Annotated in this window: 46 protein-coding genes and 2 pseudogenes (1 of these 48 running past the window's edge); 28 read left to right on the plus strand and 20 right to left on the minus strand. The window is 40.8% G+C overall.

All coding sequences use genetic code 11. The features are described 5' to 3' along the window. Positions 1-12 precede the first annotated feature (12 nt). Both UYK_RS0111640 and glgP read right to left on the minus strand, forming a co-directional pair. Positions 13-426, minus strand: coding sequence for a GxxExxY protein (locus UYK_RS0111640; protein ID WP_009460165.1), 414 nt, complete (start codon positions 424-426; stop codon positions 13-15). A 6-nt stretch (positions 427-432) separates the two neighbouring features. Further along, the gene (glgP, locus tag UYK_RS0111645; RefSeq protein WP_009460166.1) at positions 433-2,646 is read right to left on the minus strand and encodes an alpha-glucan family phosphorylase; all 2,214 of its coding nucleotides are present in this window, start codon (positions 2,644-2,646) and stop codon (positions 433-435) included. Between the two features lie 1,015 nt (positions 2,647-3,661). Between glgP and UYK_RS0111650 the strand changes: the two genes are divergently transcribed. After that, on the plus strand, positions 3,662-4,186 hold the full coding sequence (locus tag UYK_RS0111650) for a GNAT family N-acetyltransferase (protein ID WP_009460167.1): 525 nt from the start codon (positions 3,662-3,664) through the stop codon (positions 4,184-4,186). 39 nt (positions 4,187-4,225) lie between these two features. On the opposite strand, the gene fghA is transcribed toward UYK_RS0111650, so the two are convergent. Beyond that, positions 4,226-5,068, minus strand: coding sequence for an S-formylglutathione hydrolase (gene fghA, locus UYK_RS0111655; RefSeq protein ID WP_009460170.1), 843 nt, complete (start codon positions 5,066-5,068; stop codon positions 4,226-4,228). Positions 5,069-5,226: 158 nt separating this feature from the next. Here fghA and UYK_RS0111660 point away from each other — a divergent pair, with 158 nt between their 5' ends. From UYK_RS0111660 to UYK_RS0111670, 3 genes are all read left to right on the plus strand, one after another. After that, entirely contained in the window at positions 5,227-6,402 is a 1,176-nt protein-coding gene (locus tag UYK_RS0111660) for a hypothetical protein (protein ID WP_009460172.1), read from the plus strand. A 244-nt stretch (positions 6,403-6,646) separates the two neighbouring features. Beyond that, on the plus strand, positions 6,647-7,204 hold the full coding sequence (locus UYK_RS0111665) for a type III secretion system chaperone family protein (protein ID WP_009460174.1): 558 nt from the start codon (positions 6,647-6,649) through the stop codon (positions 7,202-7,204). A gap of 76 nt (positions 7,205-7,280) precedes the next feature. Further along, positions 7,281-7,928 carry a DUF3318 domain-containing protein gene (locus UYK_RS0111670; RefSeq protein WP_009460181.1) on the plus strand — a complete coding sequence of 216 codons (648 nt, stop codon included), beginning with the start codon at positions 7,281-7,283 and terminating at the stop codon, positions 7,926-7,928. Positions 7,929-8,117: 189 nt separating this feature from the next. Here UYK_RS0111670 and UYK_RS0111675 read toward each other — a convergent pair whose 3' ends face one another. Continuing rightward, positions 8,118-9,647, minus strand: a complete 1,530-nt coding sequence (locus tag UYK_RS0111675) for an esterase-like activity of phytase family protein (RefSeq protein WP_016871452.1) — start codon at positions 9,645-9,647, stop codon at positions 8,118-8,120. A 284-nt stretch (positions 9,648-9,931) separates the two neighbouring features. Next, the gene (locus UYK_RS0111680; RefSeq protein WP_009460183.1) at positions 9,932-10,729 is read right to left on the minus strand and encodes a 7-carboxy-7-deazaguanine synthase QueE; all 798 of its coding nucleotides are present in this window, start codon (positions 10,727-10,729) and stop codon (positions 9,932-9,934) included. Positions 10,730-11,034: 305 nt separating this feature from the next. Here UYK_RS0111680 and UYK_RS0111685 point away from each other — a divergent pair, with 305 nt between their 5' ends. From UYK_RS0111685 to UYK_RS0111690, 3 genes are all read left to right on the plus strand, one after another. Next, positions 11,035-12,060, plus strand: a complete 1,026-nt coding sequence (locus UYK_RS0111685) for an anti-sigma factor antagonist (RefSeq protein WP_016871453.1) — start codon at positions 11,035-11,037, stop codon at positions 12,058-12,060. A 274-nt stretch (positions 12,061-12,334) separates the two neighbouring features. Further along, positions 12,335-12,517, plus strand: coding sequence for a hypothetical protein (locus tag UYK_RS26090; RefSeq protein ID WP_102148107.1), 183 nt, complete (start codon positions 12,335-12,337; stop codon positions 12,515-12,517). A 246-nt stretch (positions 12,518-12,763) separates the two neighbouring features. Continuing rightward, on the plus strand, positions 12,764-14,035 hold the full coding sequence (locus UYK_RS0111690) for a glycosyltransferase family 4 protein (RefSeq protein ID WP_009460185.1): 1,272 nt from the start codon (positions 12,764-12,766) through the stop codon (positions 14,033-14,035). Positions 14,036-14,109: 74 nt separating this feature from the next. Here the strand turns inward: UYK_RS0111690 and UYK_RS0111695 are convergent, their stop codons facing one another. Next, entirely contained in the window at positions 14,110-14,418 is a 309-nt protein-coding gene (locus UYK_RS0111695; protein WP_009460186.1) for a type 1 glutamine amidotransferase family protein, read from the minus strand. A 553-nt stretch (positions 14,419-14,971) separates the two neighbouring features. On the opposite strand from UYK_RS0111695, the gene UYK_RS24185 reads away from it, so the two are divergent. Then, on the plus strand, positions 14,972-15,130 hold the full coding sequence (locus UYK_RS24185; protein WP_009460187.1) for a ribbon-helix-helix domain-containing protein: 159 nt from the start codon (positions 14,972-14,974) through the stop codon (positions 15,128-15,130). A gap of 317 nt (positions 15,131-15,447) precedes the next feature. On the opposite strand, the gene UYK_RS0111705 is transcribed toward UYK_RS24185, so the two are convergent. Then, entirely contained in the window at positions 15,448-15,633 is a 186-nt protein-coding gene (locus UYK_RS0111705; protein WP_009460188.1) for a hypothetical protein, read from the minus strand. Positions 15,634-17,157: 1,524 nt separating this feature from the next. Between UYK_RS0111705 and UYK_RS0111710 the strand changes: the two genes are divergently transcribed. Together UYK_RS0111710 and UYK_RS0111715 are read left to right on the plus strand one after the other, a co-directional pair. Continuing rightward, positions 17,158-18,030: an iron-containing redox enzyme family protein gene (locus UYK_RS0111710; RefSeq protein ID WP_009460189.1), complete on the plus strand. Its 873-nt coding sequence runs from the start codon at positions 17,158-17,160 to the stop codon at positions 18,028-18,030. 82 nt (positions 18,031-18,112) lie between these two features. After that, entirely contained in the window at positions 18,113-18,412 is a 300-nt protein-coding gene (locus tag UYK_RS0111715; protein ID WP_016871454.1) for a hypothetical protein, read from the plus strand. 85 nt (positions 18,413-18,497) lie between these two features. Here UYK_RS0111715 and UYK_RS0111720 read toward each other — a convergent pair whose 3' ends face one another. Beyond that, positions 18,498-22,013, minus strand: a complete 3,516-nt coding sequence (locus tag UYK_RS0111720) for a WD40 domain-containing protein (protein WP_009460192.1) — start codon at positions 22,011-22,013, stop codon at positions 18,498-18,500. Positions 22,014-22,303: 290 nt separating this feature from the next. On the opposite strand from UYK_RS0111720, the gene UYK_RS0111725 reads away from it, so the two are divergent. Beyond that, positions 22,304-23,056, plus strand: coding sequence for a thioesterase II family protein (locus UYK_RS0111725; RefSeq protein WP_026086444.1), 753 nt, complete (start codon positions 22,304-22,306; stop codon positions 23,054-23,056). 421 nt (positions 23,057-23,477) lie between these two features. On the opposite strand, the gene UYK_RS0111730 is transcribed toward UYK_RS0111725, so the two are convergent. After that, positions 23,478-25,424, minus strand: a complete 1,947-nt coding sequence (locus tag UYK_RS0111730) for a right-handed parallel beta-helix repeat-containing protein (protein ID WP_009460196.1) — start codon at positions 25,422-25,424, stop codon at positions 23,478-23,480. 855 nt (positions 25,425-26,279) lie between these two features. Further along, on the minus strand, positions 26,280-27,713 hold the full coding sequence (locus tag UYK_RS0111735) for a pentapeptide repeat-containing protein (protein WP_009460198.1): 1,434 nt from the start codon (positions 27,711-27,713) through the stop codon (positions 26,280-26,282). Positions 27,714-28,323: 610 nt separating this feature from the next. On the opposite strand from UYK_RS0111735, the gene selD reads away from it, so the two are divergent. The 4 genes from selD to UYK_RS0111755 all read left to right on the plus strand — a co-directional run bounded on the left by selD (position 28,324) and on the right by UYK_RS0111755 (position 35,923). Further along, entirely contained in the window at positions 28,324-30,663 is a 2,340-nt protein-coding gene (selD, locus tag UYK_RS0111740; protein WP_009460202.1) for a selenide, water dikinase SelD, read from the plus strand. Positions 30,664-30,871: 208 nt separating this feature from the next. Further along, on the plus strand, positions 30,872-31,804 hold the full coding sequence (locus tag UYK_RS0111745) for an AEC family transporter (RefSeq protein WP_016871455.1): 933 nt from the start codon (positions 30,872-30,874) through the stop codon (positions 31,802-31,804). A 447-nt stretch (positions 31,805-32,251) separates the two neighbouring features. Then, positions 32,252-33,490 (plus strand): DUF4912 domain-containing protein, encoded by a 1,239-nt coding sequence (locus tag UYK_RS0111750; protein ID WP_009460206.1) that lies wholly within the window; start codon positions 32,252-32,254, stop codon positions 33,488-33,490. Between the two features lie 273 nt (positions 33,491-33,763). Further along, positions 33,764-35,923: a pentapeptide repeat-containing protein gene (locus UYK_RS0111755; protein ID WP_009460208.1), complete on the plus strand. Its 2,160-nt coding sequence runs from the start codon at positions 33,764-33,766 to the stop codon at positions 35,921-35,923. Positions 35,924-36,214: 291 nt separating this feature from the next. Here UYK_RS0111755 and UYK_RS0111760 read toward each other — a convergent pair whose 3' ends face one another. Further along, positions 36,215-36,433 (minus strand): Hfq-related RNA-binding protein, encoded by a 219-nt coding sequence (locus UYK_RS0111760; RefSeq protein ID WP_009460210.1) that lies wholly within the window; start codon positions 36,431-36,433, stop codon positions 36,215-36,217. Positions 36,434-36,530: 97 nt separating this feature from the next. Between UYK_RS0111760 and dapF the strand changes: the two genes are divergently transcribed. Beyond that, entirely contained in the window at positions 36,531-37,376 is an 846-nt protein-coding gene (dapF, locus tag UYK_RS0111765) for a diaminopimelate epimerase (RefSeq protein ID WP_009460212.1), read from the plus strand. A 477-nt stretch (positions 37,377-37,853) separates the two neighbouring features. Here dapF and UYK_RS0111770 read toward each other — a convergent pair whose 3' ends face one another. Both UYK_RS0111770 and UYK_RS0111775 read right to left on the minus strand, forming a co-directional pair. After that, on the minus strand, positions 37,854-38,852 hold the full coding sequence (locus UYK_RS0111770; RefSeq protein WP_009460213.1) for a zinc-dependent alcohol dehydrogenase family protein: 999 nt from the start codon (positions 38,850-38,852) through the stop codon (positions 37,854-37,856). 4 nt (positions 38,853-38,856) lie between these two features. Next, a pseudogene (locus UYK_RS0111775) lies at positions 38,857-39,180 on the minus strand (histidine kinase); the annotation flags it as partial. A gap of 190 nt (positions 39,181-39,370) precedes the next feature. Between UYK_RS0111775 and UYK_RS0111780 the strand changes: the two are divergent. Both UYK_RS0111780 and gor read left to right on the plus strand, forming a co-directional pair. Next, positions 39,371-40,774: a hypothetical protein gene (locus UYK_RS0111780; protein WP_016871457.1), complete on the plus strand. Its 1,404-nt coding sequence runs from the start codon at positions 39,371-39,373 to the stop codon at positions 40,772-40,774. Between the two features lie 405 nt (positions 40,775-41,179). Continuing rightward, entirely contained in the window at positions 41,180-42,559 is a 1,380-nt protein-coding gene (gene gor, locus UYK_RS0111785; protein WP_009460216.1) for a glutathione-disulfide reductase, read from the plus strand. Between the two features lie 167 nt (positions 42,560-42,726). Here gor and UYK_RS0111790 read toward each other — a convergent pair whose 3' ends face one another. From UYK_RS0111790 to UYK_RS0111800, 3 genes are all read right to left on the minus strand, one after another. Then, positions 42,727-43,791: an endonuclease/exonuclease/phosphatase gene (locus UYK_RS0111790; protein ID WP_009460217.1), complete on the minus strand. Its 1,065-nt coding sequence runs from the start codon at positions 43,789-43,791 to the stop codon at positions 42,727-42,729. An 8-nt stretch (positions 43,792-43,799) separates the two neighbouring features. Then, positions 43,800-44,189: a 6-pyruvoyl trahydropterin synthase family protein gene (locus UYK_RS0111795; RefSeq protein WP_009460218.1), complete on the minus strand. Its 390-nt coding sequence runs from the start codon at positions 44,187-44,189 to the stop codon at positions 43,800-43,802. 224 nt (positions 44,190-44,413) lie between these two features. Continuing rightward, a complete protein-coding gene (locus UYK_RS0111800) occupies positions 44,414-45,142 on the minus strand; it encodes an AIM24 family protein (protein WP_009460219.1) in 729 nt (242 codons plus the stop codon). Between the two features lie 522 nt (positions 45,143-45,664). Here UYK_RS0111800 and UYK_RS0111805 point away from each other — a divergent pair. Further along, the gene (locus tag UYK_RS0111805) at positions 45,665-46,186 is read left to right on the plus strand and encodes a hypothetical protein (protein WP_009460220.1); all 522 of its coding nucleotides are present in this window, start codon (positions 45,665-45,667) and stop codon (positions 46,184-46,186) included. Here UYK_RS0111805 and UYK_RS27555 read toward each other — a convergent pair. Beyond that, positions 46,173-46,298, minus strand: a complete 126-nt coding sequence (locus tag UYK_RS27555) for a hypothetical protein (RefSeq protein WP_257998858.1) — start codon at positions 46,296-46,298, stop codon at positions 46,173-46,175. The genes UYK_RS0111805 and UYK_RS27555 overlap by 14 nt on opposite strands. Here UYK_RS27555 and UYK_RS0111810 point away from each other — a divergent pair. The 4 genes from UYK_RS0111810 to UYK_RS0111825 all read left to right on the plus strand — a co-directional run bounded on the left by UYK_RS0111810 (position 46,297) and on the right by UYK_RS0111825 (position 50,755). Continuing rightward, positions 46,297-47,148, plus strand: coding sequence for an FAD-binding domain-containing protein (locus tag UYK_RS0111810; RefSeq protein ID WP_009460228.1), 852 nt, complete (start codon positions 46,297-46,299; stop codon positions 47,146-47,148). The two genes, UYK_RS27555 and UYK_RS0111810, sit on opposite strands and share 2 nt — an antisense overlap. Positions 47,149-47,288: 140 nt before the next feature. Continuing rightward, entirely contained in the window at positions 47,289-48,530 is a 1,242-nt protein-coding gene (locus UYK_RS0111815) for an FAD/NAD(P)-binding protein (RefSeq protein WP_009460230.1), read from the plus strand. 89 nt (positions 48,531-48,619) lie between these two features. Next, positions 48,620-49,660: a porphobilinogen synthase gene (hemB, locus tag UYK_RS0111820; RefSeq protein ID WP_016871459.1), complete on the plus strand. Its 1,041-nt coding sequence runs from the start codon at positions 48,620-48,622 to the stop codon at positions 49,658-49,660. 66 nt (positions 49,661-49,726) lie between these two features. Then, a complete protein-coding gene (locus UYK_RS0111825) occupies positions 49,727-50,755 on the plus strand; it encodes a CobW family GTP-binding protein (protein ID WP_009460234.1) in 1,029 nt (342 codons plus the stop codon). Between the two features lie 278 nt (positions 50,756-51,033). On the opposite strand, the gene UYK_RS0111830 is transcribed toward UYK_RS0111825, so the two are convergent. Both UYK_RS0111830 and UYK_RS0111835 read right to left on the minus strand, forming a co-directional pair. Next, complete coding sequence (locus UYK_RS0111830; RefSeq protein ID WP_009460236.1) at positions 51,034-51,276, minus strand: hypothetical protein; 243 nt, start codon at positions 51,274-51,276, stop codon at positions 51,034-51,036. Between the two features lie 534 nt (positions 51,277-51,810). Further along, positions 51,811-52,104 (minus strand): annotated as a pseudogene (locus UYK_RS0111835) (hypothetical protein); the annotation flags it as partial. Positions 52,105-52,328: 224 nt separating this feature from the next. Here UYK_RS0111835 and UYK_RS26095 point away from each other — a divergent pair. Next, the gene (locus tag UYK_RS26095; protein ID WP_157221818.1) at positions 52,329-52,481 is read left to right on the plus strand and encodes a hypothetical protein; all 153 of its coding nucleotides are present in this window, start codon (positions 52,329-52,331) and stop codon (positions 52,479-52,481) included. 64 nt (positions 52,482-52,545) lie between these two features. Here UYK_RS26095 and aroF read toward each other — a convergent pair whose 3' ends face one another. Next, a complete protein-coding gene (gene aroF / locus UYK_RS0111840; protein WP_009460239.1) occupies positions 52,546-53,421 on the minus strand; it encodes a 3-deoxy-7-phosphoheptulonate synthase in 876 nt (291 codons plus the stop codon). A 940-nt stretch (positions 53,422-54,361) separates the two neighbouring features. Between aroF and UYK_RS0111845 the strand changes: the two genes are divergently transcribed. The 4 genes from UYK_RS0111845 to UYK_RS0111865 all read left to right on the plus strand — a co-directional run. Continuing rightward, positions 54,362-54,853: a hypothetical protein gene (locus tag UYK_RS0111845; protein ID WP_009460240.1), complete on the plus strand. Its 492-nt coding sequence runs from the start codon at positions 54,362-54,364 to the stop codon at positions 54,851-54,853. Positions 54,854-55,401: 548 nt separating this feature from the next. Further along, positions 55,402-56,193 carry a pentapeptide repeat-containing protein gene (locus tag UYK_RS0111855; protein WP_009460241.1) on the plus strand — a complete coding sequence of 264 codons (792 nt, stop codon included), beginning with the start codon at positions 55,402-55,404 and terminating at the stop codon, positions 56,191-56,193. A 78-nt stretch (positions 56,194-56,271) separates the two neighbouring features. Next, complete coding sequence (locus UYK_RS0111860; RefSeq protein WP_009460242.1) at positions 56,272-57,099, plus strand: SDR family oxidoreductase; 828 nt, start codon at positions 56,272-56,274, stop codon at positions 57,097-57,099. A gap of 21 nt (positions 57,100-57,120) precedes the next feature. Further along, positions 57,121-57,671, plus strand: partial view of an alpha/beta fold hydrolase gene (locus tag UYK_RS0111865; RefSeq protein WP_009460244.1) — the 5' portion only. Its footprint extends 361 nt past the window's final position; the window shows 551 of its 912 coding nt (coding positions 1-551); its start codon is at positions 57,121-57,123; its stop codon lies beyond the right edge, outside the window.

Below are 57,671 nucleotides of genomic sequence, written 5' to 3' on the forward strand. Positions count from 1 at the left end.
AGTGGTTCATTCTCATAACACTAGGCGTTTAATGCCATCTTTGATTAGAGGGACATTAAAGTTAATTAGCAGACCCAGACGGCATTTTGAAAGTTTCAGATAAGTTAATAATTGAGCTGTATGCACTGGTAACAATGTTTCTACGGCTTTTAGTTCAACTATCAAACATCTATCAACAAGCAAATCAACTTTAAAACCAGCCTCTATATAGAGGTTGTCATAAAGTACTGGTAGTGGAACCTGCTTTTCAACACTCAATCGCCTCTTGGTCAATTCATGTTCCAAGCACAGTTCATAGACACTTTCTAGCAAACCAGGCCCAAGGGTAGAATGCACCTGAAAAGCTGCATCAACAACTTGTGTTGCCACTTGATCTAATTGCTGGGAAATAGGTTTTCTTGGTGTCTTGGAGTCTTGGTGGTTCATTAATTCTTATACCAAAACTTTGGCTAGAATCGGCGGTACTGTGACAGAAATTTCTGGGACGTACACTTGGGAAACGTAGTCAGCAATCATGCGATCAGTGTTAAACAATGGTGCATTGGTTTTAATGGAAGCCTTCATCATTTGTATCCAACCGTGGGGAATGCCGTTAGCATCCTGGTTGTAGTAGAGGGGAGTGATTTCCTCTTCTAGCAATTGATACAGTGATTCGGAATCAATGCGGTCTTGTAGTTCTTGATCGCTGGTGTGAGCATCTTCGCCGATCGCCCAACCGTTGATGCCTTTACCGTTGGCGTCGGCTTGATAGCCTTCGCACCACCAGCCATCGAGGACGCTGCAATTGATGCCACCGTTGAAGCAGACTTTTTGCCCACTTGTACCGGATGCTTCTAGGGGACGGCGGGGGTTGTTTAACCAGACATCGACGCCTTGGACGAGTTTTTGAGCGGTGTAGATGTCATAGTCTTCGATGAAGGCGACGCGGTTAGTGAGGGCGGGATGTTTGCACCACTCCATCAAGCGTTGAATAATTCGCTTACCTTCTTCATCGGCGGGGTGTGCTTTGCCAGCGAAGATAATTTGTACGGGGCGGTCTATGTTACCAAAAATTCTTAAGGCGCGTTCGGTGTCACGCAGGAGTAAATGACCGCGTTTGTATGGTGAAAAACGTCTGGCAAATCCAATGGTGAGTGCTTGGGGATCTAGGAGGGTGTCGGTGGCTTGAATTCTTTCGTATTCTTCGCCTCGTGCTTCTCTCGCTTTCTTAACTTTATGGCGGGTGTGAGCAATGAGTCTTTCTTTGAGGATTTGGTGTCGCCACCATAGTTCTTGGTTGGGGATGTCGTCTACTTTCTCCCACATTTTGGGATCAACTGCCCGGGTTTTCCAGTCACTTCCTAAATACTGACTGTACAATTCTGCTATTAGGGGTGCAGTCCAAGTGGGTGCATGGACTCCGTTGGTAATGTAACCGATGGGGACGTTATCTTCAGAACGATTGGGATACATGACTGTCCACATCTGGCGGGAAACTCGTCCGTGTAGCTCACTGACGCCGTTGGAGGTGCGACACATCCGCAATGCTAAAACTGTCATGCCAAAGGGTTCCCAGGGATCACCTAGTCGGCGTGCGCCCAATGCTAAGAATTGTTCACGGGAAAGGCGTAGTTGGGGCCAGTAGTGGGCAAAGAAGGAGTCTATTAAATCTGGGGAGAAGACATCATGACCGGCGGGAACTGGTGTATGAGTAGTGAAGACACACCGTTGGCGTACGTCTGCTTCAATATCGTAGAAGGATTTGTTGGTGCGTTCTATTTCTTGGCGGGAAATTTCCAAGGTGCAGAAGGCGGCGTGTCCTTCGTTGAGGTGGTAGACTGATGGTTGGATTCCTAAAGCAGTTAAGGCACGGACGCCACCAATTCCTAGAACTACTTCTTGGGCTATACGGGTTTCTTGATTACCGCCGTAGAGGTGCGCTGTTAACCAACGGTCAATGGGATCGTTGTCTTCGCGATCGCTATCTAAAAGATAAAGGGTGACTCGCCCGACTTGTACTTGCCAAATTTGTACTTTTACCCGCCGCTGGCGAATTTGTATTTCGATGGTTAGGGGTTGTCCTTGTTCGTTTTTGATTAATTCTATGGGCATACGGTGGAAGGGGTTATCCACGTAATAATCTTCCTGCCAGCCGCTACGGTTTAGGCGTTGGCGGAAGTAACCTTGACGATACAGCAAGCCAACACCAACCATCGGTACGCCCAGGTCTGATGAAGATTTGAGATGGTCCCCTGCAAGAATACCTAAACCACCAGAGTAAATTGGTAAGGATTCATGAATGCCAAATTCGGCGCAAAAGTAAGCGATGGGATGTGCGATGGAAACTTGTGGTGCGACTCGGCTTACCCAAGTATCTTTTTGGGTCATGTATTCGTCGAATTCTTTGGCAAGTGCAGAAATTTGCTTGAGGTAAAACGGGTCTTCTGCAAGCTGGGTGAGGCGTTCATAGGTTGCTGATTCTAAGATGGCGACCGGGTTGTGTCCGCAATGTTCCCATTCTTGGGGATCGATGGTTTGAAATAAAGCGATGCGATCACTAGTCCACGACCACCAATAGTTATAAGCCAAATCTGCCAAACGTCGTAGCGGCAAAGGCAATTTTTCACTCAAGCGAAGTGCTGCTGTCATTGCAATGTTTTTAGTCATAATTGGTTTGTTTAGTTTTGTTAGTTTACTAGTCTTTTAGGACAACTAAGGCGACTATTTCCATGAGTCATCCAGAATCTTTTAACAGGAAATCCTGATCACTGATCACTGTTAACTGATTACTGCGAAACTCACCTGAGTGCACCTTACCCTGAGTACGCCTTGAACTGAAGTTCAACCCTCATAGCCCAAGTCCGTTAAAACAGACTCAAATGCATATCCAGTAAGCTTTAGCTTACTTGAGCTTTGAGCCTTGGAAATTTATTTATTGGCGGAGGAAAAGTAGGTGCAAGATCTAAGGGAACCTTTTCCCATCGCCTTTTTTGCTGGTTGCTCTCTTGCGTTACAGTAGTTTATTGACAAAAATCCTATACAAGTGTCTCGCTTTTACTTTTTCAGTTCAATTAAATCATCCTGCTTTTTTTGCTGATTTGGACGGTGTGACACTTCAATTTTATTGACAGTGTTTTAAATTATTTTTGAGATTTTTAAGTTTTATTTAAATATCCTCTACTCTAGAGAAGTCTAAAGTCAAGTTTTCCAAACATTTGGGGATAAAAACTCTCAGAAAATTAAAACCTAAAAAATTTAGCTGCAATTTTTAAATAAAAATAAATTTCTTTTGATTTGTTAATTCAAATTTGAGGTAGAGTAATTTTTGCAATTTTAACCCTATGGCAATCATAAAAATTTTATATTTCAGTGAGTTTTTGTTTTTATTTTTATAAATTAAGATAAATCTTTACTTCAGAAATTACAGACAAAAATTACTTTTTGTTAAATTAGCGGAAATTATACCATTAAATAGGTACTCAAATTTGCATTTAGGTCAACTAATAACAAAAAACTGGTTTATGTAGTTTTGCACTCATCAATGTTAAATACAGTTTACAATTACATTACTAAATAGATAAAATCACGCTTGACTAAGCAAATATTTAAAGTATTTACATCAAAAAGTTTTTAAATTTAAGTTCCAAGACTTTATCTCTACAGCTAGAGAGTGAAGAATAATATGAATAAAGTTTCGATGGTCTTACATTTAGAAAAGGTAACAGAACAGCACGCTGATTTACTTTACTTTTATCTCAGCGACCCGAGATTATATGAATACCTAGATGATGAAATCCCGGCTCTGGAAGAACTGAAGCAAAAGTTCAAGTTCGCCGCCCTGGAAAAATCCCCAGATAACGCCACTATGATTTGGCTGAAGTGGGTGGCGAGACTCCTAGATCAGCAATATGTGGGAGTTGTCGAGATCGGTATTTTCGATAACGGATACGCGGAAATCGGCTTCATGACTTTTGCAGATTTCCAAAATCGGGGGTATGCTTGTGTTTACTGTTCCTTAGCGATCATTGAAGCCCGAAAGCGCTTTAACTTTCCTGCAATTTACGCTTGTGTCAACGCTCAAAATTATGCTTCCCGTAGGGTGGTCGAAAAGCTGGGATTTGTTTTGCACAAGATTAACAAAAATGCGGAGTTTGTCAGAGGAAAATTTTCCGATGAACTCATCTATCGTCTGATCTTTGGGATTTAAAAGGCAAAAGCTTATCTGATAAGACTTTTGCCTGCTGCTTTATTGTAATAGCGCGATCGCATGATGACGAATGTGATCTTCAATAAAAGAGGCAATAAAGTAATAACTGTGGTCGTAGCCTTCTTGATAACGCAAATTCAAAGGTTGATCTACTTCTATACAAGCTTGTTCAAATGTATCTACAAGCAATTGTTCAGCTAAAAATTTATCAGCAGTGCCTTGATCTATGAGAATCTGACTGTGGTATCCAACTTGCTTGACTAACTCAGTAGCATCATATTCACACCAACTTTCTTGATCCTCACCTAAATAGCGACTGAAAGCTTTTTGTCCCCAAGGACAACGCATCGGTGCAGCAATTGGTGCAAAAGCGGACACAGATCTATATTGTTGAGGATTTCGCATTGCACAAATCAACGCCCCATGTCCGCCCATAGAATGACCAAAAATGCTTTTTCTTTCTGTGAGAACAAGAAAGTTTTCGGCAATCACAACAGGTAACTCATCAACAATATAACTATACATGCGGTAATGCGATGCCCAAGGTTCAACTGTAGCATCAACGTAGAAGCCTGCACCCGTGCCAAAGTCCCAGTCGTCATCTTCTCCCGGAATTCCAGTGTTGCGCGGACTAGTATCTGGTACTACTAACATTAAGCCGTACTTTGCTGCAAAGCGCTGCGCCCCCGCTTTTGCCATAAAGTTTTCTTCTGTGCAAGTCAAACCAGAAAGGAAATAGAGAACAGGTACCGGTTCATAACTTGCATGTGATGGTTGGTAAACTGCAAAGCGCATTTCACCATTGCAGCTAAAGGAATGATGGCGATAAAAGCCAAGTTTGCCATCAAAGCATTTTGATTCTGAAATAAGCTGGACAGACATAGTTTATTGATGAAATTAGCTAAACTTACGGATGGAGGAAGCTATAAGAAGGCAGAAGGTAGAAGCAAAGAAAACCTATTTTGCTTTTTATGCTTTTTCAAGTGCATATTTATCTCCGCCACACTACTGCCCTGTTTAGATTTAGTTAAAAACATACTATGAACCAAGAACAACAGCATATTTTCGAGTCCAAATCTATTCCAGACTCATCAATAGCTGGAAAAGATACTGGACAAAAGTCCCAGGAAACAAAGGAAAAAGTTGCCTACATCCATAAAACCGATCGCATTCGAGCCTGGAGTGAATTTATTAAGTCTGTGACTCCTTATGTTTGGATAGCTGTGATCATGATTGTGTTGATTCCCTTGCTAGGTAAATTTTTAATAGCAGATTCATCGACACAAGAACATGTGATTTCTCAACCTCCAAAAGACAATATAGTGATTGTTGAGAAAAAAGCTCCACCCACAGGAATGGAAAGTGCGATCGCAACTGCAATTACAAACGCTCATTCTCAATCTCAGAGTTTCGCTGCTGCAAAATTAGATGCGTGGGTTGATGAGCTAATGACTCGCGTTGATCATAGTTTTTTGGATTGGTATTTTAATTACTTCAATCAAAAAAAGCTGGAATTTAGTACTCCTTTTGTATGGTTAACTTCAGCCGTAGCCCACTGGACAAATGCCAATAATCCCTCTCCTGCACAAGCAGTTGCCGAGAAATTAACAGAGAATTTTCAAACAGAATTTGCTAAACGCGTTCTTAGACCTAAAGTTGCCCAACTGGAATTGGAAAATATCACCAAGGATACTATAGATTTATATGTTGCTCAGTTGAGTCAAAATATTGCTGAGATTCAAAGTAGTTACAAGATTCCTCAAGCAGATTGGGAGCGTTATCTAGGCGATGTTGCGATTACTATTAATGATACAGAGGGCAATATATCTAATTTATCTTTAAAGATTTTAACTGGAGGTAGCGCTTATTTGCTTACGAAAGCAATGATCCCCACCGCGACAAAAGTGGGCAGTAAAGTAGTGGCATCCTTTGCTGGCAAAGCAGGTGCAAAAATGGCTGCTAAGACTGGTGGTGCAGTCGCCGCAAAATTAGGTGCAGAACTACTAGATCCAATTGTAGGTGTTGGGATTATTATTTGGGATTTATGGGATTATAACCATACAGTAGCTGTTGAAAAACCAATCTTGCGAGATGCCATTTATGATTATTTACAGCAAGTCAAATTATCTTTGCTAAATAATCCAGAAAATGGGATTATGTCGGCAATTAATCAGGTAGAAAGTGGTATATTTCAATTAGGCGTAAATTCAAAATGAATATCGCAATATTATCTGCAAAAGTGAGAATTGCAAGGCTCAGATCCCCGACCACTCTTGCGAATTCGGGATATTGCTTCTCACGAATGATTTAGAAATGCTGTACTATATTTACAGAGATTAACTGTAATTTAATTAACAGTTATACATAACATAAAACGTAGCCTTTCCATGCTATAACCATGTGCTAGCAGGTTAAACTAGGTCTGACAACAGCGGTTTTACCGTTCACAATGAGGCTTTTATGGCTGCTGATCTGGTACAGATTGCCAATTACTTAGATAACCTTGGTTGGGATTATCGTGTAGATGAAGAAGAAGAGCGTATTATCACAGGTGTAGAAAGTGATAATGTTGAGGACTTTTTAATTGTTGTCCAATTAGATGAGGATGGGAAGTTTTTTCGCTTATTTGCACCACAGGTTTTGGCAGGAGTGCAAGATCATCCCCACAAAGCAGCCATTCTCCAAACTATGCTAGCGATCTCTTGGGAAACCAAAATGCTGCAATGGGAGTACGATCCATCCGATGGTGAAATTCGTGCCATCATAGAGTTTCCCTTAGAAGATTCGATTCTTACAGAAAAACAATTTAACCGTTGTTTGAGTGGCTTAATTCAACTTGTTGATAATGTTGCCATACCCCGGCTGCAAGCGGTGATGGAAACAGGTCAAGATCCAGGTAACGTAGAACTAGGAGAAAGAATTTTATTAAGTATTCAAGAAGAAGCCCCAGGATTGCTAGACCTGTTGGAGAAAGCAATGGAAGCCCGTAAAAAGCGGGGGAGTTTTCCGAATGAATGAGCCGAATGAGTAATGAAATAGCTATACTCCAAAGTGATACGCTCAATATACTGAAAGTTTTCTAGGGTTGGATATTATGACTTCTTATGCAACCTCCTCTGCTAAAGCAGAAATGAGTGAACTCCGGCGTCTGAAGGGTTTGCTACCACCAGAATTGCAAAGTTGGGTAACTGTTGAAGGTACAACAGAGGTAAATCCACCCCTGATCCGTTGCGAAGAAATTGGCAAAGACCAAGTAGAAATTCAAATTGACTTGGTGAAATGGGATACGTTGGCAATGGATCAGCGCAATTTACTGTTCTGGCACGAAGTGGCCCGCATCCAAAATGACACGATTCCCAAAGATGGTTGGGAAATGGCAGCCTTAGCAATTGGTTTAGGTGGTGCTGTTGGTGAATTATGGGTACAGGATGCATTATTACTGATATTAGCTTTGGCACTGTGTGGAGTATCTGGTTGGCGGCTTTATCAAAAAAACAATGGGGAAAAGCAACTGAAAGAATTTATTGAAGCTGATGAAAAAGCGATCGCTTTAGCAACTCGTTTTGGATATAGTCTTCCCAACGCTTATAAAAGTTTAGGTAGCGCTTTAAAAACCCTAATTGATATGACTCCTAGCAAGCGTCAACGGTCTAAATACGAAGCACGACTCTCAGCCCTCAAACGCAGTGCCAATAAAGTCAAAGCAAAATCCAAGACTACTGTGGATGAAGGAATATATTAGGCAAAATCGCAAGAAAGGAGAAAAGGGGGACAAGGGAGACAAGGGAGAACATCTTCACTCCTCATACTCCTCATACTCCTCACACTCCACGCCAGTCGCTCTTTGTTGGAAACCAACAAGACCGCGCTGGCTCCCCCACTCCTCATACTCTCCCCACCAGGGGCCCCGAGTTCCCCATCACCCCATCACTTACTCTACGTGTCGCCGCTTCAACCAGAAACCAGCTAACCCCAGCACCACTAACCCAACAGTTGGAGTTGATGGTGGTGTAGTCTCAGCTTTCTCGAAGTTACCCAGTTCAGCAGCATTCACCCTAAATGAGTAGAGGAAGCCAGGAACTAACCTTTGACCTCTTGGACAATAGCTATCAATAGGTACTTTGCTTACGCTAGTACCGTCTTGATTGCTACAAACGTCAAATTGTACGTCATCATCATTCTGTGTGACGCTATAGTCATTATCAGTACCAACTAGTAGTGCATAGGAACCATTTCTGAGTCTGGGGCCAATTGTTAGTCCCTCGATCTTTTCTGGTATCTTTGTCCAGTCTCCGGGATTCTCAGGACTCAATGCTTGTGCAATATCTAAAAAGAGAGTTTTACCAACTGGATTGACACCGTCTGGTAGTGTGTTAGTACCTGTTAGGTTAATGCCACTAACGTTAGTTGCACCGACCAGGCTAATCTTGTAAATCCGCTTGCTAGCAACAGGATTAGGGATGTCAGTGGGGTCATCAGCCAAATCATTCAGCACGTCTACCCCAAACCCACGATTGTCTCTTTCCAATACCAAGAATTCTTGATCATTAAGAGCGGTAATGGCACTGATGCCGATATTCCGACCTTGGGCACTTTTTCCAAAATCATCATCAGTACCAGGAATGCGATCGTTGATATCTGTTAAGCTTTCTAGTTGATAAATGTACTGAGCCGTGCTTTCGCCAGTAGCTATGTCAAATTCTACCAAGCGTAAATTACGGCTGTAGCGTCCGTCGTTCTTGCCGTTATTATCTACGCCTTCATTCACCAGTGGGGCTTGCAGCATAGCAAATAACTTTTTGCCATCTGGACTGATAGTTAATCCCTCAAAACCCCGGTTATCTTGGCGTCCACTCGTAATGATTGGACGACCATCGACGTAGTTGACAGTGCTTCCAGCTTTGGGAATTATATTATCTGGAATCACAAATGCTCGCACGAAAGAACCATTGGGAGAAAATTCGTATACAGAGGGGCCATATTCATCGGAAACGTAAAAATTGCCATTGGGAGCAACAGCAAAACCCTCTGGATCAAAACTTTGCCCAAGAACTGCTTTATCACCGTTGAGTAATTCTGGGTTCAAGCCATTGAAGGTCTGACCGTCTTTTTTGAAGACTATTGTCTCTAGGATTCTAAATTTTCTAATTTTCCCCGTGATTGGATTAACATCAAGAGTAAACTTTTGTACGCGTGTTTCGTAGGGAATTACACCGCCGCCAGGGCCGCGATCGCTCAAAGCGTAGTAAATGTTATTGACGCGATCGTAGTACAAATCTGAGAAAAATCCCAGGCGGTTTTGATTGGCACTGTTGCCAGCAAAAGGGTATAAATCAGTACTCCTACCCGGAATAGTTAAGCTATTGCTGAGGGAGATACCGTAAGCAGATGTCGTATAACCTGTAACACTCAGTGCTAGCGAACAGGCAAGTATGGAAAGCCAATATCTGAATCGAGCCATTGTTAATATTCAAAACATTACTGTTTTTCAGCATTAGACTTCCGTATTAAGACTAGGTTAACTGTCAAACTAAGTACACTTTTTTACATCAAAATTTTACAATCTTTACTTATTCTTGCTTTTGTCTTTATAAAATAACGCTAGTAGTTAGTAGATAGTAGTTATTCAGAAGGCAGAAGTATGGAGGCAGAGGGCAGTTGGTGGGCTTTAAACCCGCCTCTGAGGGTTTTTTATAAATCTTTACCTTCTGCCTTTCTTTTTAACGAACCACTATCTACTAAACTCTAAAGCTGATTCAGCATCTTATGCGTCTGAGGTATAACCCGCACTTGCTTAACAAAACGTTTCATCAAAGCTTGCCACATCAATACCTGTTCTGGAGAAGGAGCAAGCACTGGATTTTCGGTCAATTGTTCAGAAGCGGGTAAAGGTGTGACAGGTTGTAAAAACACTGGAATTGATGGACTTACCTGTGCGACTAATGAAGCAGAACGTTCCAATTCACCAGGATCTGTTTGTTTAGAAATAATGATTTTGACAAAAACTTCTACTTGTGATTCGTAACAGAGTTGGAGAAATTTGGCGTGTTCTTGCCAACGATTTTCGCCACTAGTACTAGGTAGTTTCAAATCCATACCCACAGAGTCTAAATAGGGCAAAATCATTGCCAACTGTTCTGGACGATGACCACCTGTCTCTAAATATATAGGTAAAGCAGTAACATTACGTAATTGTGGTAAAAATTCCACCAGAAATGCTGCATGAAGAAGAGGTTCGCCACCAGTCAAGCTAATGCTATCGTGTAAAGAAGGTATATTTTGCCGCTCGATCCATTCGAGTAATATAGGTAAAGGGACAGGATTGGAGTGGATTTCAAAATCGCGTCGTCCTGGCGATCGCTCGATCCTACAGGTAGCGGGTGCATTCCAAGTATGAGCGCTATCACAGAAATGACAGCGCAAATCACAAAAAGCAAAGCGAATAAAAATCTGACGTGTCCCAACATTCAGTCCTTCCCCTTGAATAGCGGAAAAGACCTCTACCAGACGTGCTACGGGTGTAATACCAATTTTATTAGTCATTTGATGATAACAAGGCGTATGTGCCCTTCCCGCACAAAGCAAGGATGTTTCTGAACTTCTTGTTCTATTGTGAACCTTACTGGCAGTCTCCAATTTCAACTCCAGTAACTAGCTGTCCGGAAAAGAAACTTTTACCCATGGAGCAAAAGTAAAGGGGTCACTATCCTTTGATCTTTTCTCAATTTCAACTCTTTCATAATCTGGGTAGCGGACTACTGGCGATTAGTTATGATTTGAACTAATCGCATCTCAGCTTAAGTGATTCACTAAAACCAACTAATGTTTGGCATATTACATTGACTGACATGGCAATGAAAGTGCAGGGTTTCATGATTAGCCAACCCCAAGAGGTAGATTTTCCAGTGATGTTCTTACATGACACGGCGATAGTACAAGTATCAGAGCGATTAAGCGTGCTAGAGGCGGTAGCCTTTAAGCAAACTTGCCAAAATATCACCCAAGCAAACCCAATCCCTCAGAAAATCATCATTGACTTTCAGCAAACTACTTTCATGGATAGTAGTGGTTTAGGCGCTTTGGTAAGTAATTTTAAAATTGCTCAAGATCGAGGGATAGAATTTATACTGCGAAATGTGACTCCCCAAGTCATGGCTGTACTTAATCTTACAGGGCTAGAAAAGGTTTTTTTCATTGAGTCAAGTGACTTACTGCCAGTACCTTCTAAGAACCAACTCGAAGAACAGCTACCAACCACACATCCTTCTGTTCGTTCTTGGATGAAACGGTTAATAGATATTGTTGGGGCATTAGTAGGTTTAGTTATTGTAGCAATTTTGTTTATTCCTATTGCTGTTGCGATCGCAATAGACGATCCCGGTCCAATTTTCTTCAGTCAAGTTCGCTGTGGTTGGATGGGTAAACGCTTTCGGATTTGGAAATTCCGCTCCATGTATGTTGATGCTGAAGCTAGAAAAGCCGAATTGGCAAAACATAACCAAGTACAAGGGGCATTTTTCAAAATTGACAATGATCCTAGAATTACAAAAATCGGACGCTTTCTGCGGCGTACAAGTTTAGACGAACTACCACAGTTTTGGAATGTTTTAAAAGGAGAAATGAGTTTAGTCGGTACAAGACCACCCACACCCGACGAAGTCGAACGTTACGAAGTACCAGAATGGCAACGTTTAGATGTAAAACCGGGTATGACTGGAGAATGGCAAGTCAATGGACGATCTACTGTACGTAAATTCGAGGATGTAATTCGTCTGGATTTGCAATACCAAAAAAACTGGAGCTTGCTATACGATTTGAAGCTAATTTTGAAAACAGTAGCTATCTTGTTTCACAAAAACAGTGGTGCTGTCTAGCTTTATTCTACAAAGTATCCTTCCAGAGGTTTAGGGGCATTGTTACTAAAAAATATCAGGTGACAAAGTAAGGTTTTGATTGCCCCACCTCTATAGAATTAAAAATGTCAACGATTCACTCCTTGCACTTTTTATTATTGTCTGCACTTAATGCACTTTATTTATATTTTTAAAATTTCTAAGTAGAAAAACTTACGTTCAATAAAAGCTCGTAATCAGGGTTTTAGCTGTTTAAACAAGGACTAAAGTCAGATAAATCTGATTAAGACAAGGTTTGGGTCAGTTGAAACTGACTTATGCTCTTAGTTTTGAAATTAATTCCCAGAGGGGATATGGGGTAGGCGCAATATTTCATACATTAGGAAAAGCAAAGGCAGGTGACATCGACATCACCTGCTTTTGTGTTCTGTCTGCCGACTTTGGTAATGGAAAATTTGCAGTTCCTTATGGTGATTAAATTATGAGAATTTTTAAGTAATAACACGTAAAATTTTCAACATTTTTACACCATATAATTGAATAAATTATACTAGTACAAATTATAATTTAGTGTTAAATTTTACTCAAAATTTACGTATCAAATACTGACATTAAAACAATCCCAGGAGAAAATTCAGATAGAAGCGCAATTTTTGTCTGAAATCATTTTCGGAAGAAATTGACTGAATTAAATGAAAAACGGGGTTGTTTTAATTAATTTGATATGCGGATTTTAATTTACTCTTACAACTACTATCCAGAACCCATAGGTATAGCCCCCCTGATGACTGAATTAGCAGAGGGACTAGTTAAACGAGGGCATCAAGTACGTGTAGTTACTGCTATGCCAAACTACCCCGAACGCCGGATTTACGATGCGTATAAAAACAAATTGTATTTAACTGAGTATAAAAATGGTGTTCAAATTCAACGTAGCTATGTCTGGATTCGTCCTCAACCTAACCTACTCGACCGGATTTTACTAGATGCAAGCTTTGTTGTCACAAGTTTTGTGCCAGCTTTAATGGGTTGGCGTCCAGATGTAATTCTTGCCACTTCGCCATCTTTACCCGTATGTGTACCAACTACCATCTTAGGATGGTTACAAAATTGCCCTGTAGTCTTAAATCTTCAGGATATATTGCCAGAAGCAGCTATTCATGTTGGTTTAATTAAAAATAAATTACTTATTAAAGCCTTTACAGCATTAGAAAAATTTGCCTACCGCACTGCTACTAAAATTAGCGTCATTGCTGATGGATTTGTAGAAAACTTGCTCAATAAAAATGTAAAAGCTAATAAAATTGTACAAATACCCAACTGGGTTGATGTTAATTTTATTCGTCCTTTACCAAAAGAAAATAACTCTTTCCGCACAGATCATAAACTCAATGATAAATTTGTAGTTTTATATTCTGGTAACATTGCCCTCACTCAAGGCTTGGAAACAGTAGTAAAAGCTGCTTCAAAATTGCGACATATTCCAGATATTACCTTTGTGATTGTAGGAGAAGCCCAAGGTCTACAAAGATTGCAACAAGAATGCCAAAATTGCGGTGCAGATAACGTTTTGTTACTACCTTTTCAACCGCGCGAAAAATTACCAGAGATGTTAGCAGCGGCTGATGTTGGCTTGGTAGTACAAAAGAAAAATGTCATATCCTTCAACATGCCATCTAAAATTCAAGTTTTACTTGCCAGTGGTAGAGCATTAGTTGCATCTGTACCTGATAATGGTACTGCTGCAAGAGCAATTAAACAAAGCGGTGGTGGTGTTGTCGTTCCTCCAGAAGATTCTGATGCCTTAGCTAAAGCAGTTTTAGATTTGTACCAGCATCCTGAAAAAGTTAAGGCGCTTGGCTATAACAGTCGCCAATTTGCTGTTGAGCAATATTCCTTTGACCAAGCTTTAAATAACTATGAATCTTTGTTTTATACAATGATTTCCGATAGTCCAGCAATTGGGTCAACTGTTGTGTCTAAGCAAGAAGTGTAAATCAGTTAACAGTGATCAGCGATGAGTGATAAATGATTTACTGGTCAAAGTTGGGGCATTGTTAAATCAGGAAATTAATGAATTCTAGAAGTTGCTTTTTTGCTAGCGTCATATGATGCAGCTATTAACGATGTTCCCAAATTTTTGACAGCTTGTACCAGTTCCGCACCTGCTTTTTCTGGTGAACCGACTCCAAACGGAGGTGAGGGGTTGTACTCCAACATCAATTCAATCAACTTGGCAGTATCTTCACTACAAAGCATTCCTGCAATGGTTAAAGCAAAATCAATCCCTGCTGTCACGCCTCCGCCTGTAATTCGGTTACGATCCACAACCACCCTTTCTGTATTGACTTGCGCTCCCATTTGAAACTGATTATTCATACTGCAAATTTCAAACTGTGTAGTGAATACAGCTATCCTAGAGTTAAATATATTGGTTGCCAATTATCCAGTTGAGTAGATTTTTGCTATCTCTGGTAGCTTTCAGGCACTGATTCAAAAAATAGCGATCGCTCCTAATGAATTACAACTGCGACTAGATTATATATTTTGTAAGCTGAATGTATCGACACGAGCAGAGATGGTAGCACGATGCCAAATGCCTCAAATTTAAGGAGTAAAAAGAAAAGTACTAGATATGGGTTGTCGTTTAAAAGCCAAAAAAACATTATCTAAGTCTTGACCTGACTAGCCAACAAACTTCAAAATGATATTGATCTGAAATGTTTCCAAGTGTGAATCTTTCTGGATAAACCTGCTTTTGGGAAATTCCAGGCTCAGGTTGACTCACCCGTCAGGGAAGAAATTTTATCGGATTTACCAGATTCTACTAAGCAATGAATGTTCACAAAACGGTTCCCTTCATCAGCAGAGTTCATGAGTACAGCTTTTTCACCTTCTACACAACTTTGTGCTACACAATCAGATTTTAATTATGAACAAAAAATGGGCAGTTAAACGAATTACCGTCAACTTGGCATCAAATGAAGCCAGTAAGCTGGAAAAATATTGTGATCAGACTGGTAGGGCAGCTACAGATGTGATTAGGGAACTTATTCGAGCGCTACCAATGACTAGACCAGGGCAGAATTAGCATTTTTTTGGAATTTGAAAGACGATTTTGGCAAATTAGTTTTCAAACGAAACAAAATCCCAAAACTAGTTTGAATATATTCCTTCATGATGAATACACACGAGGTTCCTTAGCCAAGTTTTTTGACTAAGGATATTTTTATTTTTACTCCACACTGAATTACCTGTGTGTTTTCCAGTTAAAATTTAAGAACATCTTTTACTATTTTATTGACATTCCCTATTCTCCAATACCATTTTGTTGATTACTTTTTTCTAGATCAAATAGCTAAGCTACAATTGTTGCAATGACTTCTATCTTACAGTTGGTGTAGAAAGTTAAGTTATGGGTAAATCTTGGATCAACTCCCGGATTACATCTACAGCTGCTTTTCCTGTCAACTGACAATACTTTTCCAGTTTTCTGGCTTCATCTGGTGTCAATTCTAGAGTAACTTGTTGGACTGATAATTTTTCGCTGGAGGTTACAAAAGCTGGAAATATATGTGCGGCAGTTTCATTCATTGTTCTTATATTTACTTATGTAAGTTCAACAATATTGCCAATCCAGAACCATCTTTACCAGTGAAAATCTAGATTTTGATATCTAACTTAAGCTTTTTAATTATTCTTTTTTCAAGAGCCATAAAGCATAAGCGCTAATATACGCTAAATATGTGAAGTACTGGTAACAGTTCTAATCTGGAATTATGATAATCTACTTATCCATGTGATGAAGCTCGTATTACCTATATCCACACACATCCTTATCTTTTATTTTATCCACAAATAAATTTAGAGGCTTGAAACCCTAATTACCGAACGTAGAGGACTAAATTATTTAGTATAAATTTTTGGTGTTGCTGAATTTGGTCATGAATTATGTTTGCATACATCTTTGTAGTTCGATGCCAAATATTTGTAGAGACGTAGCGATGCTACGTCTCTACATACCCGTGAATTGTAAATTCATATCTTGCAGCAACAACAATTTTTTAACCTTCTGCTATGCCACCTGCTACAAGGAACCTCCAAGGGTGTACTAGATTCTCAGCATAGGTGCTTTTCTTCAGTCAATCAGTCAAATCGATATTGCCCCGGTTGCTGTCCAGTATAAGGTACTTTTGATTAACAGCTTATGTGCAATATGTGGTACATTTCTACTTCTATCTTTGGCATTTGCATCTCTATCCATACTTCATCTGCACATTACGAGGCGTGAAGCGTAAAGCCCCCCTTTAGAAAAGGGGGGATATAAGCGAATGACTTATCTAAGACTTATCTAGTTATTAGAACATAAGTACTAAATTATCAATTTCTTAAGCAAACTTAACAGTATTTTTTAAATTCTTCCTTAAATTCCTGATTTTCGCTTGTCTGAATTTTTAAACATGTAATGAGCTCTAAAACAAACTTAATTATTTCATCAAATTTTAATAATCAACTTTAAACTTATTGATATTACTGTCAATAAATAAATAGGTAATTATACAAGTATTTTTTCTAACCATTTTTCATAGACTAGCTTGGTTGATAGCTCAGACTCTAACTTCTCAGTCTTTGTCCTTATTAAGAATATTTCTTATTTATCTGCATATATTCCCAAAAGAAATAGTAGATGATAAGCGTTTTAAATGATGTTGTTACTATGATAAAATCCTCTCAGAGTAGAAAATAAGTTGTATTCCACTTCTGTAAATCTACTTTTACCTGCCATGAATACAAAACTTGAAGGTGATAGGAGGATGATACCGAACAAATAGTTGAATTCACCTGAAAAGTCATCTCATCACAAGCTATCTGCACATTATTGCTGGCAGTAGAGGCGGTGGTCAAGATGTTGGAAGATATGGGAGTGCAACATGCGTTTGGTGTTTCGATAGGTGCGATCGCATGGCTCTAGCATACACGGCGACACAGCTCAATCATAGAAAACCGAATCGCTTCGTAGCACACTGAAGTATTCCCACATCACTCAAATAAGTTCTAGTAAGGAATTTTTCCAACAAAGACTTTGTGATTGTGTAGCAACAAGTTAGCAAACGAAGCATGATTAATGAGATTTCTGGTCATATTGAATGGGCATGTGTTGCACCTGACAAAGTGGTAGTAGCAACAGCTGATCGTGTTTGGTTATACCAACCCAGTTCTGGAAACAGTAGCGATTTATTCGCTCAACCAATGAATGTTGCAGGCAGTGTAGCCACAACCCAAAAGCTTCTTGATACCTCCATCATACTTGCCAAGCGTGCGGTTTCATCAAGCCCTCCTCCTGCCTTTAGCCTCATGCTTTGGATTTGGCGTTTGGCAGGTCAATATCATCTTACCCATTCTACGCCACGACTGATGGAGGAAGCCGCCCAACGTTTTGCTGCTGCTGGTCGCAAGACTTTGGCACAGTGGGCAGCCGAGAAAGCAGTTGAAGAACGTGGACATGACCGACTTGCCCTGCTTGATATCCAGTCACTAGGATACGATGCCCAGGCAGTGGTGGAAGCTCTTGTTCCGCCATCGGCAAAGGTTTTAATGGATTACTTCACCCGCAGTGTCCAAAGCCCAGACCCAATCGGTTGTGTAGGCTATTCTTACACAATGGAACGCCTGGCGCTCACTACTGGTGAAGAGCACATTCAAGCAGTGGAAGCACTACTGCCATCTGGGATTAAAGCCACTCGATTTCTGCACGTACATAGTGGTGTTGGCAGCGATGTGGAGCATGTGCAGGAAACCATTGAGATGGTAGCTGGACTTTCTCCAGAGGAGCGGACTCGCGTCGCTATTGCTTGTTACGAAACTGCGCTGTTGCGCTTTAGTTCTTCTCAAGAAGGCTATCCAACGGATGAAGAACTACAGCAAGTGTTGAAACCGTTGGCTTTGCATCCGCAACCCCAAGACGAATTTGAGAGTTTGCTGGTGAGGTAAAAAGCCTAGAGGAAGGATAAATCTATATCTTTCTCGTAAATGTCTTTAAAGGAATTTTACGCAAAAATTTAACGAGGATCTCATGGAATCTAAGAACATAAACAAAGCCAAGCAAAAGCAGTCTTTAAATCTCCTGACTGTTCTGAGTCTGTGTGCGATCGTTACATCTACAACAACAGCATTAATTGAGAAGGAGTCAAATAAACAGAATTTGGCTCCCGCAGGTGAGCAGCAGTCTTTGAGCCAGGATTCCATCAGCCGCCTTAATCAAAACAACAGCGCAGTCTTAGAGGAAATAGATCTTAATAAAGAGTGGGAAAGTATTTCCAGTGAGAAGTCTGAGCCAGGATCTTTAATTTTAGCTGGTATTGACGGTTTCTAAAAGATTTTGTTTCTCAGTCTCAAACGGCATAAAGATTTGGTAATAGCGACCAGGACTGCTACATATAGCCAGAGTGGGGAGAGGTTTAATCAACTGCCCCCAAAGCTTTCAATGTTGCTCTGGTTGCTTCTGTTATACCACTAACCCCTGTGAGATTCAAACGCTCATAGGGTTTTTCAGCTTTCAAAATCTTGAAGCATTCGCCAGTTTTGACATTCCAAAGTCTAATAGTCTCGTCTTCACTACCACTAACTAAAGTTTGATTATCTGAACAAAAGGCGACTGACCAAATCCAAGCCGAATGTCCAAACAAAGTTTTAAAACATTCACCAGTGCTAATATCCCATAACTTGATTGTGTGGTCTTGACTGCTAGTTGCTAGCATCCTATTGTCTGGACTAAAGGCAACTGATAGTAGCCAACCTGTTTCTACCTGCAACACTCTCAGGCATTCACCAGTACGGACACTCCATAATCTTAAGGTTCGATCTGTACTGGTACTTGCCAACAACTCACCATCTGAACTGAACGCAACTGCCCAAGCCCAACTCCTATGTCCCTCTAAGGTTCTGAGGCATTCACCAGTTTTAGCATCCCACAATCTGACTGTCTGATCCAAAGAGCCACTGGCTAGTACAGTCCCTTGAGGACTGAAAGCAACCGACCAAATCGCAGCATTATGCCCTTGGAGAGTTCTTAAAACTTCACCGGTGCGGACATTCCATAGCCTGAGTGTTTGATCTTCACTGCCACTCACTAGTATCTGGCCGTCAGGGCTAAAAGCAACTGACCAAACCGCAGCACTATGTCCCTGGCAAGTTCTCAGACATTGACCAGTGCTAACATCCCACAACTTCACTGTTTTGTCTGCACTACCACTGCCCAAGATGTTGCCTTGGGAATTGAAGGCAACTGAGTATACCCAATTGGTGTGTCCGTAGAAAGTTTTTAAGGTTTGACCAGTAGAGACATTCCACAATCTCACCTTTTGATCGTGACCCCCGCTGGCCAACGTCTTACCATCTGGATTGAAAGCAACTGATAGTATTTGATTGCTATGTCCTTGGAAAGTTTTAAAACATTGACTAGTGGGAATATGCCACAACTTCACAGTCTGGTCACGACTACCACTAGCTAAAACATCACCCCCTGGGCTAAAGGCAACCGAAAATACTATGTTGGAGTGTCCTTGAAAAATTCTTTGGCATTCACCAGTCCTGACATCCCACAACCTTACTGTCTGGTCATGGCTGCCACTAGCCAAAATATCACCTTGGGGACTGAAGGCAACTGAAAATATTTGATTGGTATGTCCCCGGAAAATTCTTTGACATTCACCAGTACTGAGGTTCCATAACCTGATTGTCTGGTCATCACTACTACTAGCTAGCATTTGACCGTCAGGACTGAGACTGATTGACCGTATCCCATCACTATGTCCCTGGAAAATTTTTAGGCACTCACCGCTGTTAACATCCCATAACCTGATTGTATTATCGTCACTGCCACTCACCAACGTCTGACCATCCAGACTAAAGGCAACTGAGAGTACCCAATTTGTATGTCCCTGAAAAATTTTCAGGCATTCACCAGTCCTAACAGACCATAGCCTTATGATTTGGTCATCACAGCCGCTGACTAACTTGTCACCCTCCGGGCTAAAGGCAACTGACCAAACCTCATTACCATGCTCCTGCAAACTGTGAAGGCATTGACCAGTAGCAACATCCCATAGCTTGACAGTGCAGTCACTACCGCCACTGGCAAGAGTCCTACTGTCAGGGCTGAAGGCAAGGGAGACAACCCAGTTGGCATGTCCTCGGAGGATGAGAAGTTGTTTTCCATCAGCAACTTGCCATAAGTGAATCTCACCATTGCTATCCCCTGCGGCTAGGAGTTTGCCATCGGGGCTAAAGGCCACAGACATGATCCCACCGAATGTTTCGGAAAAAACGGATTTTGTTAGGTCAGCGTTTTGGAAGTTTACATGATGTAAATTTACCTTCCGTAGATCTGCTTGCCAAATACTGAGGTGGGAAAAATCATAGCCAGTGAAATCGATCCCCAAAGATTTCAGTAGATTAACAATATTTCCAGCTGTATATCCTGGTTCTTGCGGGGATTCTTCTTGCAGCCTTGCTAGGATTTTAGTTAATTGTTTTTCAATGCCCTTTTTGCTTCTAAAGACAGTCAGTAGCCCATTTATAACTGGTTGGAGGATAAGGCGTATTTGAGCCTCCCTCACATAGTCTTTTGCTGTCGCCTTCATGAGAGCATGACATCTAAAAAGTTCGATGTTCTCAGTGGCAATCTCTTCACAGACTTGCTCGATCAATACCTGAGTTACATACTCCATAACTACAGGTTGGAGAGTAAAAGTTGCTGCATTTTTCTCAACTAGCGATCGCCTCAGCAAAGACTCTAGAGCTTCCAGTAATTTTGGCGATGGTACTGGTGATACCATATCTTCTCGCAGTACTGAAAGCGTGATTGGTTCGCGATTAATTGCTAGCCAATACATTATGTCTTTTTCTATATGTGATAAACGCTCAAACTGCTGGTCTAAAACATCACGAATATCTCCAAAAACAGCAGTATTTTCTCGCAAAAAATCTGTCACATTACCATCAAAGACATCTTCTATAGTCGTAGCAACTATCTTTAAAGCTAATGGATTGCCTGCATAGCGTTCAGTCATGACTTGCCATTCTTTCTCTGTTGCAGATAGCCCCTTAACTTTTAAGATTTCCTGGGCGTCGTCAACTTTCAAACCCCTTAATTGCAAGGAGCGAACGGGTAATGCTCGTCCTTTTAGTAATGCCACTTCTTTGGGATTTTCCCGACTTGTTAAGATTAGACAACTTTGATGAGTTGCTTCTCCTAACAATCTGAACATCTCACCGTATCCCTCATATCCTTCTTGGTATTGTCCAGCTCGACTACCACTACGCAAGATAGACTCTACATTATCAAGTACAACCAAACAGCGATTATTTTGCAAATAATAGATTAGCCGCGATATTCTCTCGCTTAAATTTTCTGGTAAATTACTCTCTGTTTCTTGTTCGTCGGAGAGAAATGGAATGAGATTTGCGAGGATGGATTTAATGGGTGGAGCTTCTCTGAGCGATCGCCAAATCACATATTCAAATTCTTCCTGAATTTGTTGAGCTAGCTTAACAGCTAGAGTCGTTTTACCAATACCGCCCATTCCTAATATTGCCACCAATCGACATCTTTCATCGAGAATCCATTGCTCTAAAGTGGCAATCTCTTGCGTACGTCCATAAAAAACGGATGTATGGGTAGCATCACCCCAATCTAAGCGAGTATTAGAGCTTAAATAGTCACTTTTATCTAGTTTTATGTTAAAAATCGAAAATAATTTTTCAAGAGTTTTTTTATCAACCCCTCCTTCGCGATTTAGTACTTTGGAGATTGTACTAGGATATAACCCAGTACGTGTACTCAGTTCTTCGAGGGTATAACTGTTTCCAAAATTTTCCTCAGCTTCTGATGTACGCTTTGCCTCCTGAAGTTTTTGTAAACCTCTAGTAGTCAGTGTAACTCCGCGTTTGCGTCTCCAATTATGTAAAGCCATGTAATAAAAATGCAGTGGTACTAACTTAACTTTGATTCAATTAACTTTCTAGCAGAATGAAAACTGTATTTTTGAATGTTCATAAATTAGCTTTATTTTTTTAGAAAGTTATTGCTTTGTTTACTATACCAAAAGCGATCGCTATCATTTTTTAGGCTATGTCTACTATGATTTGACTAATGCAGAAATTGCTGTCAAATAGTAGGATTAGTCAAAATTCAGCCAAAAAGACTTTAAAACGAATTTTTTTGTGAACTAAACTCATGCGCACTAGTAAAAATGATAGTAAAATGCCAAATTCTTCAAGTTTAGATTCTTGGTTAATTTACCCTAAACCTAATCCAGATGCCCAAATCCGGTTATTTTGTTTTCCCTACGCTGGTGGTAGTGCTAATATCTTTCGTCACTGGTCAAATCATCTGCCTAATACTATAGAAGTCTGTGCAATTGAGCTTCCTGGCAGAGGAATGCGGATAAAATTACCTCCATTCACTCAACTAGAACCTCTAATCACAGAATTAGCTAGTGTTCTCAAGCCAAAATTAGATAAACCATTTGCCTTTTTTGGCCACAGCATGGGTGGACTTGTAAGTTTTGAACTTGCTCTTCTACTCCGCAAAAAGTATGGTATAAACCCAAATCATTTGTTTGTATCAGCTCACCGCGCACCTCAACTTGTTGCTCCAAAACCACCTATTCATGGCTTACCAGAAGCAGAATTTATTGCAGAATTGCGTCGTTTGAATGGTACTCCGCAAGCTTTACTTGAAAATGATGAACTTATGCAATTATTTATTCCGCTGTTGCGCGCAGATTTTGCAGTGCTAGAAACTTATGTTTACACTCAACAAGCGCCATTAAATATTCCTATTACTGCTTTTGGTGGTTTGCAAGATCAAGAAGTTAGTCGTGATCAAATTCAAGCTTGGCAGGAGCAAACAAGCGCTTCTTTTGCGTTACATATGTTTCCTGGGGATCACTTTTTTTTACATTCATTTTATTCATCTATACTAGAGATCATTTCTCAACAAATAATTGTTTAAATTCCTTTATCATGATTTTGGTGTTTCAAAAAAACGTGAATAAGAAATTAACTAAGCTTAGCTATGTGGAATAACAAAAAATGGCAATTTTAAAAATTAAATAAATGATGATTAGTCAATAGTCATTGTTTTCGATTACTGATTGCTCAAAATAACTTACATGTGAGTTCGAGAAATATTATGAAACTAAGTACTGATTTGTATTAGTTCCTAGTGTTTTAAACGCAAAAAATTGCAAAGAGAAACGCAAAGAAACGCAGATTTGAGCTACAGTAACTTCGCTCTGAATTTATGCAATTTAGTACTGTTAATAGACTCGCCTACAAGTAGCGGGTGTAGGAGTATAGGAGTAGCCCCAAACTGAAGCTATGGGGTTTCCCTATACCCCTATTTGTTGATGTAAATTATGTCAAATCATTAGTTACTTGCTACCAAGAAATTTTTTGTCGGTTAGACTGCTAACTGTAACACCATCAAGCATGACGAGATCCTGAAATTGATTAAGGTCGAAATAACCTTCAGGGTTAACGCTCAAAGATGTTCGTGATCCTTTTAGCTCTGACTTTATGTATTCTTTGAACAGATTAGAACCTGAAGATTTGGATTGACTCAAAAAAATTGTTCTGAGGTCTATCACGTTTTCTGGGGGATCAATATTTTGAATCCTATTACTCTTTGCTGGTATGAATTGGTTGACCAATTCATCGCTATCCGTTACACGTGTCGGTTGATTGTGACTATAATTACCAGTCAAGATATCCTTAGCTTTATAATCAACCAACTGACGATTGTTATTGCTTCCGTTTAAGACATCGCTACTTTCAACATCGTTGGTGGTATTGTTTGGTGAGTTTGTGACACCCATCACTAAAGTATCTTCTGGGCTGGACTGGGGAGATGGAGTAACAACCACTTCAAAGGACCCAATATCAGGTTTGCTATCTCGTTCACTTCCCAGTTGGTCAGTGTTGGGGACGCCATTAACTGTGACACCTGTGTTAATTGCAGGACTACCTGGTAGAAGAGGGTGTACAAGAACTCCTCCGATGTTTTCTAAAGGTCCCAGAAGAGGATCAACAATCCGGCTACCTGTAACAACTTGCTTACCTCTGGCTGGGGTTGGAAATTCGATGTTACCACCGCCATCTACGAGCTGATAACCCACTTGTTGGTTTGCTGGATCAGGGGCGGTGTTGTTGGCTACGATGCAGTTAGTGAGGGTGATTTGATTTTGGGCGCTATTTGTCCAAATTGCTCCGCAAATCTGTCCTGCTTCGTTGTTGACAATGGTGGAATTAGTAATTTTAACAGGAGATGTTCCCGTGCTTAAAAACATTGCTCCACCAGCATTGTCACTGGCTTTGTTACCAGAGAAGGTGGTGTTGATGATATTGACAGGTGAGTCGTAATCCTCATACCAAATAGCCCCACCTTGCTTACCAGCTTTGTTGTCTGCAAAGGTGACGTTACGAATTGTCAAGGCGCTGTTGGCTCGCAAACCACCGCCTCGCGCCATACCTTTATCATCAAAGTCTGCGGTGTTGCCGACGACGGTGCTATCTTCGAGAATAATCTCGTCGGGACCGTAACCATAGAGCATGAGGGCGCCACCCTCTCCTTTGGTACGATTGTTTTCAAAGTGAGAGCCACGGATAACAATTTTTCCTCCCACAGTGGAACCCGGACCTACTGGGTTGGCTCCATCGGTAAAGATTGCACCACCACCAATATCACCTTCTGAACTATTATTAAGAAAGACTGAGTTTTCTACGGTTAATTCACCTAACAGGCTGTAAATTGAGCCACCATTTACACCCTTGTTATTGGTAAATTTACTATCTTTAACTACAAGTACACCGGAACCGTAGGTGGCGATCGCTCCACTACTGAACCCAGAATTTGTTAAACTGCCGTCGTTACCGTCAAAGCTACTACCAAGCACCGTACATTTGCCACCAAAACCAAGATAGATGGCTCCGCCTTGACCACCTTTATTGTTGTTAAAGTTACAGTTAACGACCTCTATAGTGCCGTAGTCCCAGACTGCAATACCGCCGCCTCTGATGTCTGGGTCTTTACCAGTTGCCAAACCATTGTTGATATTTAGGTTTTTAACTGTAGCATCTGTATACTTCCAAACACTAAATACTCGTGTAGCGTTATTGCCACTAATTGTTAAATTTTCTGCCCCTGCACCATCGATAGTGATGTCTTTGGTAATGGCAAGTTCTCCACTGGTGAGAGTGATAGTCTTGTTGGCAAGGCTAGAATCAAACTGAATGGTGTCTCCTGCTTGGGCTGAGTCGAGCGCTGCTCGTAAAGAACCTTTTCCACTGTCTGCGGTGTTGGTAACTTTAATAATTGCCATGCTTTGAATTCCCTTAGAAATGTAGTGTTTTGAGATCGACAGTTTTGAACAGAATCACCTAATTCGTGATTCACCAAGCGATCGCGTCATCGTTTGAGACGATGGGAATCACAGACAGCACCCTATTACCGTTACGTGGAACTCAAAAGTCAAAAATCCTAATTATTCTATATCTTTGACTTATTTTTCAGTTTTTGTGTTGATTTCCGACGTAATCTACTAGTTTTCTTTTTCACGTGTTTTTTTGGTAAACAGGATTTCCTCGTTTAACTAGTAATTAAAATCTGGATACACCAGAACACATGAAAAATAGCATTTTCACGTCATTCTCTCTATTTTTGTCAAGTGCAAAATCTAACATTTATGGTGAAAAAGATAATTTCTGACCACTGCAACTAGGTCTAAGAATATGTAGATACGCATTTTTGGTAATTAATAATTATTTTTCCCTATTACCGATTACCAATTTTCACAAAAATGATAATACCAAATTGGCGTAGAAAGTCTTGTTTCCAGATTCTGGAATAGCCTACCAATAGTCGACCCGATTGATTTTTACAGGTTGTGGTTATTCAGATATCCGACTTTTCCAAAAAGTCGGGTATCTACGACCTCTCATAATTTGTTTGCCGGAATACTACTAATCAATGGTTTTAATCAGTCTTGAAAACCTTTTACTGACCGCGACAGATAATAGTAAGTCTTCAAACCGAGATGATATTATTTCTATCTAGTATTATTAATTCTAATTTATATATTGGGAAGCACCCTGAGAATACTTAAGTACTCGAACAATCGAGTTTTTTATATTAACAATGCTTTCAGCTTTACACCACAATTATGATTGTGTGCAAGTCAAGTTTCAGCTTCTGCCACAGATTTTTGTGAGTGTTCTGAGCGCATCCAATGTGTGGGAATATCCAAGTAATCTGGTAAAACAGTTGTGCGATCGCCCACTGCAAACCTTATTTGATGTGATTGTAAGTTTTTAGCTCCTGTCAGAATTGCTCCCGACAATTTCACATCACACAAATTTGTGCCGAATAAGTCTACTCCCATCAGATTCGCACCACAGAGATTAGCTTCATGGAACATAGCTTTTTGCAGGTTGGTTCCCATCATATTAGCCCCATAGAGGTTGGCTTCTCTCAGGCTAGCTTCAGACAAGTTGGCAAAAAACATTTCTGTGTGTTCTAGTTTGGCTGCATTCAAATTTGCTTGTTGTAAATTTGCTCCATTGAGGTTAGCTTGCTTGAGGTTTGCACCAATTAATCCTGTTTCTTGCAAGTTAGCTTTGCCGAGCTTTGCACCTTGTAAATTAGCAAGAAATAACTTGGCTTTAGAGAGGTTGGCAACTTTAAGGTTGCAAGATTGCAAATTAGCTTTATACAGATTTGCTTCACAGAAGTTAGCTGCACGCAGGCTTGCTCCAGACAAGTTTGCAGATCGCAAGTTAGCTCCACTCAAGTTAGCTCGATTTAAGTTTGCCCCATGGAGGTTAGCTTCTTGGAGATTGCATGATTGCAAATTGGCTTCATACAAAGTCGTACTACAAAGCTTTGCACCTTCGAGATTTGCTGCAAACAAGTTAGCTTTCTGGAGGTTGGCTTTTGTCAAGTTTGCTCCCCGCAAATCTAGGCGTTGCAAGTTGGCATTTGATAGGTCTACTTGTCTTATATCAGTATTCCTTAAATCGAGTTGCTGATTTTCCTGGTCTTGTTCCCAGTTGCGTCTACCAATAACGGTGAGAGCTGCTTGTAAATCTGTGGATACTTTGGTAACCTTGCCCAGTTCTTCCAAAGTATTTTCCTGCTCTGGCTTAATACCACTGTTTTCTCGCACAAAAGCACTCAGGATTTCCATTATTGTCCAGTACTGTTTTGGTGATTCCTGGGCAATTTTTTCTAGGGCATAAATTGCCCCTGTGCGCGTCGCTACGTGTTCATGCCCTAACTGGGTAATTGCTGCTGTCAAGCGCTCTGTAATCAACCGTTCTTGGGCTAGTTGTAGATTTTGAACGCCTATTTCATTACTTTTTTCAGCTGCGATCGCACTCTTTTTTAATGCTTCGGTACGCTTGGCTGCATAATAAGCATTAATTATCACTGCTAATCCTACAAATAAGGTCGCTGTTGTGTTTAGTGCTTGATTTCTGCTAACTACTTTTTGTTCATTGGATAATCCCTCAACTTGTGAAACTGCAAAGAATATTACATTCGGTGATAGGCTAAATAAAATTGCGATCGCTATCAACCAACTTTTGAATGCGTCTGTCTTCCTGCCAGACATATGGATAGTAATCCTCACTACACAGAATTATTACGGACAATTATTGAAAAAAAAGAGTATATCATTTGTCAACAAATTTCAATATCTATCATAAGATGCAATCTCAAGATTAATCATTCTTTTGTGATTGATTATTGATTATTAATTGTTATATCAATTTGCCACAATCTAGCTATACATATCGCTCCATTCCTGCTATCGGGAGGACTCCAAGAGGCAAAAGTTTTAGTCTTGTAATCACAAAGTGAAAATATTTTACTGATTAGGCATGATAGAGGAAATCTGATTTTAGTTTTTTGTTGAGGGGACACCCCCGAATAAAATTAGGGAGATTCGCCCAAGATGCAATCACGGGGTTGTTGAGGCGCCGAGTGCAAAGCTATAGGCAACTAAGGGTAATTGTCAATTGCTAATTGGAAAAATTAGAACAAGTTCTTGCCAATTACCGATTACCGGGTGACACGCCGTTTTATCCATCACTTTTAAAAATGAGGTTTTGACATCACCCTACTTTGATAATTATGTGGCGAAGGAAAAACTCTTTAACCACAATAATTGACCAAAATACAACCATATAATTATCCAATATCGCCTGTCATCAACTTTATATATGAAGCAAAATATACAGCCTGTGACTAAAGATTTAGTACTAATTGGTGGTGGTCATAGTCATGCAATAGCTCTGTTCATGTTAGGAATGAAACCTCTTAGTGGAATCCGATTAACTTTAATAACTGATAGATTTGATACACCTTATTCTGGAATGCTACCAGGGCATATTGCTGGTTTTTACACCCATGACCAATGTCATATTGATTTGCGACTACTCACGAATTTTGCCAAAGCGCAATTGTATATTGACCAAGTAGTTGGTCTTGACCTGGAAAATAAAAAAGTGATTTGTGTCGACCGTCCAGAAGTAGGGTTTGATCTATTATCAGTAGATATCGGTAGCACACCAGCCACAATATCTGTACCAGGTGCAGCAGAATATGCTATCGGGGCAAAACCAGTGTCTAACCTTCTAAAACACTGGTATCAACTACTAGAAGATATAGCTGACAATCCGCAAAAGCCATTGAGTATTGGGATTGTAGGAGGGGGGGCAGGTGGTGTGGAATTAGCGTTATCGATGCAAGCTCATTTGTATCAGGTATGCAAAGTATATCCCCTCAAATTTTTCTCAAAAAGAGAAGTTATCGACCATAATACCCTAAAACAGGGAGCTTTGAAAATTCATTTATTCCACCGGGATACGGAACTAATGCCTAATTCTCATTGGTCTGCACAGCGCACAGTCAAGCAGCTTTTGAGCAAACGGGGTATACAATTGCATTTAGGCGAAAGTGTATGTAAAGTCGAACCAGGTAAAGTTAGATGCGAATCTGGTTTGACAGTTGAGTGCGATCGCATTTTCTGGGTGACACAAGCTTCTGCACCACAGTGGTTAAAGGCTGCTGGGTTAGAAACTGATGAGCAAGGCTTTATTTTGGTAAATGATACATTGCAATCTTTATCTCATGCTTACGTATTTGCTGCGGGAGATATTGCCACGATGGTCAATCACCCACGTCCGAAAGCAGGAGTGTTTGCAGTGCGACAAGGAAAACCGTTATTTGAGAACTTGCGGCGGTTTTTACTAGGCAAACCCCTCAAACCCTACATACCACAGAAACAATATCTAAGTTTAATAGGTACAGGCGATGGTAGAGCGATCGCCACACGTGGCCCCTTTACTTTACCTCCGCATCGCTTACTGTGGCAGTGGAAAGACTGGATTGATCGCCGCTTTATGGAAAGGTTTAGTAAGGGACTGGAGCGATGGGGTGATGGGATGATGGGGAGATGGCAAGAGGATAGGAATTATCAAATCCAAAATCCAAAATCCAAAATCCAAAATTCGGTGATGCGCTGTGCTGGATGTGGTTCTAAAGTGGGTGGTACAGTTTTAGACAAAGTCCTCCATAGGATCAAATTAGAACAACCTCTTGGGAAAGATAGAGAAGATATCATCATTGGTTTAGATGCACCCGATGATGCGGCTGTAGTGCAAGTGCCAGCTAATCGATTATTGGTGCAAACGATAGATTATTTTCCTAGTTTGATTAATGACCCTTATATTTTTGGTCAAATCAGCGCCAATCATTGCTTGAGTGATATTTTTGCCATGGGAGCAACTCCGCAAAGTGCCTTGGCGTTAGCTACTATTCCTTATGCTGCGCCAGCCAAAGTCGAAGAAACTCTGTATCAGCTTTTATCTGGTGCAGTAAAAGTGTTAAATAAAGCACAAGCACCTTTGATTGGTGGACACACAACGGAAGGGGTAGAACTTGGATTTGGTTTAAGTTGTAATGGCTTAGGTGAGCCAGATAAATTACTACGTAAAGGTGGAATGCAACCGGGACAAGTATTGATTTTGACTAAAGCTTTGGGAACTGGGACATTATTCGCTGCTGATATGCGCCGCCAAGCCAAAGGTCGGTGGATTGAGGGTGCGGTAGAGTCGATGTTGTTATCCAATCAAGCAGCAGCTAAATGTTTATTACAGCATGGGGCTACAGCTTGTACGGATGTCACAGGCTTTGGCTTGCTGGGACATTTGATGGAAATGGTGCAGGCTTCTAAAGTGGCAGTAGAGTTAGAACTAGAGGCTATCCCAGTTTTGGCAGGTGCAAGGGAAACTGTAGAATTAAAGATTTTTAGTTCTCTACATCCAGAAAATTTAAGTAATTCGCGTTATATTTCTAACTTGTATATAGGGGAAAATCACTCCAATTATCCTTTGTTGTTCGACCCACAAACCTCCGGTGGTCTTTTAGCTTCGATTCCCATAGAACAAGCCGACAGATGCTTAGCTGCACTCAAAGGTTTGGGTTATGGACAAAGTAGTGTCATCGGTGGAGTGATAGAGCAGGTGGAGGGTAAACAGCCAGTACGTCTACGTGGCTAATCAAACATAAATTTTTTCAGTTTCTTTCCATGCAAGACTACAGAATTTTCGTTTCTGTCAACAGAAGAATAAAATTGAATATTAAATCGTCTACTTTTGGCTGTGATTTTTTCTGTTTCCTTCTTGCTTCTTTCTTAGTTATTGTTAATTAGGGTGAATTAATTAAGGTAGAGTCTGTCTCTTTTTTTGGTGATTGTAAGTAATATTTATGACAGAAACTCTGTTTCATGCTTATATGCCCCTGATTGTATGGACAAGTCTGGGGCTATTTATATGTAGATTTTTACCACAATGGTTGCCTCGGTTCTTAGGTCGGGGTCTTTACTGGATTGGTGTGCCACTAGAACTGTTTGCCTTGGCTCGTCAAAGCCAATTGGGTAATTTTAATCATGAGATAGGCTTGCCCTTAATAGTACCAATAATTACAGTCGCAACATTACTTTTGGGCTTGATGGTGGTGTTGCCGATTTTATGGAAATTTAAAGAGTACTCTCATGCTCATGGGAGTTTTATACTTGCTGCTGTCCTGGGAAATACTGGTTTTGTGGGTTTAGCGATCGCCCCATTTTTAATTAATTCTGAGGTTTTGAGCTGGGCTGTACTTTACAGTATTACTCACAATGTCATTGGTCCCTACGGTTTTGGAGTTGTGGTTGCTAGTTACTTTAGTCAATCAAAAGCTGCTAATTCCTGGTGGATACAACTGCGTGAGGTGCTGACTGTACCTTGCTTGTGGGCTTTTCTGGTTGGTACTCTCACTCAAAAAGTCCAGTTTCCACAAACTATTGAATCAGGATTGCAAGGGTGTATCAGTATTGTCATTGCCTGTGCCTTCTTGCTGACTGGTATTCGTTTAGCACAATTACAGGGATGGAAAAGTATAAAACCTGCTTTTGTTGCCGCTATTATCAAAGTCTGCGTTATACCCTTACTTGTTGGCGTTCTAACCACATGGCTACTCGGGTTATCAGGCGATCGCCGTTTAGCAATGGTCTTGATGTCTGGTATGCCCTCGGCTTTTGCTGGCCTCATTTTGGCAGAAGAATATAATCTCGACCGCGATTTAATCGCCAGCAGTATCATCATCTCCACAGTGTTACTACTTTTAATGTTGCCTTTATGGGTGTTGCTATTCGGTTAAAAATATCAATATTTCATAACAATAAGTCAATGTTTTTGCTGACATAGCATGAACTTATAATTCATTTATCATGAAAACTTGACTAAATGGTTCTTTTCGTGACTGTTATGTCATAAAATAATGACAAAGAGATCCCCAAACAGCTAAAAAATTCGTGGAAACATTAAAAACAAGCATAGCGGCCTCTTGATCCCAGGGGGAGGTGAACAGTTAGTATTTTTTAACATAAAGACTCCTCAACTCCCAAAATAAGAAAATGCTGATTTTGGCATGACAGGAAATTGAAAGGGAGTGACCCGCAATATAAAAAAACACTAAAAACCTAATTGATTTAGGCAAAACAGGAGTCGAGAAGCAAAAGTTAATCTGGGGTGGATGGGGTTGAATCATCCACTCAATAGACAAGGGTACATTATTAACCTTTCAAACGACTGGAGGCCAAAATTCATGGCAAAAGAAAGACCACCGCTAGAAGAGATGACATTACGGCAGCTACGCAAAGTAGCGAGCGTTTATGGTGTCTCTCGATATAGCCGAATGCGTAAATCGCAGCTGTTGGCAGCAATACAAGAAATCGAACGCAGCAAAGTATCCCCCAGCCAATCTTTCTCATTGGAGGCACAGGAAACCGTGGAAGCAGCAAAATTTGAATTGGGTCAAGAAGATCGCACTGGTGGCACTCTAGTTGATGTAGACGAAGGAATTGGCGACTTACCAGATGGTTATGGTGAAAGCCGCATTGTTCTGATGCCTCGAGATCCCCAGTGGGCTTATGCTTATTGGGATGTTCCTAACGAGCATAAAGAAGAATTGCGACGCCAAGGCGGACAACAACTGGCGCTGCGGATTTATGATGTTACCGACATCAACTTGGAGTACCAAAGTCCCCACAGCATTCAGGAGTATCCCTGTGATGAACTGGCGCGGGAATGGTATTTGCCAGTTCCAGTAAGCGATCGCGATTATGTTATCGATATCGGCTACCGTTGTGCTGATGGTCGCTGGTTAGTCTTGGCTCGTTCTGCTCCTGTCCACGTTCCTCCTGTCTATCCTTCAGACTGGATTGAAGACGTCTTCATCACCGTCAACTTTGAAGAAGATTTGCGTGGCAAGACTTTCTACGAATTGGTTCCCCCTGCCAAGAAGGCTGCTGCTGCGGCAAATGGCAACCCTATATACGACCAAATCTTTGGCTTGGCAGAATCTGCCGAAGCCCAACGGGTTGCAGGTTCTCTGTTCGGTTCCATGCAACACGTTCCTGGTTCAGTAACTCCAGAACAGGCGATCAGTTCCTACGTCTTCCCCTCTGGTGTAGGTATGTGGGCAGTTCCGACTGTATCTGGTTTAACCATGTCTGGTGTGGGTATGTCCGGTGTTGGCTTCTCTGCTTCCGCCGTACCTATGCGTCCACGCAAATTCTGGTTAATTGCGGATGCTGAGTTAATTGTCTACGGTGCAACCGAACCTGATGCAACTGTTACCATTGGCGGTCGTCCAATTAAGTTAAATCCAGATGGTACATTCCGTTTCCAAATGTCCTTCCAGGATGGCTTGATTGACTACCCAATCATGGCTGTTGCAGCTGATGGTGAGCAAACCCGCTCAATTCACATGAAGTTTAATCGTGAAACTCCATCACGTAATACCAACACTAAGGAAGAAGCAGTTTTAGAATGGCTCAGTTAATTTAAGATTAGCCACAATCGAATATTAGTTTTACTCCTGTTACAGCTATGCTGTGACAGGTTTTTGCTGCGATCGCCTACACTTAGATAACCAATACAAGTGTTCCTCAAATTTAAATACATTGTTTTGACGCTGATTGAAAATTTTGGTTGATTAATTAGTTTGGATATGGGATAAATCGTCAGATAATTTTGCCTGACGATTTTTGTTATGTAATGAACCGCAAAGACGCAAAGTGCGCGAAGCAGAAAAAAAGAAGAGCATCCTACGAATATGCGAAGCCGAAACATAATTGGTTTGTTGATGTTGCTGCTGTTTTTATTTCCCCTACCTGCTTTTCCCCAAGCGGAACGGACACCCTTAACTTTAGAACTGTTGCAGGAAAGATTGCGTACACCTACTGTCCGTGAAGGTAGCCTATCAGTAGATTTACGGCAGATGATGATTGATTTACGACCAGAAAATGCAGCTTTCCGTGATGCTTTTTACCAACTGCTGCGAAAAGAATTACAAAAAACTGGTTCTAAACCTTTGGGGTTAGACTTAAGTAATTCTTTGATTCAAGGGGATTTTATTGGTAGTGACTTGGGTTTAAGAACCCCTCTTTATGCACAAGCGATCGCTCCCATTTTCACTGCTGCTGAACAAGAACAACTCGAAAGTTTACGGGTAGTTTGCTTACAATCACTGACTGTTGCTTTACCGAGTTCCAAAGATTGTCGCTCGCTTTTAGCAACTCCAGCTGCTGCTAGTGATATCAGTGTTTTTCGTGGATCCTTAGTTTTAGAAAAAACTCATTTTACTGGCAAAGTCCAGTTTAGTAACACATTTTTTCTGCAATCTGTCAATGTCCAAGGTGCAATTTTTAACCAACAAGCCAATTGGCAAGAAACACGGTTTGGTCGTTCCGCTAGCTTTGCCAATGCGACTTTTCGGCGGGAGAGTCAATGGCAAAGTAGTATTTTTTTTGACAAGGCTAATTTTAAGCAAACACAATTTCAGGAAAACGCATATTTTCAGGAAAGCTTTTTTGCAGACACCGCCAACTTTAACCAAGCCAATTTTAAACTGTTGGCTAAATTTAATCGCGCTCAGTGGCAAGGTAATGCAGATTTTTCTGGGGTACGTTTTATTAATTCCGCACAGTTTACCAAAGCTATTTTCAATGAGTTCCTATTTCTAGAGGAAGCGACTTTTGAGCAAGCCGTCACTTTTCGAGAAGCACAATTTCATCAACCAGTGAATCTGCGGGGTGCTAGCATTCTTAACCAAGCAGATTTTAGTGATGCGGGATTTGCTAAAACTGCTTTTTTAAATGTATCTGGATTGGCTTTTAACTCGAATCAAGCTAAAATTTTAGGAAATTCTGGTCAAATTGGTAAAAAGCTAGTTGTAGCGACATTGCAAGGTAATCAAAACGTCTTGCGGAATTTAGGGCAAAATTTTCGGCAGTTGCAGCAAATTGCTGATGCTAATCAGATAGAGTATACAAAACAGCAACTACGGCTAGCAGAATTAAGCCGTCGTTTGGTTGGTATCAATATTAATGACGCCTCAAAAAAAAGTTTAGTTAACCTGGGTTTCTCTCCAACTCAAGCAGAAGCCATCATCCGTCGCCGACAAATTAAACCCTTTCGCAACACTAGCGAATTACTTTCTTTAGCAGATATTGATTTAGAAACTTACACCAAACTCAGCCCACAAATCGTCGTTGGTGAACCTTTGTTTTTGGGTGGGTGGTTACTGTTAGCTTGGAATTGGCTAACCTTGAGCTTACTGTTACTACTTTCTGGTTACGGTACAGATTTTCGCCTAGTATTTGGTGTGGGGACTATTGCGATCGCCTATTTTGGCTGGTTATTTTGGCTGATAGATCGGCTACGTCGCCTGTATCCTAGCGCCATTATTCCCACAGTTGACGAAAGTATATGGATGTTGACAAGCTTTAGTGTCTTAACACTGTTGGGATTGTTGGCTATTTTTCGCAGCGCTGAACAACCTTGGTTGACACTAGCGTGTCTTGTGATCATCATTGTTCCCGTACCAGTGATTTTATTATTGCGACTATATCAACAAGGACGCTATCACGACTTAATGGACACTTCCTATTTCACAGAAGACGGAAGTATGCGACAGTTACGATTGCTAATTGGACGCTTACCAGTAATACCCAGGTATGAAATATTTCGCGATCGCTACATGCCATTACTATGGGATCGGCGTTGGAATTGGCTGAACTACTACGACTTTAGCCTCAACAATCTTCTAAGATTAGGCTTTAATGACGTTCGCCTACGAGACAAACACCTCCCCGGTATCATCTCCACATTAGCTTGGTATCAGTGGAGCCTGGGAATACTTTACATCACCCTACTATTGTGGACATTATCTCGTACCATTCCAGGGTTGAATTTGTTGATTTATTTAAAGTAGCTGTTACAGATAAAAATCACCAGCCCTTTGGTGGTTAAATATATTTTCCTTGGTGTCTTAGTGCCTTGGTGGTTCCAAAGTTAATTTTATCACCACAAAGACACTAAGACACAAAGGTGAAAAGACCTAAATTTGGGAATTTTTTCAGGATTTTTATCCACCTAGAAAGGGCTGATAAAAATCACTTGGGTTGGTTTGTAGGGGATGGCCCACTTTGTTAATAGTATCAAATTCCTAATATGGATGTTTGTTAAGTATACAGACTGTGTTCAATTTTAAAAAATATATTTGCTAATTACTCAGAGGCTTGAAATAAGCGATCGCCTGCTTCCAAATCATCACCTGTTGACTGTTATCATCAACAAGACACACACTATATTGGTCTTGCCACATTACTCTTCCGGTCAATATATCACCCGTCAGCAATTTGATCTCAGTTGGTGTTGCTTGTTTAATCAGGTTTTGTAATTGGCGAGTGCTGGGTAAGGAGGTGTCAAATTCGGTAATCATAAGTATTAGTTGTTAATTAGTGGTTGGTAGTTGATTGGCAAAATTAATAAACAACCAACAACGAATAAAACACAAATATAGTTCATGGATTTTGGGAATGGCAATAGAATTTACTAAGTATCACGGTTTGGGGAACGATTTCATTTTGATTGATAATCGCTTTTCTTGTGAACCTGTAATCACTCCAGAGCAAGCGGTGCAGTTGTGCGATCGCCATTTTGGCATCGGTGCTGATGGTATTATTTTTGCTATGCCAGGTGAAGATAATACTGATTACACAATGCGGATTTTTAATTCCGATGGTTCGGAACCAGAAATGTGTGGGAATGGGATTCGTTGTTTAGCTGCTTTTTTGGCTGAGTTGGAAGGTGAGTCACGACAGAGTAATCAATATCGGATTCATACCCTCGCTGGTGTAATTACACCCGAACTGATGTCGGATGGACAAGTGAAAGTAGATATGGGTATCCCCAGGTTACTGGCTGGTGAGATTCCTACTACCCTATGTCCTGCTGATCAAAAAGTGATTAGCCAACCCTTGGAAGTCGCAGGGAAATCTTGGGATGTCACCTGTGTAAGTATGGGTAATCCCCATTGCATAACCTTTGTAGAAGATGTAGCAGCAATTCCCCTAGATCATATTGGTCCCCAGTTTGAACATCACCCAGTTTTTCCCCAACGCACAAATACTGAATTTATTCAAGTTGTCCGCCCAGATTACCTGAAAATGCGCGTTTGGGAACGTGGTGCGGGGATTACTCTCGCCTGCGGTACTGGTGCTTGTGCTGCTTTGGTGGCTGGGGTGCTGGCAGGGAGATGCGATCGCACTGCTACTGTAGAATTGCCTGGAGGTTGTTTGCAAATAGCCTGGTCAGAAGTTGATCAAAGGGTTTATATGACAGGTCCTGCTAAACAAGTATTTCAAGGAAAGTATGTAATTTAGGAGTTGATGTTTTCCAGATTAGAATCTGGTAGTAGTCTATCGCATGATTTATGAGAGGTTCGTAGTGAGCGATTTATCGCTTAATATCATGTCCGTTTAAAGACTTATCATATCTGTGAAGGCCGGTAATGGGTAATGGGTAATTGGTAATGGGAAAAATCTCTTGCCCAATGCCCAACTGCATCAGAATAATATCGTAAGTAATTAGCCGGACTTGATATAATTCCAAGGGCTAAAGCCCTAACTACGAACTTTTACAACCTTTGAACCGCAAGCTGTGTTTGTGTTTGTTGCTGAGTGTATGCAAGATGAATCTTTGTATATGCTACCGTTTTTATCTGAGTCAGCCTGATGCAATAATCCAGAATTCTCAAGAAAGCAGATTTATCTGTGGGGTCAATCCAAGATTAAATGACGAATGACAAAGGATAAATGACGACCCCAACCTGTAGAGACGTAGCATTGCTACGTCTCTATTTAGATCACCAAAACAATCTTACCCGTCGTCGAGCCAGATTCAATTAACTGGTGGGCTTTTGCGGCTTCTGCTAATGGTAATTCCTGACTGACATGAATCTTTAACTTACCTGCATCGATATATTTAGCACACTCTGCCAAGATATCTGCATGGTGCTGCTGTGCTTCTAGGATTCCTTGCAGCATTGGTGTGAGCATTAATTCTAAACCAATGCGGAGATTGCGATTTCTGGCAATTTTCCAAACTGTATTGGCATCTGGTTCTAAAATCGTCACAATATCGCCATAAATCCGCACTGCTGGGAAGGTTTTGTGAAAAGTTTCTCCACCGACGGTATCAAAAGCCAAGTCTACGCCTTCACCACCAGTCCAATCTAAAGCTGCTTGCGCAAAATCTGTTTGTTTGTACAAAATTGGATAATCTGCACCGAGCTGTTTGACAAAATCTGCTTTCTCTTGAGAACTGACTGTTGTGCAGACATTTGCACCTTTAAGTTTAGCCAGTTGAATGGCTACATGACCAACACCACCAGCACCAGCATGAATCAAAACTTTTTCCCCTGGTTCTAGTCTGCCACGTTCGTATAAAGCTTCCCAAGCGGTAATTAAGACTAAGGGTGCTGCGGCTGCTTCTGCAAAAGATACAGATGTGGGTTTGTGGGCAGCAAAACGCTCATCTACTGTAGTGTATTCAGCATAGTTGCCTTGGTGTGCGCCCAAGCCGCCATTGCAAAAATATACTTCATCCCCGACACGGAATTTTTTTACACCAGTGCCAACAGCCTCAACTATACCTGCACCGTCACATCCTAAAATTGCAGGCATTTGATCGGGGTAAAAAGTGCCACGTTTGCGAAGTTTGGTATCAATGGGGTTAACACCAGCTGCTCTTAATCGTACCACAAGTTCAGTTTCACCAACAGATACACTAGGATTTGCTACATCCTGTAGTTGCAAAACTTCAGGATTGCCAGGTGCTGTCATTAGGACTGCTTTCATGACTTCTTCCTTCTTTGGAAGCAGTGATAAATATTTGAGAGTCGGGGGGTGAGTGCTTGATGCCATTATCTAACAGATTGAGCAATGCTTGCAACAATCTTTCGGAGTCACCCTGGATTTGCAAGTCAGCCACGTTGACTTGGGCTGAAATTTGCGAATTTTGCATTCGTGTTTCTACTGCTCTGACAGCAAGCCTAATCAAGCTTACCAGTTGAATATGTTGCTTTTCTAACAGTGTCACCCCAGCTTCCAAACGCCCCAAATCTAACAAACCACCAATGAGGCGTGATAGGCGTTTGGTTTCATCTTCTACGTTTTGAAAAAAGCGAATCTGCAACTTATCACCAGTGGGGCATACTTGCTTAAGAAATAGTAGGTATTGATTGATATTTAATGGTGAATGTAATATCTAAAACATCCCTCTAGAGAAACAAATTTGTCGGAATTTGTAATCAAAACTCAGAAACTTCTGAGAGATTTTCTCGGTCAAATTCTTCACATTCTCCGAAATTTCTCTTATGCCTGAATCAGCTAAAGGTATGCCTGGAATACCTGATCTTACCCATCCTACGGAACTTGTTCAATTTGGCACTGATGTCCTGAAAGCTTCGCTGTTACTAGTATTTGTGATTGTGGCTTTGGGAGTTGCGATCGCTCTAGTCAACTTTTCCCTGCGTCGCCAGCAAGTAGAACAAGCTAATTTTATTGATGAATGGGCAATTCGTTACTCGCAAATCCTCGCAGGCTTACCACACTTAACTTTAGTTTTAATTCTATTAATAGGAGGATTTTTTCTTTGCTCAACTTTGAGCAATAGATATCACCACTGGGAACAGGCAAAAGTGGCGCAAGTAGCAGCAAGTGTTGCTGGTGACAGACTAGAACAAATTGCCCCACAAATACGTTATGTCGTGCAAGTACCATACAGTTACACCACGCAAGTTAATGGCAAGATTGTCACAGTCAATGAAACACGAGAAGAAAGCCGCTATCTGACACTAGCTGGTTCACAAATTCAAGTCAAAATCGACCAAACTCCCGATGTCCAAAATCGCCGTGCAACATATCGCGTAGACTATACTGCTGACTATAAAGTAGTTAATCAGCTTCCAGACAACATTAATCAGTTCTTCTGGGAAGCACCACCCCCCAATGGCTACTCCCTACTTTCCGGCTACAAAATAGAGCAAGCTGGTAGGAGATTACAACAAACTAGCCCGGGTAATTACAGCTTTCCCTTTCGCTTAGGACAAGGAGAAGAAACCACCTTTCGAGTCTCTTACAAAGCTCAAGGCGGTTCCCGTTGGATTTATAGTGCTGATGGACAGTTACTCCAGAATTTTCGCTTAGTAGCTATTGCTAACTTTCCAGGGGCTGATTTTGCTAGCGGCATTGTACCAACTGAAATTGCAGGCGAGGGACAAAGCACCCGATTTACTTGGGTATTTGACGATAATGTTTCTGTGAGAAACCCATTTGGAGTATTTACAAATACTAATCCTGTTCGTAATACAGGTGTGCTTCCCCGCCTGTTATTGCTAGCGCCAGCGTTATTTTTGTGGTGGATATTGTTGCTATATTTATCTATTCCTATGAATATAAAAAATATCGCTGTTGCTGGTGGGGTATTTTTTGCTTGTTTATTGGCTTTGACTTACACCAGTCGTGTCATGAGTCCCCAGTTTGCTTGGACTTTGATTTCCCTCGTTTTACTGGTGTTGAGTTGGGGACTAGGTGTAAATGTTCGTGCTTCCCTGGCTGCAGTTATTTGTACTATTGCTGGAGCTGTGCTACCCGTGTTTGGATTGTTAGTACCTTATAGTGGTTTGACACTAAGTTTAGCTGGTTTTCTTTCGGCAGTTTGGTTAGCAGTTCATCACTGGTTTGGCTGGTACAGGGTACAACCACAAGATCAGCGATGATTGAACAAAGGCAGTCCCAACGAAAAACCTCACAAGAACAGCCCCTCTCCGCGAGCTCGGAGAGGGGTGTCCTCTCTTGACGGGGTGAGGTTACTTTCAAATCAGTCATTCAGGCTACTGTTTTGGCACAACCAAAAGTGAAAATTCCTACCCCAACTGAACCTCCTACCCTCTACCTTTGAAGAAACAATTTCCTAAAAAGCGATCGCTTGCCACCACTACTGTCTCAATTTTCGGATTGGGAAGAGCAAGCTAGGATCAAGATAGTGGTTTTCACATGTTAGGCCAAATGCCACCGTTAATATTCAAAGCCGCGATACCACTTTACCTGGCTGAAAATTTTCAATTTTTCGTTGGTAAATTGGTATGAAATTTTATTTCTTTGCAAAAGACATCTAAAAATTTATGACCTACGATTACGACCTGTTTGTCATTGGTGCTGGTTCTGGGGGGTTAGCAGCTTCTAAACGTGCTGCTAGCTACGGAGCAAAAGTAGCGATCGCCGAAGAAAGTTTAGTTGGTGGTACTTGTGTCATTCGTGGCTGCATTCCCAAAAAATTGATGGTCTATGGCTCCCATTTTCCAGCATTATTCCATGATGCAGCAGGCTATGGCTGGAAGGTAGGCGAAGCAGAATTAGACTGGGAATATTTTATTACAGCTATAGATAAGGAAGTACGACGGCTTTCCCAACTACATATTGGTTTCTTGGAAAAAGCCGGGGTAGAACTTATTCCCAGTCGTGCTACTCTTTTAGACCCGCACACTATCGAAGTTGATGGACGCAAAGTCACTGCCGATAAAATTTTAATTGCTGTTGGTGGTCGTCCCGTCAAACCTGATTTACCGGGGATGGAATATGGCATCACCTCTAATGAAATGTTTCATCTCCCAGCAAAACCCAAGCATATAGCAATTATTGGTGCTGGTTACATCGGCACGGAGTTTGCTTGCATTATGCGCGGTTTGGGATGCGAAGTTACCCAAGTTATCCGTAAAGAACTTATCCTCAATGGTTTTGATGAAGATATCCGCACTAATATTCAAGAGGGGATGACCAACCACGGCATTAAAATCATCCAGAATCATGTAGTCGAAGCAGTGGAGAAAGTGCCGGAAGGTCTTAAAATCAAGTTATCTGGAGAAAACAAAGAACCAATTATTGCCGATGTGTTTTTAGTAGCAACAGGTCGCGCCCCCAATATCGAAGGGCTGGGTTTAGAAAAGGCTGGAGTTGAAACCTGTTGTGGTTCCATTGAAGGCCCTGGATATAGCACAATGGATGCGATCGCTGTGAACGAATACAGCCAGACTTCCCAAGCAAACATTTTTGCAGTAGGTGATGTTACTGACCGGATGAATTTAACCCCAGTCGCTATTGGTGAAGGGCGGGCGTTTGCAGATAGTGAATTTGGTAATAACCGCCGTGTATTTAGTCACGAAAATGTCCCGACTGCTATTTTTTCTACACCGGAAGCAGCCACAGTTGGTCTCACAGAAGCCCAAGCCCGGGAAAAGCTGGGAGACGATGGGGTGAAAATCTACCGAACTCGTTTCCGTCCTTTGTTCCACAGTTTGACGGGCGCCCAAGAAAGAACCATGATGAAATTGGTAGTAGATGCCAGTACTGACAAAGTATTAGGCGCTCATATGGTAGGAGAAAATGCAGGTGAGATCATTCAAGGTGTAGCGATCGCTATTAATATGGGCGCAACGAAAAAAGATTTTGATGCCACCGTTGGTATCCATCCCACAGCAGCAGAAGAATTTGTCACAATGCGGTAGTTGTTGGTTGTTGGCTGCAACTACTAATACCGTTAAGGCGCTGGTAATAGGTCATTGGTTTTTCTCATTACCTATTACCCATTACCCTTACAGGTTCGCGCTTACGCTCATAATTACTATCCCTCTGAAAGAATATTTTTTCTAAAATTTATGCAATCTTGATGATGTTAAACTATGGTAAACACAGAACTTGTAACTGTGTTAACTTGCACTCCAATCAAACTAGCCAACAGATCACCTGTACTCGTGACACTGATCAGCGTATTATTGGCATCTGCGCCAGTACCTTGGGTAATTGTCAGGTCTGCAAAGCGTAAACCACTTAACTCAATGCGGTCTTGTCTGAATGCAAAGTTTTCAATCAGATCAAATCCTTCGCCAGCAGCAAGCACAAAGGTATCACGACCACTGCCACTAAATACTGTATCGAAGCCTGAACCAGAATCAATTTTATTATTGCCGGCTTCGGCGTAAATTACGTCATCACCATTGCCACCATAAATTTGATCGTTGCCTTGACCAGCATAAATCCTGTCGTTACCAGCTTCGCCATAAAGCTTGTCGTTGCCTGCATCGCCTTCGAGAATATCATTGCCACCTAAGCCACTGATGGTATCATTTTTTTCAAAACCTTGAATGCGATCGCTGGCGGATGTGCCGCCAGGACGGTCTACAAAGTCAACTCGGTTGGGATTAAATAGGAAACCGACGCGAATATTACCGCCTGGTTCACCGCCATCTTGGTCATCCACCGGATTTATTTGACGATACTCGTAAGTCGGGCCACCAGCAGCTGCGATCGCATCAATTAAAGTTTGATAGGTCAGATTCCCATCAACAACAGAGTCATTTGTGGCCCCGTTGTTGTCTTGCACTTCTTCTAAACTGATGATGTCTGGTGACTTGAGATTGTTAACAATTGCATTTGCCAAGCTAGTAAACTTGCCACTACCATCACCAGGGTCAAGGTTTTCAACATTGAAGGTGGCAACAGTCAGTTTATCCTCCCCAGTAGCATCGTTTGCTATTACCGTTGTGGGGATTGTCCGTCCGCCATTGCCGAGAATTGTTGCTGTCGGTAAGGAATTGCCGTTTGATAGTACAGTGATACTGGGATTACCACCAATTTGGGTAATCGAGAGAAGGCTTAATTTTTCAGCGAGTTTTCTTTGTGTCTTGGTGTCTTGGTGGTGAAGAAAGTTGATTTTTGAACCACTAAGGCACAAAGACACTAAGATATCTAATCATCCTCATACTCTGCCCAACTATTTGGTGTTTCCGACACGGCTACTTTCAGTTGCACATCTGCTGGGACTCGTTTTTTGGTTTCGTCATAAATATATTTAGCAATCATCTCAGCAGTTGTTTCGTACTCAGGCGGTAAGACTTCGTTAAGGATACAGTGGTCAAGTCCGCCTTTGGATACGTCTTGTTTGGCCCAGCGCAAGGTTCTAAAATCAGCTACCATGACTGGGTGTGGACAATATTGGGAAGAATGTAGTTTGGATGAAGTTACTTCGATTCGCACCGTGTAATTATGTCCATGCATCCGACCGCAAGGGCCATCATAATCTTTAATGTAATGGGCGCTGTTAAAGGAGAATTCAGTTACTAGTTTCCATTTGGGCATTTAATATTGCCTCGCAGCCAATTCCGACACATTTTTGATCGTAACTGTGCTTTCTAGTTGATGGTTATGGATGACTCTAAAATAGTTCGCAAATGAAAGACATCTGTCGCCTCGCGATCGCTAAGGTAGTGTTTTTTTACGCTAAGGGACGTAGAGTTTGGCTACAGGAATTTTGCTATTTTTCAGTAGTGCATGTCGAAATTACTTAGACCTATGGAATTGACTTAATCTAGACGGAGACCATCATTTTCAGTCACCAATAATTTACCCTCACCGCTATACATCCAGACAAAACCCTCTCCACCACCTTTGCCAAAATGACCTAGTTTGCGATAATCTTCTTCGATACCGTTTGTGTATCCTTTCACCATGTCATAGTCAGCAATCAAAATTTCTCCTTTGCTGAGTTCTATTACTCTTGCAGGTGTTGTAGTGCCTGCTACCACACGAGAAATTTGTCCTGGTAAAGCTTTGATCACCAGTCTCCATTTTCCATCATTAGAGCCTGCAATTTGTCGGAACTTTAATCTTTTTGCTCCGATAACTACATTATCAGAACAAAACTTAAAGACGCCATCATCAAATTCCCATTGCTCCCGCTCTGATAGATCGATATAGTTGTAATGCAAAAAATCACCTTTTTGTCTAGGCTCAAGATAAACCATACCAGTACCTTGATACACAGGTGCGTTGTAGTCAATCTCCGTTCGCAAGGCTACCCACATATCTTTCAAACGGTTATCGGTTTTGTAAATACCATAATTTAATTTACCGATGCATCTGTGTAATGATCCTTTTTGAATGATGACTCCAGAGTTTTCAAGTCTAATTTCTACTTGCTGAGCAAATGGAATATCTTTTGTGGGATGGTAATATTTGTTGGTTTCTTTATTAATGTTGTTCTGTAAATACCATAAATCTGTTGGTTCTAGGATCTTAACTTGATATTGCATAATTAACATTTCCAATCATCATTAAATTAGGTGTATTAAGTTTTTCTGTATTTGTCAATACTTTTAATATTTTATTAATAGGCAATAGACAAAAACGAATAAGTCTATTACATATGTACTAATTTTTTTGCAAAATTAAATAGGAAATTTTATATCACTAAATAGAAAATTTTTCTAGTTAATTACACAAACCATTAAAAATAGAGGATAAATATAGCAATTTTCGACGAGCGTAAAGCACAAACCTCACTCCGCCCTATCGGGTTCCCCTCTCCTTGCTAGAGGGGGTGAGGTCTATTCAACTCAGTAGATACATCCAAGTCTGTCCATAGAAAGGGACGTAGTATTACCTGGGTGAGAAGAGATTATTAGCGAGAATTAATAATGTAAAGAAGATATATCAAAATCAATATTGTTCAAACAGCATTTTTTCAAAAAAATAAATATTTGCTGACTTCAACACTATTTACTCTTAAATTCTGACAAATTCACATCTAAGCAATAAAAAAAGAGTTTTTGATTATGGCTGAACGTGAAGATAAAAACAATTATAGAAATCCAAGCCAAGACGTATTTAAGGGTCTTTGGGAAGCAAAAGTAGTAATTGCCATAGCATTTATAGCTGTGTTTGTCAGACTTTCTCACACAAATGAACAACCTACCACAGTTCCAACTGCCCAAGTGATCACCACATCGGAAGTAGCTAACTACCCTGATGAATTAATTGGCAAAACTGTAGCAGTCAGAAGCAGACCATTGCAAAGAGTTGGTTTAAGTTCTTTTACAGTCAGCGATCGCAGATTTTTTGGTGGTGAACCCATTTTAGTTGTGAATGCTTCTGGCAGACCTTTCGATTTACCTAGCGATCGCGAAAATATCATTCAAGTTACAGGTGAAGTTCGTAACTTAGCAATTGCACAAATCGAGCGTCAATATAATCTGAGTCTACAAGACCAATATTATAGAGATTACATCAACAAGCCTGTAATTATTGCTAGAGATATCAGACTAGCACCAGATTCGACAGCAATTACCTTGAGATAAGCGCAATCTTGCCAAACACTGTGCGTTTGTGTAAAAACTTTAGCAAAAGCGATCGCCTTCCTTGAGGGCGATCGCTTTTATAATAATTGTCTAACTCCTGTTGTCGTGCCATGACTCAAGATATGCAACGCGAATTTGCTAACCGCGCTGAGTTGATAGCTTACCTGCGCGAACAATTTCCTCAAGCCGCAGGACGCGATGATCATATCAGTCAAACAATTGGTGGACGTCAAGCTGCTGAAAAATTACTACAAAAAGTAGAACCAGCGAAATACGCAAAAACACGTAATTATTTTACGGGTGCAGTCACACGACTTTCTCCCTATATTCGTTATGGCGTTCTCAGTTTACGCGAAATACGAAATTATGTACTTGATCGTGTGCAAAATCAAGATGAGGTCACTAAACTAATAAACGAATTAGGTTGGCGCGACTATTGGCAACGGTTGTATGTCAAGCTGGGAAATAAAATTTGGCAAGACCAAGAAGAATATAAAACAGGCTATAACCAGAGTGAATACGCGCCGGAATTACCAGAGGATATTAAACAAGCTACAACAGGCAGAGTATGTATCGATAGTTTCAGCCAAGAACTACGAGAAACGGGTTATCTTCATAACCACGCCCGGATGTGGATGGCAGCTTATATTATTCATTGGCGGCGTATCCAGTGGCAAGCTGGAGCTAAATGGTTTCTCGAACATCTTTTAGATGGCGACCCGGCTAGTAATAATATGTCATGGCAATGGGTAGCCAGCACCTTCAGCCATAAACCGTATTACTTCAATCGCGAAAACTTGGAACGCTATACAGAAGGTGTTTATTGTCGCCAATGTCCTCTCTATGGTCATTGTGACTTTGAAGGTAGCTATGAAGAGTTAGAAGCACGGCTATTTCCCAAAGGGGAATTTAGCAAAAAACCCAATAGTCAAAGTTGGCAAAAAGGGAAGAAGCGACGGTAAGAAAAGTTGGCGCTTCCATCTTCTTAAGTGGACTTAAGTTATTAGTCAAGAAATAGATTTCTTGGCGGGCTAGGGCGCGCTTTACAATTTTGCTAAATATATGGCTATGATAATAATTATTATTATCATAGCTGACACAGATGGAAGAGACTCCACCGTGCTTACCCGCTAAAACTGACCTGGCAATTATCGGTGCTGGTCCCCACGCTTTAACTTTGGTAACTCACTTGCTGCAAAAACGGCAAACTATGTGGGGAAAATTTCTGGTGTTTGACAAGAGTGGAAGGTGGATGAGTCGCTGGCAAAATCAATTTGCTGCTTTAGAAATTCCGCATTTGCGTTCCCCTGCTGTACATCATCCTGATCCCAATCCTTTTGCTTTACGGAAATTTGCCGAATCTCGTCCTCATGAGTTTTTTCCTCCTTATGACTTGCCAGGGACTCGGCTATTTGACGATTTTTGTCAGGATGTAATTCGCCGCTATTCGTTACAGCAGCAAGTTATTCCTCTTGGTGTGACACGTATTGAACCTTTACCTCATCTGTTTCGCCCTCGCCTGCGTCTATGGTTGCAAGATGGAAAATCAATCATTGCGCGACGGGTAGTACTCGCAACGGGTAGTAGTAAATTACAATTACCTAATTGGGTAAACCAGATAACTTCAGGGTATCCTGAACACAAGCTTTGTCACTCAAGTTCAGTGGATTTACGTAGATTGTGCCTTACAGGCGAAAGAGTATTAATTGTGGGTGGCGGGCTAACGAGTGGACATTTGGCAGTAGGTGCTATTTCTCGTGGTGCAAAAGTCGACTTGATGATCAGGCGACACCTGCAAGAAAAGTTATTCGATGCTGAACCCGGTTGGTTAGGGCCAAAGTATTTGAAGGGATTTTTTGCAGAACAAGATTACCAAAAGCGCTTTGCCACAATTTTGCAAGCGCGTAACGGTGGTTCTATGACACCAGCAATGGGAATGCAGCTACGACGAGAAGTACGTAGCGGTAATCTTAGGATTAACGAAAACTGTCAAGTGGTGATGGCACAGTGGATGGGTGAGAAATGGCGAGTGCAATGTAGTGATGGTAGTCAGCATGAATACAGTCGAATTTGGCTTTCCACTGGCACTAAATTTGATGTGACATCTGAGGCGTTGTTACAAGAAGTATTAGAAGTGTACCCAATTAAGATAGTCAATGGTTTGCCAGTTCTGGATGAATATTTGCGCGTTCCTGGTTGTGAATTATTTCTAATGGGTGGGTTAGCAGCTTTACAAGTAGGGCCAACAGCACGAAATTTATCTGGTGCAAGAATGGCAAGTGAAAAGATTGTTCCAGCAATTGTGAAGCCGAGTATGGCGCTTTCACAGCTTAGAAGTGCTTAAGATTACCAATTACACAATATAATCCTTGCCATTTTATGAGCGCTTGAGTGGTCTAGAAGTACTGAAACATTTCATCTCAAATAAAAATCATGACTTCAGAAAATCTTACTAGCAATAACGCTAATCAGGTTTCTACGAACTTAATTCTTCGTCCCCGCCGCCTACGTCGCACTGCAACCCTACGACGTATGGTTAGGGAAACTACCCTAACTGTAGATGACTTAATTTACCCCATGTTTGTCATGGAAGGAGAGGAACAGAAAGTTGAAATTGCTTCTATGTCTGGGTGTTATCGATACACTTTGGACTTATTACTCAAAGAAATAGAACAAGTGTATCAGTTGGGGATTGGTGCGATCGCGTTGTTCCCAGTTATTCCAGAAGCTAAGAAAGACGATACTGCTAGCGAAAGCTACAACCCAGATGGATTGGTACAACTAACTGTAAAGGCAATCAAACAAGCTGTGCCAGAAATACTAGTAATTACCGATATTGCCCTTGATCCTTTTACTACTCACGGTCACGATGGCATTGTTGATGAGAAAGGCGTGATTCTCAACGACCCCACCGTTGAAGTTTTGGTGAAAATGGCACTTTCTCAAGCCGCCGCTGGGGCGGATATGGTTGCACCTTCTGACATGATGGATGGTAGAGTTGGAGCAATTCGTCAGGCACTAGATGCGGAAGGATACGTAGATGTAAGAATTTTGGCATACTCTGCAAAATACGCCTCTGCATACTATGGTCCATTTCGCGATGCTTTGGATTCTGCACCGAGATTTGGGGATAAGAATACTTATCAAATGGATGCAGCGAATGCCAGAGAAGCGATTAAGGAAGTTGCTTTGGACATCGCAGAAGGTGCAGATATCGTCATGGTTAAACCTGCTCTAGCATATTTAGATATTATTCGTCAAGTAAAAAATTATACACATTTACCAGTAGCTGCATATAATGTCAGTGGTGAGTATGCCATGATTAAAGCTGCTGCTCAAAACGGCTGGATAGATGAGAAGCGAGTCATTTTAGAAACATTGACCAGTATGAAACGAGCAGGTGCTGACTTGATTTTGACTTACTTTGCCAAGGAAGTAGCACTGATGTTGATGCAAGTAGTTGGACAAAATTAGGTAATAGGGAACAGGAAATAGGGATTTCTCAGTTCAGATAAACATTACGAAAATATAGGACGAACTATGACTCAACTTACTGCACCAAATGCAAACACAATTGCTGATATTCCTAAGCGAGGAATGCCTGTTACAATAATTACAGGATTTTTAGGTAGTGGTAAAACCACTCTGCTGAATCAAATTCTGAAAAACAAACAAGATTTAAAAGTTGCCGTTCTGGTCAATGAATTTGGTGACATTAATATTGATAGTCAGTTGCTAGTTTCAATAGACGAAGATATGCTGGAACTGAGCAATGGCTGTATTTGTTGTACGATCAATGATGGATTAGTTGATGCTGTTTATCGGGTTTTGGAAAGAGAAGAACGCATTGATTATCTTGTAATTGAAACCACTGGTGTTGCTGACCCTCTACCGATTATTTTAACTTTTCTGGGTACAGAGCTTCGAGACCTCACTCACCTAGATTCTATCCTCACATTGGTAGATTCTGAGGCATTTAACCATGAACATTTTCTTAGTGAAGCAGCTTTAAAACAGATTACCTATGGAGATATTGTTCTTTTGAATAAAACTGATTTGGTTACACAACAAAAGCTAGAGGAATTAGAAGCTTATATCCGGGAAGTGAAAGCTGGTGCAAAAATTTTGCACACCACCTATGGGCAAGTGCCGTTACCATTAATTTTGGGTGTAGATTTAACTCCCAAAGATGAATATTCATCTCTTATTGAGGAGAAACATGAGCATCATCATGATCACAATCATGAACATCACCATCATCATAGACACCACTCCCATCATTTAGAAAATGATGGATTTATTTCGATTTCTTTCCAAAGTGATAGACCTTTTGATGTTCATAAATTTGAGAAATTTTTAAATGAAGAAATTCCTCAAGATATCTTTAGAGCCAAAGGTATTCTTTGGTTTAGTGATAGTAATTTACGACATATATTTCAACTTAGCGGCCCTCGTTATAGCTTAAATGGTGATGAATGGCTGACTTCACCTAAAAATCAGCTAGTTTTCATTGGTAGAAATTTGGATGTAAATGAGATTACTTCTCTGCTTAACCAATGTTTGGCATGATAACAATGTGTCAATTGGTAATTAACTGAGTTTTTATAACTTTTGCAAAAGTCGAATTATCCCCCTAACTTCTCCAGTTTTGGGGGAAGAAATCTTTAAATAAAATAGAGGCGTTGCTGAATCAAGATATGAATTTACAATTCACGGGTATGACCAGACGTAGTAGAGACGTAGCATTGCTACGTCTCTACAAAAATGTATGCACACATAATTCATGACCAAATTCAGCAACGCCAAAATAGATGTGTTTTGGAGTAAATTTAGTTGGCTTTGAAATATCAATATAAGGGTTCTACGCGGACAGCTTTTATGATTGCATCCGCATCTGTAGTATTCTGATCTAATTTCGGAACAACAGATACCTTTATGACTTGACAGTCTATTGCCCCTTCTATACCTACATGTCTATAAATATAATCTCCTACTCTTGGCACAACTCCAAATCTAGCCCTATACTGACTAATGGAATTAGCTGTTGTTTCATCTGTGTCATCGTAGATAAAAACTGCTAAGTCAAACATTTTACTCATTCCTTCGCACTAAAATTTTTGCCACAGTCGTTAACACCGATATCTTTGTTTGTCTGTGTACTTGCCAGTACCTTTGACATTGTTGCTATTGTGGCTACAACATGTCACTCCTACACACCCTGATTAAATCTGCATCACATCTACAGCAACATCTTCATTTTTCAATGCTTTCTGTGATTCTTGTTACTGTGCTGCTGGTTGTAGCTATAGCAATTTACATCTTGTTCGCTTTAATACTTAATAATGTTGGGTTGGCTGGCAATAGGTAATGGGTAATAGGAAAAGGCAATTACCAACTACGTCTACCATAATATTTTAAGTAATTAGCCGAACTTGATATTACCTGCAAGTATAGATGCCAATGGAGGTAATTTGATAAAGTATGACTTTTTACTTATTTTTATATCTTATAAATAAATCGATAAGCATTTTAGTCAAGATTGTTCCAGTCTGAAGTAATGGCTCAGATCTGTTGATTTAGTTTCAATATTATGCTGTGGCACGCTACTATAAAACTTTTGCGATGTTGTCTATGACTTTCTTCAAGGTGGGTTTTAGTGGAAACAGGCTCCAATTATTGGGTGGGAGGTGATTAAAAGAAACTTCTAAGCAACAATCATCATTTGGCGGTTTTTTATCCAGGAACTTGAAGGATTTTTCTTGTGGCTCCAAAACCCAATTCTGAGGAACATTGAAGCGAACAACACCTCGACCTGCGACAAAAATTTTGTAGCCCGGTGGAGATTCCCAGTGATGGTCAGGTTTTAGTTCAAGCGTTTCTTTAATCCACTGGAGATTGCTTTTCTTACGCTTTGTCATAGTGTTTATGTAAATCTGCTGAAGAGGTGCGATCGCTCAGATTGGTTTGTAGGCGATCGACCATTTTGTTAATGTTATCAAAGCTGTCACACAACGCTTTGATTGCAGCTTGACGTTTGGTAGGGGATTAAAGTTTTTCTATGCTGTATCTTTTTATATCCATTTTCAATGTTATATTTTTGCGATCGCCACAACTGATCACTACCTTTAGAAAATAGATCAAGTTGATTTTAGTAAGCAAAAAGCCTAATAGCCTTCTCAAAAATACCAAAGTGCGTTTTGAGCGATCGCAGTTATGTTTAGCTGATCAAGGCTACCGGAGTGAGCTATTCTATTGCCCAGAAGTCAAGTTCTGGGCGGAATTTCAAGCTTACTGACATTGGTGCAATATCTGAGATTCACTAAAATTTTTAGCTACCCAGGTAGCAATATTCCCCAATTCTAAGCCGCAGACAAACAAAGAGGGGTAGGTTCTAAACCTACCCCTACTTTTTCTAAAATACTGCGTCCAACTGCTGCTGCTACTGGCTTTAAACTATCAACTAAATCCACCATATCTTCTAAAGACAAGGCTTGACGGGCGTCGGAAACGGATTTTTCCGGTTCTGGGTGACATTCAATAATTAAACCATCTGCACCACAGGCAACAGCAGCCCTCGCAACGGGTGCTACTAACTCTCGCTTGCCAACTGCATGGGAAGGATCGACAATCACAGGTAAGTGGGTGATTTGCTTAAGTGCTGCTACAGCTCCTAAATCCAACACGTTGCGGGTATAGTTATCGAAACTACGGATACCCCGCTCACACAACACTACATCTGGGTTGCCGTGGCTTAAAATATATTCGGCTGCCATAACAAATTCTTCGATTGTCGCTGCTAAACCACGTTTGAGGAGGATAGGTTTACCAGCTTGTCCTAAAGCTTTGAGTAAATCGAAGTTTTGCATATTGCGACTACCTACTTGCAGCATATCAGCATGGGCAGCAACTACTTCGATTTGAGAGATTGTCATGACTTCAGTGACAACTGGCATATTGTAACGCGATCGCACTTCTGCCAGAATCTTTAATCCCTCCTCGCCCATTCCCTGAAAAGCATAGGGAGAGGTACGGGGTTTATAGACACCACCACGCAAAGCGTTTACAGATGCAGGAGATAGCTTTTGCGCAACAGTCTCCATTTGTTCGGTGTTTTCAACTGTGCAAGGCCCCCCAATAATTACTACTTCTTTACCACCAAAAGCAACTGTTTGAGAAATTTTCACAGTGGTTTGATGGTGAGGATGGGGTTTGGCGGCTAATTTGGCATTGATCATCTTCCGGTTCTCCTTAAAAATAGAGTAATGGTTATTAGTTAATGGTTGGTGGTTGATTGATTGGGCTATAAAGCTTTGACTCTGTCATTCTTCCAAACAACTAACAAAAAACAAAACCCGGAACCTTGTTTAAGTCCCGGGTGCTGGCGTTTCATCGACATGACACTTTACCCGGAACTTGTTCTGGGCCAAAAGTAAAAGTAAAACCAGCTACCGAAGTAAATCATGACGATGGCATTCTCCTTAAAAAACAAAAACCGCAGAATTTGCTCTGCGGTTCACCGGGCGGTTTCCATTAGGAAACTAGATTCACTCCCGGTGAACCACCCTAAACCAGTAATAATAGTAGGAACTGTTGATAAACATGTGCGGGGTGCTTTTTCTGAAAAACCTAATTATAGACCTATACTCAAGAACGATAACAGACGGTCTGAGTATCGTCAATACCCTTTCCGGAAATAGCAATAAGGATTAAGAAAATGAAAATATTGAGAGTGGTAATAGAAAAGTATAGAATATTTGTTATTTTATCTACGTAAAATCTAGAGAATCAAGCAGATAGCCCCACAATCTCAAAAAACGATAGACTCATTACAATGTTGGGGTCCAAAACTAGTTGTGTGCTTGCGTATATGCTAAGCAGTTTGTTGTTAGATATATCGCTCTTAGAAATTAAGAGACCTTTGTTAGTGTACTGACATAATTTAACAGCAAGTAGGGGCGTAGCATTTGGATGAAGATATTTAGTTTTGAACAAAAGATACCCATACAAATGCACGTGTCTCACAGTAGATAGTGGTTAGTAGTAAATAGGAACACAAAGCTTTTCCTGCATACGGTAGCTAGTAGAGCAAAATAACAAGCAACCAACAACTAACAACGTAACAACCAAACATTAACAATTTTGATTCATTCTCGGCTGAATTCTAGTGATTGTATTATGCCTAGCTCCAAATCCAACATTTTAGCCACATCATTTGACTATAAAGGAGTTTATCCCTGCCCAGTTTGTCATGTTGGCAAGATTAGTAATATGCCATTGATGGAGGCAATGTCTTGTGATTTTTGCCATCAGATTTTCACTGTTAATTTAGAACAACAACAATTAGTTCTACCTTCTAGACAACCTCCTTTAATTTGGCGTTGGAATGGCTTTAACTGGACAGAAGCTCATTTAGAAGGAGTAGAATTTGGTTGGAGTTATGTAGTAGCAGCAATTGCTTTTATATTTCTGCCTACTGCTTTAATTGGAACAGTAGCTTATATTTTTCCGCCACATCCATATGCTCCTCTATCTTGGATTCCATATCTTTGGACTATATTAACTTTTTTGTCACATTTAGCAATTATTGTTTGGCTTTTGATTGAGATTTATCAGATTCCAGTGAGAGCCTATTTGCGAGCTATGCGACAACGTTTAATTGGTCGCTAAATTACAGTGTTGTAATGTCTCAGCCACAGCAAAAGGTTTTTCTTGAGGTAGCTGGGTAAACACATACTCTTTGTATTGCGCTAGAAAGTGGTTATCAAAGCCTAGCGCCTGCTCACACAAACCGCGTAACAGCTGTCGCAAAAATTTCCTGTTTCACTAAGATTATTCAAGGATGGCAGCTACTAGTAAAAAATGAACAATAGGGTAAATTGTATAGTAAGGTACTGCACTTCACCCTTTAAATAAGTAACATTACTAAGAAAATTACCTATTGAGCATGTGACGCAGGTAAATCTGGCTTGATTTTTGGTAATACAGGCATTACAAAAAATTGATAATCAAGTTGACTAGCTAAAGCAATTGTTACAATTTCTTAGACAATCCTATCAGAGCACAGCAGTACGACATTGCTCTAACTGTCGCCAAAGCAACGGAAAAACTGCGAATTTTAGCTGAAATATTCCCAACAGCAGAAACACCAGACAAAGAATTTAGCTGATAGTTGGTTGCATCACTCATAATTAAGTTGATTATTACCAAAACGTCTTATGAGAGAGCTGGAGCGGTATTATCGGGTGTTAGACTTGGAGCCTGGAGCAAGCCTAGAGGAGGTGAACCAGGCTTACAAAGATTTGGCTTTTATTTGGCATCCCGATCGCATCCCCCTAGAAAACCAGCGTCTAAGAGAAAAGGCGCAAAAAAAGTTACAGGAAATTAACGAGGCTAGAGAAAAATTGCGCTCTCTTAAGACCAAGCATCAAATTCCCCATCATTCGCATCATTCTCATCACTCGTATAACTCGTATCAGCCTTATCAGCATCATTCGCCACCACCCCCACCAAAAAAGCCACAAACAAAAACTACCTATCAATCACCAAACCCTCAATCAGCAAACTCTCGTTCAGCAAATCATCAGTCACCTAATCCTCGCTCAACAAACTCTCAATCAGCAAACTATGAACCACCCAAGCCAAACCCAGACTTGAGTGGTAAAGATTTTAGCCACGCCAATTTAAGTAATAAAGACTTATCTGGCAGAAATTTGAGTTACGCCAACTTGAGTGGTGCAAATCTCACTGATGCTTTCATGCATAAAGTCGTCCTCAGGGGTGCGGATTTATCTGAAGCCAACTTGTTTAGAGCTAACTTACTTTTGGCAGATTTGCGAGAAGCTAATCTCCGGAATACTAACTTAATTGGTGCTGACTTAAGTGGTGCTGACTTGCGTGGTGCTGACTTGACAGGCGCACGTGTTCGTTCTGGCGATCGCTTACTCGTAAAACTGATTGGTGCTAACCTCAGTGGTGCTATCATGCCCGATGGCAATGTTCATGGCTGATAATAGTTGATGGTTGGTTGTTGGTAGTTGATTGGAATACCAACAAACAACTAACAACTAACACCCAATAAAAATTCCATGAATATAACAATCATTGGTTGTGGTTATGTAGGTTTGAGAGTTGCTCAATATTGGCAGCAAGAATGTAATTTTATTATCACTGCAACCACAACTACTCCCGAACGAGTTGCGGAACTAGAAACTATAGCCCAACGAGCTATAGTTTTACAGGGCAATGACTTTGATAAACTAAAATCAGTTTTAAAAAATCAAGATGTTGTACTTTTGAGTGTTGGTGCAAAAGGCCCTAATACTTATGAAGAAAGCTACTTACAAACTGCTCGTAATTTAGTTTCAGCTTTAAAGCAAACCCCCAGTGTTCAACAACTAATATATACCAGTAGTTGTTCTGTATATGGCGAACAAAATGGTGCATTAGTAGATGAAGAAACACAAGTTGCACCAAAAACTCCTGGTAGTGAAATCCTTTATGCTACTGAGCAAGAATTACTTGCAGGATCCAGCGATCACCTCCGTGTGTGTATTTTACGTTTGGGAGGAATCTATGGTCCTGGTCGAGAACTAGTGAAAATATACAGCCGAATTGCTGGTACAACTCGTCCTGGTAGTGGTGAAGAACCAGCAAATTGGATTCATGTTGATGATATTGTTGCTGCTGTAGAATTTGCCCGTCGTCATCGTTTGCAAGGGATTTATAATTTAGTTGATAACGATGAGCTAACAACAAGAGAAGTATCTGAGCGTGTATGTGAAATACACAATCTGCCCAAAGTTACTTGGGATTCCTCCTTAAGTAGCAAGCGTCCATACAATGCCAAGATATCAAATCAAAAAATAAAAGAAGCAGGATACGAATTCATTCATCCCCAAATGATTTTTAGTTGACAATCTCAGAAATCCTATCTCATGATGACTCAAAATCAAACAGCATCTCCCACCCAGTTTTACACTTGGCAAAAGTACCGTTGTGCTTACGCAGTTCATCAACCAATTAATGCTACACCTACTGGTATACCCCTGCTATTAATTCATCCCATTGGTGTAGGTTTATCGCGGCAATTTTGGCGACGCTTTTGTGATAAATGGTATGAACAACAACAGCAAAACTTAATTTATAACCCTGATTTACTCGGTTGTGGTGAAAGTGATCAGCCCCATATTGCTTACACCCCAAAAGATTGGGCAGAACAACTAACATACTTTTTAAAAACAATTGTACAAAAACCTGTGATTGTGATAGCCCAGGGTGCTTTATTCGCAGTTGCCATTGAATTAGTTAAAAAAGAACCAAATTTAGTTGCAGGGTTAGTATTAGCATCTCCTCCGGCTTGGCCTTTGATCACAAAAGAATTACCGAAATGGCAACCAAAATTAATTTGGAATCTGTTAGATTCGCCCTTAGGTAATATATTTTATCGCTACGCCCGGAGAGAAAAATTTTTGCGTGATTTTTCAAC

The sequence above is a fragment of the Fischerella thermalis PCC 7521 genome (assembly GCF_000317225.1).
Taxonomy (GTDB): Bacteria; Cyanobacteriota; Cyanobacteriia; order Cyanobacteriales; family Nostocaceae; genus Fischerella; species Fischerella thermalis.

Coding starts and splice junctions, on each gene's coding strand:
- UYK_RS0111745 (WP_016871455.1), top strand. CDS start 30,872: ATGACAGAAACTCTGTTTCATGCTTATATGCCCCTGATTGTATGGACA.
- UYK_RS0111750 (WP_009460206.1), top strand. CDS start 32,252: ATGGCAAAAGAAAGACCACCGCTAGAAGAGATGACATTACGGCAGCTA.
- UYK_RS0111780 (WP_016871457.1), top strand. CDS start 39,371: ATGCCTGAATCAGCTAAAGGTATGCCTGGAATACCTGATCTTACCCAT.
- UYK_RS0111665 (WP_009460174.1), top strand. CDS start 6,647: ATGGCTGCTGATCTGGTACAGATTGCCAATTACTTAGATAACCTTGGT.
- UYK_RS0111800 (WP_009460219.1), bottom strand. CDS start 45,142: ATGCAATATCAAGTTAAGATCCTAGAACCAACAGATTTATGGTATTTA.
- UYK_RS0111650 (WP_009460167.1), top strand. CDS start 3,662: ATGAATAAAGTTTCGATGGTCTTACATTTAGAAAAGGTAACAGAACAG.
- hemB (WP_016871459.1), top strand. CDS start 48,620: ATGACTTCAGAAAATCTTACTAGCAATAACGCTAATCAGGTTTCTACG.
- UYK_RS0111805 (WP_009460220.1), top strand. CDS start 45,665: ATGGCTGAACGTGAAGATAAAAACAATTATAGAAATCCAAGCCAAGAC.
- UYK_RS0111755 (WP_009460208.1), top strand. CDS start 33,764: ATGCGAAGCCGAAACATAATTGGTTTGTTGATGTTGCTGCTGTTTTTA.
- UYK_RS0111735 (WP_009460198.1), bottom strand. CDS start 27,713: ATGTCTGGCAGGAAGACAGACGCATTCAAAAGTTGGTTGATAGCGATC.
- UYK_RS0111675 (WP_016871452.1), bottom strand. CDS start 9,647: ATGGCTCGATTCAGATATTGGCTTTCCATACTTGCCTGTTCGCTAGCA.
- UYK_RS0111710 (WP_009460189.1), top strand. CDS start 17,158: ATGATTAATGAGATTTCTGGTCATATTGAATGGGCATGTGTTGCACCT.
- UYK_RS27555 (WP_257998858.1), bottom strand. CDS start 46,298: ATGGCACGACAACAGGAGTTAGACAATTATTATAAAAGCGATCGCCCT.
- UYK_RS0111730 (WP_009460196.1), bottom strand. CDS start 25,424: ATGGCAATTATTAAAGTTACCAACACCGCAGACAGTGGAAAAGGTTCT.
- UYK_RS0111795 (WP_009460218.1), bottom strand. CDS start 44,189: ATGCCCAAATGGAAACTAGTAACTGAATTCTCCTTTAACAGCGCCCAT.
- UYK_RS0111770 (WP_009460213.1), bottom strand. CDS start 38,852: ATGAAAGCAGTCCTAATGACAGCACCTGGCAATCCTGAAGTTTTGCAA.
- UYK_RS0111810 (WP_009460228.1), top strand. CDS start 46,297: ATGACTCAAGATATGCAACGCGAATTTGCTAACCGCGCTGAGTTGATA.
- UYK_RS0111715 (WP_016871454.1), top strand. CDS start 18,113: ATGGAATCTAAGAACATAAACAAAGCCAAGCAAAAGCAGTCTTTAAAT.
- UYK_RS0111690 (WP_009460185.1), top strand. CDS start 12,764: ATGCGGATTTTAATTTACTCTTACAACTACTATCCAGAACCCATAGGT.
- UYK_RS0111660 (WP_009460172.1), top strand. CDS start 5,227: ATGAACCAAGAACAACAGCATATTTTCGAGTCCAAATCTATTCCAGAC.
- UYK_RS0111830 (WP_009460236.1), bottom strand. CDS start 51,276: ATGTTTGACTTAGCAGTTTTTATCTACGATGACACAGATGAAACAACA.
- UYK_RS24185 (WP_009460187.1), top strand. CDS start 14,972: ATGAACAAAAAATGGGCAGTTAAACGAATTACCGTCAACTTGGCATCA.
- dapF (WP_009460212.1), top strand. CDS start 36,531: ATGGCAATAGAATTTACTAAGTATCACGGTTTGGGGAACGATTTCATT.
- gor (WP_009460216.1), top strand. CDS start 41,180: ATGACCTACGATTACGACCTGTTTGTCATTGGTGCTGGTTCTGGGGGG.
- UYK_RS0111640 (WP_009460165.1), bottom strand. CDS start 426: ATGAACCACCAAGACTCCAAGACACCAAGAAAACCTATTTCCCAGCAA.
- UYK_RS0111760 (WP_009460210.1), bottom strand. CDS start 36,433: ATGATTACCGAATTTGACACCTCCTTACCCAGCACTCGCCAATTACAA.
- UYK_RS0111855 (WP_009460241.1), top strand. CDS start 55,402: ATGAGAGAGCTGGAGCGGTATTATCGGGTGTTAGACTTGGAGCCTGGA.
- UYK_RS0111670 (WP_009460181.1), top strand. CDS start 7,281: ATGACTTCTTATGCAACCTCCTCTGCTAAAGCAGAAATGAGTGAACTC.
- UYK_RS0111695 (WP_009460186.1), bottom strand. CDS start 14,418: ATGAATAATCAGTTTCAAATGGGAGCGCAAGTCAATACAGAAAGGGTG.
- UYK_RS0111720 (WP_009460192.1), bottom strand. CDS start 22,013: ATGGCTTTACATAATTGGAGACGCAAACGCGGAGTTACACTGACTACT.
- UYK_RS0111680 (WP_009460183.1), bottom strand. CDS start 10,729: ATGACTAATAAAATTGGTATTACACCCGTAGCACGTCTGGTAGAGGTC.
- UYK_RS0111725 (WP_026086444.1), top strand. CDS start 22,304: ATGCCAAATTCTTCAAGTTTAGATTCTTGGTTAATTTACCCTAAACCT.
- UYK_RS0111815 (WP_009460230.1), top strand. CDS start 47,289: ATGGAAGAGACTCCACCGTGCTTACCCGCTAAAACTGACCTGGCAATT.
- fghA (WP_009460170.1), bottom strand. CDS start 5,068: ATGTCTGTCCAGCTTATTTCAGAATCAAAATGCTTTGATGGCAAACTT.
- UYK_RS0111825 (WP_009460234.1), top strand. CDS start 49,727: ATGACTCAACTTACTGCACCAAATGCAAACACAATTGCTGATATTCCT.
- glgP (WP_009460166.1), bottom strand. CDS start 2,646: ATGACTAAAAACATTGCAATGACAGCAGCACTTCGCTTGAGTGAAAAA.
- UYK_RS0111845 (WP_009460240.1), top strand. CDS start 54,362: ATGCCTAGCTCCAAATCCAACATTTTAGCCACATCATTTGACTATAAA.
- UYK_RS0111860 (WP_009460242.1), top strand. CDS start 56,272: ATGAATATAACAATCATTGGTTGTGGTTATGTAGGTTTGAGAGTTGCT.
- selD (WP_009460202.1), top strand. CDS start 28,324: ATGAAGCAAAATATACAGCCTGTGACTAAAGATTTAGTACTAATTGGT.
- UYK_RS0111705 (WP_009460188.1), bottom strand. CDS start 15,633: ATGAATGAAACTGCCGCACATATATTTCCAGCTTTTGTAACCTCCAGC.
- UYK_RS0111685 (WP_016871453.1), top strand. CDS start 11,035: ATGGCAATGAAAGTGCAGGGTTTCATGATTAGCCAACCCCAAGAGGTA.
- aroF (WP_009460239.1), bottom strand. CDS start 53,421: ATGATCAATGCCAAATTAGCCGCCAAACCCCATCCTCACCATCAAACC.